We start from the raw sequence: 56,422 nt of genomic DNA, 5'->3' as shown, positions 1-56,422 counted from the left end.
GTTGGGTGCTGCGTTCGATGACCGCGGGGCCCGAGCGCGAGGGCGAGGTGCCCGCCTCGATGCCGAAGTCGGCCGCCATGATCTTGGAGCGCAGGCTGTGCCAGGGGTCGGAGACCAGGGTGGCGTCCTGCCAGCCGTTGGTGTCGAAGACCTCGGAGACGGCCTGGATGCTCTGGAGGGTGTCGCTGCCCTCCTCCACCGCGATGATCTGCTCGGCGGGAACGCCGACCTCGACCAGCCAGTTGCGGCCCGAGGCGGCCTCGGTGAAGTTGTCCCCGGGCAGTTTGCCGCCCACGGTGACGATGACGGGGGCGACGCCGTTCTGGTACAGGCTCTGGGCGTGCCGCAGGCGGGCCTCGAAGACCGGCGAGGGGACGCCGTTGTACTGGCTGGCGCCCAGGACCACGATGGCGTCCGTGGTGGCGCGGTCGTCCTGGCGGGCGGTGTACCACACCCACGCCCAGGTCCCGGAGGGCAGTACGAGCGCGGTGATCAGTAGCAGGACGAGGACCCAGCGCACCCGGAACCGGCTCCTGCGGGGGCGGCGTGTGCGGGCCGTGGGCCTCTTGGGGGCCCGGCCTCCGCGCCGGGGGCGCTCGTCGGCCGGCAGCCGGGGCTCCTCCCATTCGACGGGGACGTAGACGCCGCTGTCGGCGGTGTCCTCGCGGCTGAACACCCGGGTGGCCGCGTCGGCGGACCGTGCGGTGTCCCTGGAGAACTCCGGGCTGGCTTCGGCCCCGGGCTCGGTGTGCGCGGCGGGGCCGCCGCGCACGAAGACCCGTGTGCTCTCGTCGTCCGCCGGAGACGCGGAGGCCGGAGCCTCCTGTGGTTCGTCGCCGCGCTCGTCGCCTGCCGCTCGCACCGGCCCACCTCCGCACGAATCGCTGCCTGGAGAATGCGTACCCCACTGGGACGGCCACCGATCCCCGATGGTTCGCCACCACCACCGAACAGTGCCACGGACGACGACCGCAACGGAAGGGTCGATGCGCCCGGTGACCGGACGGGTACTGGGGGACGAGAGGGAGCAACGGACGGACCAATGGTCAAGATTATATCACGAAAGAGTCACATCTCACCTTTGCGGTAAACGATTCTCTAGGGAGAAGTCTAGAGCGTGTCGACCCCGTCGCGCATAGGGAAAGGGGGCCGCAGGTGCCCCCGCGGCCCCCTCCCGAAGGCTCAGACCTCGGTACGCCGGGCGGCGCGCCCCGCCTCCAGGCGGGCCACGGGGACCCGGAACGGGGAGCAGGACACGTAGTCAAGCCCCACCTCGTGGAAGAAGTGGACCGAGGCCGGGTCACCGCCGTGCTCACCGCACACGCCGAGCTTAATCCCCGGGCGGGCGGCGCGCCCCTCCTCCACCGCGATGCGGACGAGGCGGCCGACGCCGTCGACGTCCAGGGACTCGAACGGCGACACCCCGAACACGCCCTTCTCCAAGTAGGCGGAGAAGAAGGAGGCCTCCACGTCGTCGCGGGAGAAGCCCCAGACCGTCTGGGTGAGGTCGTTGGTGCCGAAGGAGAAGAACTCGGCGTTCTCCGCGATCTGGCCCGCCGTCAGGGCGGCCCGGGGCAGCTCGATCATCGTGCCGACAGGGAAGTCGAGCTCGATCCCGTGTTCCCGGCCCACCTCGCGCAGCACCCGCAGCGCGTCGTCGCGGATGATCTCCAGCTCCTGCACCGTCCCCACGAGAGGAATCATGATCTCCGGGCGGGGGCGGCCGCCCTGCTTGATCCGGTCCACGGCCGCCAGGGCGATGGCGCGCACCTGCATGGTGAACAGGCCCGGTACGACCAGTCCCAGCCGCACGCCGCGCAGGCCCAGCATCGGGTTCTGCTCGTGCAGCTTGTGCACCGCCTGGAGGACCCGGAGGTCGTTCTCGTGGCTCTCACCGCGGGCCTCGGCCACGGCCACCCGCACCGACAGTTCGGTGATGTCGGGCAGGAACTCGTGCAGCGGCGGGTCGAGCAGGCGCACCGTGACGGGCAGGCCGTCCATGGCGCCGAGGATGCCGCCGAAGTCCTCGCGCTGGAGCGGGAGCAGGGTGTCGAGGGACTCCTGCTGCTCCTTCTCCGTGTCGGCGAGGATGAGGCGCTCCACCAACTGGCGCCGGTCGCCCAAAAACATGTGCTCGGTCCGGCACAGGCCGATGCCCTGCGCTCCCATGCGGCGGGCGCGCGCGGCGTCCTCGGGGGTGTCGGCGTTGGCGCGCACGTACATCCGGCGGGCGGCGTCGACGTAGTGCATGAGCCGGTCCACGGCGCGCACGAGGTCATCTGCCTCGTCGGAGGCGGGGTCGATCTCGCCCTCGAAGTAGCGTACGACGGGCGAGTCCACGACGGGCACCTCGCCGAGGAAGACCGCGCCGCTGGTGCCGTCGATGGAGATGATGTCGCCCTCCTCGACCACCTCGCCACCGGGCGCGGTCAGGCACCGGTTCTTGGTGTCGATGTCGAGTTCCTCGGCACCGCACACGCACGTCTTGCCCATGCCCCGGGCGACGACGGCGGCGTGGGAGGTCTTGCCGCCGCGGCTGGTGAGGATGCCCTCGGCGGCGATCATCCCCTCCAGGTCGTCGGGGTTGGTCTCGCGGCGGCACAGGATGACCTTCTCACCGCTGCGGGACCACTTGACGGCGGTGTAGGAGTCGAAGACCGCCTTGCCGACCGCGGCACCGGGCGAGGCGTTCATACCACCGCCGATGCGGTGGGAGTCACCGGCGGCGGTCTCGTCGAAGCGCGGGAACATGAGCTGGGCGAGCTGGTCTCCGGTGACGCGCTGGACTGCCTCGTCGAGGCCGATCATGCCCTGGTCGACGAGCTGGTCGGCGATGCGGAAGGCGGCGGCGGCCGTGCGCTTGCCGACGCGGGTCTGGAGCATCCACAGCTTGCCGCGCTCGATGGTGAACTCGATGTCGCACAGGTCCCTGTAGTGGTTCTCCAGGGTCTCCATGATGCCCGTCAGCTCGCGGTAGCTGGAGGCGTCGATGTTCTCCAGGTCGGCGAGCGGCACGGTGTTGCGGGTACCGGCGACGACGTCCTCGCCCTGGGCGTTCTGGAGGTAGTCGCCGTAGACGCCCTGCTGGCCGCTGGCGGGGTCGCGCGTGAAGGCCACGCCGGTGCCGGAGTCCATACCGAGGTTGCCGAAGACCATGGAGCAGATGTTGACGGCGGTGCCCAGGTCGGCGGGGATGCGCTCCTGTCGGCGGTAGAGCACGGCGCGCGGCGCGTTCCAGGACTCGAAGACCGCCCGGACCGCCTGGTTCATCTGCTCGCACGGGTCGGTGGGGAAGGGGTGGCCGGTCTGCTCGGCGACGATGGCCTTGAACCGGTCGACCAGCGCGCGGAAGTCGTCGGTGTCGAGGTCGAGGTCGTCGGTGATGCCCTTGGCTGCCTTGGCCTGGTCGATGGCGTCCTCGAAGAGCTCGCCGTCGATGCCCTGGACGGTCTTGCCGAACATCTGGATGAGGCGCCGGTAGGAGTCCCAGGCGAAGCGCGCGTCACCGCCCTGAGCGGCCAGGCCCTCGACGGACTCGTCGTTGAGGCCGATGTTGAGGACGGTCTCCATCATGCCGGGCATGGAGAAGCGGGCACCCGAGCGTACGCTCACCAGGAGCGGGTCGTCGGGTTGGCCGAGCCGACGGCCCATGGCCTTCTCCAGCTCCTCCAGGGCGGCCTCGACCTGGGCGTCGAGCCCGGCGGGCACCTCCCCGTTGTCGAGGTAGTGGCGGCACGCCTGGGTGGTGATCGTGAATCCCGGGGGCACCGGCAGGCCCAGGTTGGTCATCTCGGCGAGGTTGGCACCCTTGCCTCCGAGGAGGTCCTTCAGGTCCTTGTTGCCCTCGGTGAACTTGTAGACGTACTTGGTCACGGGGGTGCTCCCTCGGTCGTGTCGGCGGCTCCGCGTCGAGCCGACCCTGACTGGACGGGCGCGACTCTATCCAGACCGCGCGGAACTCCTTGTCCATGAGCTGCAGTTTTCCGAGTTTTTGCAGTTCACCCTCCTCATAGAGGTCTATACCAATGGTTCAGCACCGGTACGGGTGGCCCACTCCCCCAGGATACGGGGGCAGTGGCTCACGCATCGGCTGCACCGCTGGTCACAGCAGGTGTGTTCGGACGGCGGGAATCCCGAAACCGCACATCAGCCCCGACGAAGGCCCTGCGACCACTCATCCGCACTGCCTTGTGCCGGCGGGGGCCTGTGTCTGGCGCCACCCCTGTACCAATGAGTAACCTACGGATCCGTAGGTTAGGCTTCGCACAGAACTCCCGCCTCGGGGCGGGTACACGTGAGGGAGGGTGTACGGCGGTGTCGAACGAGCAGGCACGGAAGAACGGGAACACGGGACCGGACGGAAACGACCCCGGCACCGGTGAGGCCTCCGTGCCCGAACGGGCGGCCACGGCCGCCGGCGAACTACTGGAGGCGGTCAAGCCCCGCCTGCGCGGGTGGCTGCACCTGGGCACGGCGCCCCTGGCCCTGGCCGCCGGGATCGTGCTCGTCTGCCTCTCCCCCACCTGGCCCGCCGGAGTGGCCAGCGCCGTGTACGCGCTCAGCTCGGTGATGCTGTTCAGCACCTCGGCCGTCTACCACGTGGGCCGCTGGTCGCCGCGCGCGCAGAAGGTCCTGCGGCGCATGGACCACTCCAACATCTACCTCATCATCGCGGGCACCTACACGCCGTTCGTGGTGCTGGTGCTCGACGGCGGCCTGCGCGCGGCGATGCTGGCCCTCATCTGGACCGGCGCCGTCGCCGGGGTCGGTTTCAAGCTGCTCTGGCTGGGCGCGCCGCGCTGGCTGTCCACGGCGCTGTACCTGGCGATCGGCTGGGTGGCGGTGCTGTTCATCCCGCAGCTGATCAGCGGCACGCACCCGGCGACGTGGATCCTCGTCCTCGTGGGCGGGGTGCTCTACAGCGTCGGGGCGGTGGTCTACGCCCTCAAGTGGCCCGACCCGGCGCCGCGCTGGTTCGGCTTCCACGAGATCTTCCACTCGCTGACCATCGCCGCGTTCGTGTGCCAGTACATCGCGGTGTCCTTCGTCGTCTACACCTCCGGCTGAGCCCGATCCCGCTAGGGTCGTCCCCCGTGAAGCGACGATTCACCTGGGCACACCTGCCCAAGCCGCCTTCGAGGCGGAGTTCGGGCGGGTGCGCCGCACCACGACCACCCCGCCCGGCCTCACGGTCGGCATCGCCTCGCGTGTGGAGACCGAGCGCCGCACCGTGTTCGTCAAGGCGGTTCCGGTGAGGTCACCGGCTCTGCCCGGCTACCGGCGGGAGCGGGCGGTGGCGGAGGCGCTTCCGTCCGGTGTTCCTGCGCCCCGGCTGCTCTGGGGCTGCGAGGGCGGGTGGCTGACACTGGTCTTCGAGCATGTCGGGGGCCGACACGTGGACCTGTTCTCGGAAGCCCCGGCGGTCATGCGGACCCTGCTGGACATGCGCGACCGGCTGGTCCCCTCCCCCGTTCCCGGCATGCGCCCCATCAGGGAGAAACTGGACGCATTCCTGGCGTCGGCCCGATCCGCGCTCAACGGCGGGGCGGAGGAGATCGATCGCCCGGCGGCGGCGCACGAATCCGCGCCACTGGTCGATCTGGTCCTCCAGGGCGTCCGCGCGCACGGTCGCGCTCATCAGGAGATCCCCCCTGCCGGTGCGTCACCGAGGATCGGCGGGCGCGCGGCGGCCTGCCACACCTGCTTGAGCGCGTCGGCGACCACGCTCCACTGCTCCTGCCGTTCGGTCAGCGTCTGGAGCCCGGCCTCGGTGATCGCATAGTGCTTGCGGCGGCGACCCTGGGCGGAGGTACCCCAGGACGCCCGCACGAAGCCGTTGCGCTCCAGGCGGTGCAGCAGCGGGTAGAGCATCCCGTCCGTCCACTGCATCCGGCCGCCGGAGAGCTCGTTGACCCGTTTGACGATGGCGTATCCATAGGACTCGCCCTCGGCCAGGATGCCCAGAACGAGCGGTGTGGCCGACGCCGCGACCAGGTCCTTGTCTATGTGCACTGCCCCTCCCCCTACCTAGTTCTGCTAGGGGCCGTTACCCCAGCAGAACTAGGCATGGAAGTACGAGGCATCATGCCGGACCCCACGAAGGGCGTCGGATCGACCGCGGACCCTGCGCCGCAGGTCACAATCGGCTCACGCGATGCGACAAGGGGCACCAAACGACCGCTTACCGCACACGCCCTACCGCTACGTTGAGTGCAGGAGCCCGCGGCCGTGTGCGGCCCGGGACCAGAGGCGGTCGGCCCTCCCCCCGGAGCCGGCCGCCTCACCGCCGCCCAGCACGCGGCCGTCCGCCCTCAGGCTCCGGTCACGCCCTCCTCACCAGCCCCCTCCCCCTCCGGGTCGAGGGGGCGCAGCGGCTCGTAGCAGTCGTAGTTGCGCTGGGCGATGATCCTTCCGTCGCGGAACTCCAGGAAGGTGGCGACGTGTGCGCGCAGGACGTGTCCGGCGGGCAGCCCGCCCAGCGGCACCGCCAGCGTTCCCGACCAGGCGACCTCCGCGGCGACCCGATCCCCGGAGGCCATCGCCTCGACCACCTCGAAGGACTGCTCGGAGAGCATGCCCCTGCCCTGTTCCGAGGCGGCGGTGACCTCCTTCAGGGTGCGGACGGTGCCCTCGGGGAACAGGACGTTGGGCAACTGGGTGTGGACGGCGTCCGGGTGGAAGAAGGAGGTGAGCTCCTCGGTGTCGGCAAAGCGGGACACCGCCTCGTGGTAGCGGATGGTCGTCGTGACATTGGGGTGTTCATCGATTCTCGACATATCTTCAACCATAGTTGTGCAACCTAGGTTGTCAATACACAATGGGGGTATGTCACAACCACTGGAACCCGACGACCTGGACACCAGCACGCTCGCCCTCTTCGTGGGATCGGCGGCCGCCTCATCCGTCCAGGACGCACTCGCCGCCCACGGCTTCGCCGACCTGCGCACGTCCCACGGCTACGTCTTCCAACAACTCGTCGAGAACGAGCCCACCATCGGCGACCTGGCCGAGAGGCTGGACATGACCCCGCAGGGCGCCTCGAAAACGGTCGTGGAGCTCGAACGGCTCGGCTACACCGAGCGGTTCCCCTCCCCCGAGGACGCCCGGGTCCGCCGGGTCAGGCTGACCGCACGCGGCCGCGCGGCCGTCGAGACCGCCCGTGCCGCACGGACGGAGACGGAGGAACGGCTCCGCCGACGCCTGGGCGACGACGCGCTGCGCACCCTCCGCTCACTGCTCACCGAACTCCTCGACGAGTTCGGGGCCGCTGCCGCCGTCCGGCAGCGCGAGGTCCGGCCGCCCCGCTGACCACCCCGGGGACAGCGCGCGGCCGCCCGCCCCACACGGGGACGGGCGGCCGCCGTTCGTCCAACCCACCGGCACTAGCAGCCGGGCAGGCGCTCCACCAGGTAGGTCTCCACCCGGTCCAGGGACACGCGCTCCTGGGACATGGTGTCGCGCTCGCGCACGGTCACCGCGCTGTCCTCCAGGGTGTCGAAGTCCACCGTCACGCAGAACGGCGTGCCGATCTCGTCCTGGCGGCGGTAGCGGCGGCCGATCGCGCCGGCGTCGTCGAACTCCACGTTCCAGCGCTTGCGCAGGGCGGCGGCCAGGTCGCGGGCCTTGGGCGAGAGGTCGGCGTTGCGCGAGAGCGGCAGCACCGCGGCCTTGACCGGCGACAGGCGCGGATCCAGGCGCATCACGGCACGCTTCTCCATCTTGCCCTTGGCGTTGGGTGCCTCGTCGACGTTGTAGGCGTCGAGCATGAACGTCAGCACCGTGCGGTCCACACCGGCCGCGGGCTCGATGACGTAGGGGATGTAGCGCTCGTTGTTCTCCTGGTCGAAGTAGGACAGGTCCTGGCCGGAGGCCTCGCTGTGCGTACGGAGGTCGTAGTCCGTCCGGTTGGCGATGCCCTCCAGTTCGCCCCACTCACTGCCCTGGAAGTTGAAGCGGTACTCCACGTCCACGGTGCGCTTGGAGTAGTGCGAGAGCTTCTCCTGGGGGTGCTCGTACAGCCGCAGGTTGTCCTTGGCGATACCGAGGTCGACGTACCACTGGAGGCGGGTGTCGATCCAGTACTGGTGCCACTCCTCGTCACTGCCGGGCTTGACGAAGAACTCCATCTCCATCTGCTCGAACTCGCGGGTGCGGAAGATGAAGTTGCCCGGGGTGATCTCGTTGCGGAACGACTTGCCGATCTGGCCGATGCCGAAGGGCACCTTGCGCCGCGCGGACTGCTCGACGTTCTTGTAGTTGACGAAGATGCCCTGCGCGGTCTCCGGACGGAGATAGGCCAGGCCCTTCTCGTCCTGGACCGGGCCCAGGTGGGTACGGAGCAGGCCGTTGAACATGCGCGGCTCGGTGAAGGAGTCCTTCGCACCACAGTTGGAACAGGCCAGCGCGTTCAGGCCGCCCTCGGGTTCGCGGCCGTGCTTCTCCTCATAGGCCTCGATGAGGTGGTCGGCGCGGAAGCGCTTGTGACAGGACTGGCACTCGGTGAGCGGGTCGACGAAGGCCTTGACGTGACCGGAGGCCTCCCAGACCTCGCGGGCCAGGATGACACTGGAGTCCAAGCCGACGATGTCCTCGCGCTCCTGCACCATCGTGCGCCACCACTGGCGCTTGACGTTGGCCTTCAGCTCCACACCCAGGGGACCGTAGTCCCAGGCGGCGCGCAGACCCCCGTAGATCTCACTGGAGGGGTAGACCAGGCCCCGCCGCTTGGCGAGGTTGACCAGTGCGTCCATTGCCTCTGACTTGGCGGCCATGGGTGACTCTCCATCCGGCTGGCGGTCGGTGGATCGCGGTGCGCGATACATCGGTGCTGATCAGGGAAGTGCGGGCCGCGGCGCGACCGGGGCGGGGTGCGCCATGTGCCCGCCCTCCCAGGCTAGAGCACATGGGCTCCGCTCGCGCACGGATCCACAGGCGTGCTCAGGCACCGCCGTCGAGGATCTCGAAGGCGGTGGGCTCGTCGATGGCGCGCGAGAGCAGCGGCACAGCGTTCACCTTCACGTCGAAGTCCGAGAGCGCGCGGCGGTAGTACCCCGCCCCGTCCCACTCGGTGACCACCGTCCACAGGAGGGGGTCGTCGGCGGCGCGGCCGAGCCGGTGGCCCCGGAACCCGGGGCGGCGCGACAGCGCCGCCACGGCAGCGTCGGCGTCGGTTCGGAAGGCCTCGGTGTCGGCCTCGGGCACGGAGTATCGGGTGATGACGATCACCGCCCCATTCAACCGCAAGCCCGCGGCGGCCGCTCAGGAGGAGCCGAAGACCCGGTCCACGACGCGCGCGGCGGCGTGTCCGTCGTCCAAAGGACAGAACTGCTCCACGAACGCCCGGTAGCCGTCGGCGTGCCGGGCGGCCGTCTCGTCGATGTCCAGGAGGGCCTCGATCACCTGGTCGGACTCGGTCAGCAGCGGCCCGGGGGCGGTCTGTTCGAAGTCGAAGTAGAACCCGCGCAGGCGGTCCCGGTAGCTCGCCAGGTCGTAGGTGAAGAAGAGCATGGGCCGCCCGGTGTTGGCGAAGTCGAACATCATCGACGAGTAGTCCGTGACGAGCACGTCGGTGATGAGGAACAGCTCCATGATCTCGGGGTAGAGCGAGACGTCGTGGACGAACCCCTCGCCGACCACGGGCACGCTGTCGACGACCCGCGGGTGGCGCCGCACCAGCAAGACGTGGTCGTCGCCGAGTTTGTCGTACATCCGCCGCAGGTCCAGGTGCAGGTCGAGCTTGTGCTTGCCGCGGGTGTAGTACTTGTCGTCGCGCCAGGTGGGCGCGTACAGCACCACCTTCTTGCCCTCGGGCAGGCCGAGGCGGCGGCGGACGCGCGCGGCGATCCGATCCCTGTCCGGCGAGAAGAAGACGTCGTTGCGCGGGTATCCGGTCTCCAGGATCTCCCCCTCGAACCGGAACGCGCTGCGCAGGATGGGCGTGGCCCAGGGGCTCGGGGAGACCAGGTAGTCCCACTGACGCGTCTCCCAGGCGAGCTTGTCGAAGTAGTCGCGCGACTTGCCGCCGACGTTCTCCACGTCGAAGCCGATGCGTTTGAGCATCGACCCGTGCCAGGTCTGTACGACCACCTGGTCGGGGCGCTTGTGGAACCACGCGGGCTGGCGCGAGTTGGTCACCAGGTAGCGGGTGCGGGCCAGGGCCTCGTAGTACTCGCGCCCCTTGAGGCGGACCGGTGCGAGGCCCTCGGGCAGGTTCACCTGGCCGTCGGCGACCAGCCAGGACATCGGGTAGTGCTCCCACCGCTCGTCGGCGCGCAGCCGCGCGCAGATGCTCTGCGGGCTGTCGGAGTACTGGCGGCCGGTGTAGGAGTCGAAGAGGACGCCCTCGGTGAGAGGCTCGCCGCGCCAGCGAGGGTAGTCGGTCTCCCGGAGGCCGCGCTGGGCGAACGTACCGCGCTCGGCGGGGCGCAGGTCGCTGCCGACGGTGAGGACGGGGATACCCCGGCCCTGGTAGGTGAGGGTGTAGTCGCGCTGGTCGGTGCTCATCGCGATGGGCGGCTCGGCGATGAGGTCCTCGCCGTACTCCACGCCCGCGTCCACCGACGGCGCGGGGCCGGCACCGGTGGTCCTGCCCCACAGCCGGTAGGAGCCCGCGGGCAGGGACAGGGGGCCGGAGAGTGTGGAGGTGTCGGCCGGGGAGAGCCGGGCCGTGAAGCGGTGGCCGTCCCGGCGGGTGTCGAACACGTGCTCCTCGTCGCGCCCGCGGGCCTTGGCCACGATCCACAGTTCGGTGTCGGCGCCGAACTCCCCCTCCAGGACCAGGTCGCGCCCCTCCCAGCGGGCGCTGTCGACGATCGGGCGGGCCCGTCCGGCGCGCAGCCGCGCGTGTCCGGTGGGGGTGCGCTGGACGGCCAGCTCGCGCCGTGCGTCCCGCAAGGCGTAGGCGGTGGCGGCCACGCCGTCGGGCAGGACGAGGGGAACCGCCTCCGTACCGCCGAGGACCATGAGGGCCTCCCACTCCTCCTGGAGGATCGCGCCGCCGCACTCGTCCACGGCGCGGTCGAAGAGGGCCCGGGTGTCGACCCGGGCGGTGAAGCGGCCGTCCGCGACGGTGGCAGGGTGGACGGTCTCGGCGGTGCCGGGCGCGCGGGTCAGACGGAGTTCCCCCTGGGTGGCACCCGGCTCGCCCAGCAGTTCGCCGCGCAGTTCCAGGACGCCGGTGTCCGCATCGTGGCCGTGGCCGGTGATCCGGGCGCGCACCGGTTCGACGGCGATGACGAGGCGGCGGGCCGCGTCCCAGCGGGGGCGGATCCACAGATCCTCGGCCGCCTCGTGGCATCCGGGCCGTTCGGGCGGTCCGGGCACGGGGTGTGAGATGGTCTTGTGACGGACCAGGCCCCGGTTGAACACCGTCATCTCCACCGTCCACTCACCCGGCTCCCACCGGCCGCCGGTGCGCAGCCGTGCCGGGTCCAGGACCACGGTGAACCCGCCCCAGTCGTGGCGGGCGGCCTCGGGGACGTCGGGGAGGCGGTACTCGGCGGCCCGGCGCACCCGTACGGGAAGGCGGACGCGGCGGACACCCCGGGTATCGACGGCGTGGGCGGTCACGTACTGCTGCCACCGCTTGCGGGCGGGCAGGTGGGGCAGGCCGATCCGGCCGCTGATGTGCAGGCGGCCGTCCCTCCAGCGCACCTCCTCGGTCTTCTGTCTGGCGTGGAGGTGGTCGTCGAGCCGGTACACGTGGCGGGGGACGGCCTTGTCCGGGTCGGTGGACTCGAAGAAGGGGTAGCGCAGGTAGTAGGCGAGGCCGCGCCGGACGGCGGGGGCCTTCTTGATCTCGACGCTGCGCGCGAAGACGGCGAGTTCGGCGAGGTCGTCCACCCGGTCCCGGCGCACGAGGTGGTACATGAGCCGGTGCAGGGCGCGCAGGCCGTCGACGGTCTCCGGGGAGACGTGTTCGAGGTAGGTGCCGACCAGTTCGACCAGGGCGCGGCGAACGTCGGGGGCGGCCTCGTCGAGGTGTTTGAGCGCTCTGGCGAGTTCGCCTTCGAGGAGGGTGCGGTCCCACAGGTCGCGGTCGGTGGCGGCCAGACCCGCGGCGAGGGTGCCCGCGGCGACGAGGCGGCGGGCGAGGAGGTCGGCGTCGGGCACGGCCGGGTCGGCGTCGCGTTCGCGGATGAGCAGGACGGGGGCTGGGAGGTAGTCCACGGTGCGGGCGGACAGGACGGCTCGGCGCAGGGCGAGGTCGACGTCATCGGGGTGCAGGCCGTGGTCGGGCCACGCGTTCCAGAACTCCCCGCGCCAGAGCCTGTTGCCCAGGGCGGGGTCGGTGAGCAGGCCGGGAACGTGGCGGGGGTCCTCGGCGGTGCGGGGGCGGGCACCGTAGGCGCGGTGGGCCCGGGAGGGCGAGGCTCCGAGTTCGTTGAACCGGTGGGCCCCGCCCACCACGAGGTCGGAGCCGCTGTCGCGAGCCCCGCGGGCCAGGTAGGCGAGCGCGTATCCGGTGAGGGCGTCTGCCCCGTCCAGGAAGAGGAGGTGGGTTCCGGCGGCGGCCTCGGCCCCCCGGGCGCGTGCGGCGGAACGGTCGGAACAGGGCGCGCCGTCCAGGAGGCGGACCGTGAGACCAGGGGGCGATGCGGCGGCGAACGCCCTGGCGACGGCCATGGCGTCGCGCGGGGCGGACTCGACCGACTCGTCGTCGCCGTCGGTGTGCGCCGTCCCGGTGCCCGGGACGCCGGTGCCGGGCGGGATCACGGGGACGAGGACGGCCTCGGCCCGGGCCTGGGGGTCCGTACCGTCCTGGCGTGCCAGGGAGTCCAGGCAGTCCTGCAGGTGCGGTTCGGTGGCGTCGAAGGTCACGATGACGGTGATCTGGGGCACGGGAAGCGGCATCCTCCGAGGGGTCCCCGTCGCGGGGCGGCACTCTGACATCGGATGACCTCGTTACTTGTTCTCGGGGACACCCGTCCCATGAATGTAGTGGATCGCTTGCAGTGGATCGGTGATTCCGTGTCCGCGAGAATCCGGGGCGCGTTTCGGGCCCCGCACACATGGATCGGGCGGATCGCGGGTACCGTGCCCGTTGGGCGCCGGTCGATCCGGCTCGCGCAGGCCGCACTGGAACGAGGAACGCACGGCGATGGTCTCCCCCGAACACGGCAGCGGGCCGGGCCACGGCCCCGAACGGCCCCTGCCCCACGACGGCCCCGGTCGGGACCCGGGGCCCTCCCGGCTGCGGCACGCGGTGGAGCGGCGCAGCGCGGTCCTCCTGGTGTGGCTGAGCCGTATGCCGCGCTGGTTCACACCGCTGGTGCTGGGCGCCCTGTTCGTCTCGGGACTGATGGCCCCCTGGTGGGTCGGCGCGCCGTGCCTGGTGCTGATCCTGGTGTTCCTGGTGTGGCTGGCCTACCTGGGCTGGCCGGCCCTGGATCGGAGCGGGCGCGCCCCGCGCGTGCTCATGATCGTGGTCGTGGCGTTCCTGACCGCCGCCAGGCTCCTGGAATTCTGAGCGCGCGCGACCAGCTCCGGGAGCACCCGGACGCGTTTTGACAATCGTTTTCATTTTCCCGATACTGGTGGTGTGTCAGACCAGTTCAGGAGGGACGCCCCGCCGCCCGCAGACCCGCCCCCGGCAGCGGAGGCCCTGCTGCCGCGCCACCCGTCGGCCCCTCCCGCCTTCCGGATCGCCGACGCCCGTGTCGCCTACGACGGGGTCCCCGTCCTGGACGGGGTGAGCCTGGACCTCCACGCGGGCCGGACCACGGCCGTCCTGGGGCCCAACGGCTCCGGCAAGTCCACACTCATGCGCGCCATGCTCGGCATCGTGCCGCTCGTCTCCGGCGAGGTCCTCCTGCACGGCACCCCCCTGCGCCGGTTCCGGCAGTGGCGGCGCATCGGGTACGTTCCGCAGCGGCTCACGGCGGGCGGCGCCGTCCCCGCCACCGTCCGCGAGATCGTCGCCTCCGGTCAGGTCGCGACACGCGGCCGCCTGTCGTTCTTTCCCAGCCGCTCCGACCGGGCCGCCGTACACGAGGCCCTGGAGACCGTGGGCCTGGCCGGCCGCGCCCGCGACTCCGTGCGCGAACTCTCCGGCGGCCAGCAGCAGCGCGTCCTCATCGCCCGCGCCCTGGCCGGGCGGCCCGACACCTTCGTCATGGACGAGCCCATGGCCGGGGTGGACGCGGAGAACCAGAAGGCGCTGGCCGAGACCATCGCCCGCCTGCGCGGGCAGGGGGCCACCGTAGTCCTGGTCCTGCACGAGCCGGGTCCTCTGGAGGAGGTCATCGAACGCTCGGTGGTGCTGGACGAGGGCCGCATCGTCCACGACGGCCCCACGCCCCCGGCCACCGGCGCGTGCGCGCGCCCGGGCCACGAGCACCAGCACCCCCACCCCGACCCGAACGACCCCGACCCCTGGTCCGCCTCGGCGACGGCCCTGATCCGATTCGAGGTTCCCGGTCGTGACTGAACTGCTCCAGTACGAGTTCATGCGGCGCGCCCTCCTCGCCGCCGTTCTCGTGGGCCTGGTCACCCCGGTCATCGGCACGTTCCTCGTCCAGCGCCGCCTGGCTCTGCTGGGCGACGGCATCGGGCACGTGGCGCTCACCGGTGTGGCCCTGGGCCTGCTCACCAGTACCTCCCCCGTGCTCACGGCGGCGGTGGTGGCGACGGCGGGCGCCGTGCTCATGGAGCTGGTGCGGGTGCGGACCCGCGCCAGCGGCGAGGTGGCGCTGGCCCTGCTGTTCTACGGCGGCATCGCGGGGGGCGTGCTGCTGATCAACCTCACCCCCGGGGCGAGCAACGCGACCCTGACGTCCTATCTCTTCGGTTCGGTGAGCACCGTCGCCGAGGAGGACCTGTGGTTCGTGGCCGGGCTGACGCTCGGCGTGTTCGCCGTCGTGGCGCTGTTCGGCCGCGAACTGTTCGTGCTGTGCCAGGACGAGGAGGTGGCACGCGCCCACGGGCTTCCGGTGCGCTTCCTGAGCATCCTGCTGTCGGTGACGGCGGCGTTGACGGTGGTCATCGCCATGCGGATCGTGGGTGTGCTCATGGTCAGCGCACTGCTCATCGTCCCGGTGGCCGCGGCGCAGCAGTTGACCCGCAGCTTCCGGGTGACCATGGGCCTGGCCGTGGTGATCGGCCTGGCCTCCTCGGTGGGCGGTCTGACCACCGCCTTCTACGGAGACCTGGCACCGGGGGCCACGATCGTCATCCTGGCGCTGGCGGTATTCTGTGCGGCGGTCGCCGCGAGCGGTGTGCTGAACCGCCTCTCCAAGCGGCGGTCGGCGGCCAGCCGCGGTCCGGGGGACGGCCCTCTGGCGGATACGATGCCTGCGACCACGACCGGGGGAAGGGTGGAACAGTCATGAGTACGCGCCGTGAGACGGTCCGCCAGGCACTGACCGGGTCCACCGGGTTCCGCAGCGCCCAGGACCTGTACGCTGACCTGCGCGCCGAGGGCTCCAAGATCGGCCTGACCACCGTCTACCGGGCGCTCCAGGCGCTGAGCGAGACGGGCGAAGTGGACGTGCTGCGCACCAACGAGGGTGAGGCGGTCTACCGGGCGTGCGACACCGAGCAGCACCATCACCACCTGGTGTGCCGGGTGTGCTCCACGGCCGTGGAGATCGAGGGGCCCGCCGTGGAGGCCTGGGCCACCGAGGTGGGCACCCGGTACGGCTTCACCGGGGTGACACACACCGTCGAGGTGTTCGGCACCTGCGCCTCCTGCGCCTCCCGCTGAGCGGTGCCTCTCTGAGATCACCCGGGCTCCGGAACCGCGTGGGCGCGGTCCCCCTTCCGGGCGGGGGCACCGTGGCCGAGAGGCGCCTGCGGCCCGGGGCGGTCAGGGCTCGTCGTGGTGGTCGGTGCGCCGGCACGGCCGCAGCACGGGTCGTTTGGGGCCCAGGCCGTCGCCGGAGGAGCGGCCGCTGAGCCTGCGCCCGATCCACGGCACCAGGAACTCGCGCGCCCAGTGCAGGTCCTCCTGGCGCGCGGTGCGCCAGGCGCGGGGCTCGGGCGGCGGCCAAGGGGCGTCCCACCGGCCCGCCACCGGGACGCCCAGGACCTCGCAGGTGCGCAGGGCCACCCTGCGGTGCCCCTCCGGTGACAGGTGGAGGCGGTCCCAGCTCCACGCCCGCGGGTCGGACAGGCAGCCCATGCTCCACAGGTCCACGACGTCGCAGCCGTACCGGTCGGCGACGGCGCGCATGTGCATGTTGTAGGTGGCGATCCGGCCGCGCAGGTGGCGCATGACCGGCTGCCAGTTGGTGTCGAACCCGGTGAAGACGACCACGCGCGCACCGGTGGCGGACAGGCGCGCCACCATATCCTCGAACAGCTCCACCGTCCGGTCGGGGTCGGCTCCGGGGCGGATGATGTCGTTGCCGCCCGCGCACAGGGTGACCAGGTCCGGCGCCATCTCAGCCGCCGGCTCCACCTGTTCGTCCCTGATCTGGGCGATGAGCTTGCCGCGCACGGCCAGGTTGGCGTAGCGCACCTCGCCCACGTGGCCGGCCAGGTGCCCGGCCACCCGGTCCGCCCAGCCGCGGTAGCGTCCTTCGGGGACGGTGTCGCTGTCCGGGTAGGGGTCGCTCATGCCCTCGGTGAAGCTGTCACCAAGGGCCACGTAGGACAGGATGTCCTTCTGGGTGAGTTCACTGGTCCGAAAGCCGCTCATGGTACGCAATGATGCGACTCAGGGCCATAGTTACGCGACAGTAGGTTGGTCTTTTCGCTGCTTTTGCGCCTTATGTCACATTTTCGTCTGAGGCGGGGGCCGTCGGCTCAGCCGTGCCCTTGACCGTGATCGGCTCGGGGAACTTGGCGGTCACCGCGTCACCGGAGGACCTGCCCGTGAGTCGGCGCCCGATCCAGGGCCCCAGCGACTCCCTCACCCACACCAGGTCCTCCCTGCGCGCCTGGCGCCACCCGACCGGCTCCGCCTCCGGCCACGGCTCGTCCCAGCGCCGCTCCGTGGGCACGCCGAGCACCTCCGCCACCCGCAGCGCCAGCCTGCGGTGGCCCTCCGGGGACATGTGCAGCCGGTCCCCGTCCCAGGCGCGGGGGTCGGTCAGGACGCGCATCGACCACTGGTCGACCAGCAGGCAGTCGTGCCGGTCGGCGATGGCGCGCACGTTCATGTAGTAGCGCGCGAACAGGCCGATCGTGGTGCGCATGTAGCCGGTGGAGACGTTCACCCCGGTGAAGAGCAGCACACGGCTCCCGACGGCACGCAGCCGGGCCACCGTGTGGTCCAGCACCCGGGCCATGCGCTCGGGGTCTCCGCCGGGACGCAGCAGGTCGTTGCCGCCCGCGCACAGCGAGACCAGGTCGGGTGCCATCTCCACGGCCGCCGGAACCTGGTCGGTGACGATCTGGCGCATGAGCTTGCCGCGCACGGCCAGGTTGGCGTAGCGCACCTCGCCCACGTGGTCGGCCACGTGGGCGGCCACCCGGTCCGCCCAGCCGCGGAACTCCGTCTCCCCGCCCGGGGAGGGATCCCCCACGCCCTCGGTGAAGCTGTCCCCCAGCGCCAGGAACGACATCCCCGGCCTGACCAGGGGTGTCTCCTTCTCCCCCGTACGATCCGTCACTGGTCCTCCTCGGGTACCGGGTTGGGCACCGCCCCACCGTAGCGGCGGTCCCGGCTCGCGTAGATCTCACAGGCCCGCCACAGGTCGCGGCGGTCGAAGTCGGGCCAGAGCGTGTCCAGGAACACGAACTCGGCGTAGGCGGACTGCCAGAGCAGGAAGTTGGACAGGCGCTGCTCACCGGAGGAGCGCACGAACAGGTCCACGTCGGGCACCTCGGGCGCGTACAGGAGGCCGGAGATGTCGTCCTCGTCGATCCGGTCCGGTTTCAGCCGCCCGCCGGCGGCCTGGCGGGCCAGCTCGCGCACGGCGTCGGTGATCTCGGCCCGGCCGCCGTAGTTGACGCAGAACTGGAGGGTCAGCGCCGTGTTGTCCTTCGTCATCTCCTCGGCGTCGGCGAGCTCCTTGAGCACGCTCTTCCACAGCCGCCCCGTGCGTCCGGCCCAGACCACGCGCACCCCCCGGGCGTGCAGCTCGTCACGGCGGCGGCGGATGACGTCGCGGTTGAACCCCATGAGGAAGCGCACCTCGTCTGGGGAGCGCTTCCAGTTCTCCGTGGAGAAGGCATAGGCGGACAGGTGCTCCACACCGAGCTCCAGCGCACCCTCGATCACGTCGAAGAGGGAGGACTCGCCCGCCTTGTGCCCCTCGGTCCGGGGCAGGCCGCGCTCCTTGGCCCAGCGCCCGTTGCCGTCCATGACCACGGCCACGTGTCGGGGCACCAGCGCCGTCGGCAGCCGCGGAGGGCGGGCGCCGCTGGGGTGCGCGGCGGGCGGCGTGTAGTCCCGCCGGTGTCCGGGGTCGAAGCTGAACAGACTCAAGAACGCTCCACGTGGCGCAGTGATCGGATACCGTTCTCCAGGTGCCATTGCAGGTAGGCCGCGACCAGCCCGCTGCACTCGGAGCGGTGCCCTCCCTCACTGGCGTCCGCGGCCGGCCAGTCGCCTTCGAGCAGGGCCGACATCAGTCGGAGCGTCTCGGCGTGCGGGTGCACGGCGCCGTGGGGACGGCATACCGAGCAGACCATACCGCCGGCGTGGACCGCGAACGCCCTCTGCTCGCCGCGACTGCCGCATCGGGCGCACCCGCTCAGCGCCGGCGCGTATCCGGCCACGGCCAGTGAACGGAGCAGGTAGGCGTCCAGGACCAGCCGCGCGTCGTGCGTCCCCTCCCCCAGGACACGCAGGGCGCCGATGAGCAGAAGGAACTGGCGCAGTGCCGGGTCCTTCTCCACCGCGACGATCTTCTCGGCCGTCTCCAGCATGGCGGTGGCCGCGGTGTAGCCGGCGTAGTCGGACACGACCGCCTCGCCGTAGGCGCGGACCGTCTCGGCCTGGGTGATCACGTCCAGAGTGCGGCCCGTGTAGAACTGCGCGTCCACGTGGGTGCACGGTTCGAGGCGGGCGCCGAACCGCGACTTGGTGCGGCGCACCCCCTTGCCGACGGCGCGCACCAGGCCGGTGCGCCGGGTCAGGAGGGTGATGATGCGGTCCGCCTCGCCCAGTTTCTGGGTGCGCAGGACGACCCCCTCATCGCGGTAGAGACTCACAGCCCCCATTGTCGCGGATCGCTCGGACCTGCCACACGCGCGCCCATCACAAACCACAACGCAGTATTCTTTGTTACGATTTGGTCTTCCTTTCTCGGACATTTGCTCCGGCCCCATCAGCCAGGGCGGTCCCGGGAGAACGCTCCCGACACACGCGGTACCCGCACGGCCGCGATGTGCCCGAACCCGCACGGAGGGACAGCGACATGGCCCGAGGCCGCCGACGCAAGGGCAGAGCGTATGCCCGCAGGCAGCGCGGCAGACGCACGCGCCTGCCGCTCCTGACGGCGCTGACCGCCGTTCCGGTCGGGCTGGCCCTGGCAGCCACCCTGCTCTTCACCGGGGCCGGGGAGAGACTCGACCTGATCCAGACGGCCGCCACCGGGCTCCTGCCCTCCGGGGGCTCCGGGGAAGCCCCTCCCGAACAGGCCGCGGTACCCGACGCGGAGTTCGACGACGACTTCTTCGCCGCGCCCTCAGAGGCCGATCCGGCACCGACCGCCCGGCCCGAGCCCGCACGGCAGAGCGCCCAGGCCACCGTCTCCCCCTCTCCTCCGGAGGAGGACGGGGAACCGTCGGCGGACTCGGCGCGCGCGGAGGGCACCGGCGGCTCGGGAGGGGGCTCCGGTGGCGGTTCGTCGTCCGGCGGGAGCGGCGGCGGGGGGACCGGAACGAGCGCCCTGACCGACCGGGTCGTGGAGCTCACCAACGCCGAACGGGCTGCCGTCGGCTGCGACCCGCTGCGCGTGGACACGCGCCTGACGGCCGCCGCTCAGGAGCACAGTGAGGACATGGACGCGCGCGGCTACATGTCGCACTACAGCCCGGAGGGCGAGGGACCCGGCGATCGGGCCTCCCGCCACGGCTACGACTCCTGGGGCGCGGAGAACGTCGCCAAGGGTCAGACCAGCGCCGCGCAGGTGGTGGAGGCCTGGATGAACAGCGAGGGGCACCGCAGGAACATCCTCAACTGCGGCCTGGTCGCCCTCGGCGTCGGGGAGTCCGGCTACGCCTGGACCCAGCTCTTCGGCTGGGTGTGAACGCGCCGCGGCGCCTGTCCCCGCTGCGGGGACAGGCGCCGCGGCGTCGGGCCGGTTCCGGTCAGGCGCGGCCGATGACACTGCACACGGCCTTCAGCGAGGCCGTGGTGATGTTGTTGTGCACGCCCACGCCCCACAGGACGCGGCCGTCGACCTCGGCCTCGACGTAGGCCGCGGCCCGGGCGTCGCCGCTCTCGCCCAGGGAGTGCTCCACGTAGTCGATGACGCGGACCTTGAGGTCGACGTCGGTCAGGGCGTCGCAGAAGGCGGAGATGGGTCCGTTGCCCGTGCCGGACAGCTCGCGGATCTCGCCGTGGACCCGGACGTCGGCCTCGATGCGGTGGACTCCGTCCTCACCGGTGGCCGAGCGGTGCGCCAGGACCGCGACGGGACCGCTGTCCTTCAGGTAGGTGCCGGAGAAGATCTCCCAGATGCGCTCGGCGGCGCACTCGCCGCCCTCGGCGTCGGTGTGCTCCTGGACGACCCTGGAGAACTCGATCTGGAGGCGGCGCGGCAGGTCCATCGCGTGGTCGCGGTGCATGATGTAGGAGACGCCGCCCTTGCCGGACTGGCTGTTGACGCGGATGACCGCCTCGTAGTTGCGGCCCACGTCCTTGGGGTCGATGGGCAGGTAGGGCACGTCCCACGGGTGCTCGTCCACGGGCGTCCCGGCCGCCTCGGCCTCGGCCTCCAGAGCGGTGAAGCCCTTCTTGATGGCGTCCTGGTGGGAGCCGGAGAAGGCCGTGTAGACCAGGTCGCCGCCGTAGGGGTGGCGGGGCGCGACCGGGAGCTGCGTGCAGTGCTCGACGGTGCGGCGGATCTCGTCGATCTGGGAGAAGTCGATCCGCGGGTCGACGCCCTGGCTGAACAGGTTCAGGCCCAGGGTGACCAGGCAGACGTTGCCGGTGCGCTCACCGTGGCCGAACAGGCAGCCCTCGACGCGGTCGGCCCCGGCCATGACCGCGAGTTCGGCGGAGGCCACGCCGGTGCCCCGGTCGTTGTGGGGGTGCACCGACAGCGCCACGTGCTCGCGGCGGCTCAGGTTGCGGCTCATCCACTCGATCTGGTCGGCGTAGACGTTGGGGGTGGCACGCTCGACCGTGGCGGGCAGGTTCAGGATGATCTCGCGGCCCGGTCCCGGCTGCCAGACGTCCATGACGGCCTCGCAGACCTCCAGGGCGAAGTCCAGCTCGGTGTCGACGAAGATCTCGGGCGAGTACTCGTAGCCGACGTAGGCGCTCTCGCCCAGGTACTGGTCGATGAAGCGCATGACGTGGCGGGTGCCCTGGACGGCGATGTCCTTGCACCGCTCGCGGTCGACCTTGAACACCACGCGGCGGAAGGTGGGGGCGGTGGCGTTGTACAGGTGCACGGTGGCGCGCTCGGCACCGACCAGGCTCTGCACGGTGCGTTCGATCAGGTCCTCGCGGGCCTGGGTGAGGACGGAGATCTGTACGTCGTCGGGGATCAGGCCGTCCTCGATCAGCGACCGCACGAAGTCGAAGTCGGTCTGGCTGGCCGCGGGGAAGCCGACCTCGATCTCCTTGTAGCCCATCCGTACCAGCAGCTCGAACATCTCGCGCTTGCGTGCGGGGTCCATCGGCTCGATCAGGGCCTGGTTCCCGTCGCGCAGGTCCGTGGACAGCCAGCGGGGCGCCTCGGTGATGGTCTTGGACGGCCAGGTGCGGTCGGGCAGGTCCACCGGCGCGAACGGCGCGTAGCGGTGGAAGGGCATGGGTCCGGGCTGCTGCTGGGGCACCATAGGTGTTGTCTCCTCAGTGGGATGCTGGCATCTGGTCCGTGGTCGACCGGGGCAAGCCGAAGTCCCGCGGCGAGGGAGCCGACCTTCTAACGACCCCCGCCGCGGCCACTAAGGAGAAGCAGCTCACGCAGCATAACGGGGTTCACGCTAGCAGAACGGCCTCGGATCTCCTAAGCCGACGTCCACATGCTGGGACAACGCCCGAGGGGCCGCCTTGCTTCCGCCCCCCTCGGTGGCGGTGCTCACCGGAAGGGTCTGTACCATTTAGGACGAACCCTTCAGTGCTAGGGGGGTTGTAGAGGATTCCGCCGGCGGGACCCTGGGTGCGGCCAACACCCGAGCCCGCCGTCAGCCACGCGGATCACACGTAAGCCGTGGATGCGGCAGGGCCGGTACCGCCGGCGGGAACTCGTCTGCCGGGCGCTCCGTGCGCCCGTGTCGGCTCCTCACTCCCGGGAGTCCAGCCACCCGAAGCTCTCCCGGGTGGGAACGGTCTGCAGGTATTCCAGCGAGACCAGGCCCCGATACCCGCGGGCCCGCCCGTCGGCGACGGGTCGCTCCAGTGGCAGCGCCCCGGTCCCGGGCTCCCCTCGGCCCGGAGGGTCGGCGATCTGGACGTGCCCGAACTCAGCGGCGTGGCCGCGCACGACGGCGGCGACGCCGTCGCCGTTGACGGCCAGGTGGTAGAGGTCGGCGAGGAGGGCGAGGGCGTCGGCTGCGGTCCGCAGCGGACAGCCCTCGACGCCGCTCAGCGGTTCCCCCAGGACGGTCCCGCCGACGGCGGCCAGGACACGGGCGGCCACGGTGTTCTCTAGGGCGAGACGGTCCTGTTCGGCCGGGGGCAGCTCGGCGAACAGCGGGTGGCAGTTCACCGTGTGGTCCAGCGTGCGGCCCGTCCGCCCTCCCCACCAGGTCTTCGGTTCAGCGGAAATCCCATTCCACACGAACGGCGCGCCTTCGGTGCGACCCCGCCGGCCACGCCCTTTTCCGGCGGAACACTCTGTGGGATCATCCAACCCATCCGGAGGATGGAGACCAGTCATGCCCGAGCCCGCCGCGAGACCGCGGACCGACCCCGGCCTCGCCCGCCTCAACGCCCTGCCCCCGGAGAGTCTGCGCGCGGAGCTCGCGCGGTGCCTGGACGTGGAGCGCTGGGTGGCGGCGGTCGCCGCCGCGGCGCCCTACCGCGACCGGCACTCCCTGCGGGAGCTGGCCGACCGGCAGGCCGCAACGCTCACCGGCGGGGAGGTCTCGGCCGCCCTCGCACGGCACCCCAGGATCGGGGAGCGGCCGCGCGGTGAGGGCATCGAGGCCGCGTGGTCGAAGGGCGAGCAGTCGGCCTTCACCGCGGATCCCGGTGACGCCGCGCGGCGGGTCCAGCGGATCTTCGCCTTCGCCCAGGGCGAGTACGAGGAGCGGTTCGGGCGGATCTACCTGGTCTGCGCGAGCGGCCGTTCGCCCCGCGAACTCCTCTCCGACCTCGTCACACGGCTGGAGAACGACGAGGGCACCGAGCTCTCCGTGATCGGCGGCGAGCTGCGCAAGATCGCCGGCCTGCGCATCGAGAGACTCCTGGACGGTACATGAGCCACGTGACCACGCACATCCTCGACACCGCTTTGGGACGGCCCGCGCGCGGCGTACCCGTCCGCCTGGAGTCGACGGCCGGGGACGCCCCCTGGGAAGGCGTCGCCGAGGGGCGCACCGACGGCGACGGCCGCGTCGCCGACCTGGGCCCCGACCGTCTGCCCACGGGCCGCTACCGGATCGTGTTCGACACCGCGGCCTACTTCGCCGCCACCGGTCAGCGGGGCCTCTACCCCGAGGTGGCGGTGGTGTTCGAACTGGCCGAGGCGGAGGAGCACTACCACGTGCCGCTCCTGCTGAGCCCCTTCTCCTACTCCACCTACCGGGGTTCCTAGAACCGCGCACCACCAGCCGCGTACGCACCGGAACGGAGCACGCCCCGATGGGGATCAGACTCGGAGACAACCAGTACGGCAAGGCGGAGGTCCGCCTCGTCCACGTGGACCGCTCGACCGCCGTCCACCGGATCAAGGACGTCAGTGTCACCTCGCAGCTGCGCGGCGACCTGGAGGCGGTCCACACGGTCGGCGACAACAGCACCTGCCTGCCCACCGACACACAGAAGAACACGGTCTACGCCAAGGCCCGCGAGTGGGGCGGCGTGGGGGCGGTCGAGGACTTCGCACTGCGCCTGGCCCGGCACTTCGTCGACGAGCACCCCTACGTGCACGGCGCGCGCCAGGAGGTGCACGAGTACTCGTGGGACCGCATCGCCACCCCCGGGGGGCCGCACGATCACGCTTTCACGCGCCGGGGCGGCGAGACGCGGACCACCGTCGTCACCAAGGACGGCGACCGGGAGTGGGTGGTCTCCGGTTTCGAGGGGCTGACGGTGCTCAAGACCACCGGTTCGGAGTTCCGCGGCTATCCGAAGACGAGGTACACGACGCTCCCGGAGACGGGCGACCGCGTCCTGGCCACGGACGTCACGGCGCGGTGGCGCTACACCCGCACCGGCCTGCCCTTCGACGAGCTCTACGCGTCCGTGCGCGCGGCCTGTCTGGAGGCGTTCGCCGACACCCACAGCCTCGCCCTCCAGCAGACGCTGTACGCCATGGGCGAGGCGGTCTTGGAGCGCCGTCCCGAGATCGCGGAGATCCGCTTCTCCATGCCCAACAACCACCACATCCTGGTGGACCTGGAGCCGTTCGGCCTGGACAACCCGAACGAGGTGTTCTTCGCCGCCGACCGGCCCTACGGCAGGATCGAGGCCGCCGTCGAACGCGACGACGCCCCGGATCCCGGCCAGGCGTGGCGGGCCGTCCCCGGCTTCGTCTGATCCGGGGCGGTGCGGTTCCCGATCCGGACACCGCACCGCCCCACGTGCGTATATACTAGATATCATTCTGTATATACAGGAGTCCGTGATGACCAAGGTCCTGATCGACATCGACGACGAGTTCCTGAGCAGAGCTTCCGAAGTCCTGGGAACGACGACGAAGAAGGACACGGTGAACACCGCACTCCGGGAGACGGCGGAACGCCTTGAGAGGGCACGTGCCCTCGCACGCATCCAGGAACTCGCAGCCGAGGGCGCGATCGAGCTCGACGTACTCATGGACAAGAGGAACTACCGCCGGTGACCCCGGCGTCCTATCTCGCCGATACCAGCGCCCTCGCACGCATCCTCGCCAAACCCGCGGAGTACGAGCATTGGAACCAGGCCATGGTTCACGGGGTCGTCGCGGTGTGCCCCCTCACTGAACTCGAACTCCTGTTCAGTGCGCGATCACAACCGCACCGCGCCGAACTCGCCACGCTGTTCAACAGACTCCTTCTCCCCATCGACCTGGACGACAGGGACTACAGGCGCGCATGGCAGATCCAGGAACTTCTCACCTCTCAAGGCGAGCACCGCAGCGCGGGACCCGTTGACCTGGTCGTGGCGGCGTGCGCGGAACTGCGCGGTCTCACCCTGGTCCACTGCGACGGGGACTTCGAAACGATCGCGCGGCTGACAGGACAGGGCACCCATAGGGTCTCCGGCTGAGGCGGCGGTCCCGGGTGGTCCCGGGACCGCCGGCGGCTCAGGCTCCGGCCAGGGTCGGGTAGTCCGTGTACCCGCGGTGGTCGCCGCCGTAGAAGGTGGCGCGGTGCGGCTCGTTGAACGGCCCGCCCGCCCTGATCCGCGCGTCCAGGTCGGGGTTGGCCAGCCACGCCGTGCCCAGCGCGACCGCGTCGGCCAGCCCCTCCTCCAAGACCTTCGCGGCGGGGGCCGTGTCCATCTTGGAGCCGGTGTTGAGGACCAGGGTGCCCTTCCACTCCTTGCGCAGCCGCTCGGTGAGTTCGCGCGCGCCCGTCTCCATGATGTGCAGGTAGGCCAGGTCGGAGCGGTGCGCCAGCGCCGAGAGCAGGGTGAGGTACTGTCCGTCGGTGTCGCTCTCGGTGATGCCGTTGAAGGTGTTGCCCGGGGAGATGCGCAGGCCCGTACGGTCGGCCCCGATCGCGTCGGCCACGGCGTCGACGGCCTCCACCGCGAAGCGGGACCGGGCGGAGGCGCTGCCGCCGTAGGCGTCGGTGCGGTGGTTGGCGCCGTCGGCCAGGAACTGGTGGACGAGGTAGCCGTTGGCGCCGTGCACCTCGACACCGTCGAACCCGGCGGCGACCGCGTTGCGCGCCGCGGCGGCGAAGCCGTCGACCGCCTCGCGGATGTCGTCGGCGGTCATCGCTCGCGGGACCGGGTGGGGCACCATCCCCGAGCCGTCGAAGAGGGACTGGCCGGAGGCGATGGCTGAGGGGCCCACGGGAAGCCCGCCGTCTTCGTACAGGCAGGGGTGGCCGACCCGGCCCGAGTGCATGAGCTGGGCGAAGACGCGGCCGCCCCGGTCGTGCACGGCGCCTGTGACGCCCCTCCACGCCTCCACCTGCTCCTCGGAGTGCAGTCCGGGCGTGAGGATGTAGCCCTGGCCGCGCACGGTGGGCTGGATGCCCTCGGTGATGATCAGGCCGGCCGAGGCCCGCTGCGCGTAGTACTCGGCGACCACACCGTCGACGCGCCCGCGCTCGTCGGCGCGCGAACGGGTCATCGGCGCCATGAACAGGCGGTTCGGCAGTTCGTACCGGCCGACCGTGACGGGGCGGAACAAGTCACTCAAAGCTTCTCCAGACAGTAATGAAAGGGACTATTCTCCCACTGGTTCCACGGTAGAAAGCGCGGCCCCCGGACCGCGCACCGCCCCCGCACGCTCAGCCGCGCTCCAGCAACCGCCCGGCCGCGGCCCCGGCGACGACCTCCTCGCCCCGCAGGAAGGTACGGCGCACCCGCCCGTACAGTTCCAGGCCGTCGTAGGCGCTGACCGGGTTCCGGTGCGCCAGTTCACGCGCGTCCACCCGTACCCGGGCCTCCGGGGCCACCACCGCGAAGTCGGCGTCATACCCCCGGGCGAGGGCGCCCTTGCCCACCACCCCGGCGACCCGGGCCGGCCCCGAGGACATCCACCGGACCACGTCCTCCAGCGGCACCCCCCGGCGCCGGGCCTCGGTCCACACCGCGGGAAAGCCCACCTGGAGCCCGGAGACCCCGCCCCACGCGGTCCCGAAGTCGCCCGTGTCCAGGTCCTTCAGGTCCGGTGTGCTGGGCGAGTGGTCACTGACCACGCAGTCGATCAGCCCGTCCGCCAGCGCCCGCCACAGCAGATCCCGGTTGGCGCTGCCCCGGATGGGCGGGCAGCACTTGAACCGGGTGTCCCCGGCGGGGACCGCCTCGGCCTCCAGCACCAGGTAGTGCGGGCACGTCTCCACAGTGAGCGGCACCCCCTCCTCCCTGGCACGGGCGATGAGCGGGAGCGCACCGGCGCTGGACAGGTGCAGGACGTGCGCCGCCACACCCGTGCGGCGCGCGGTCTCGACGACCAGCGCGATCGCCTCGTGCTCGGCCTCCTCGGGACGCGACGCGAGGAAGGCGGCGTAGTCGCGCCCGGCGGCGGCCGGGGCCGCCTCCAGCACGGCGGGGTCCTCGGCGTGCACGATGAGCCGCCCGCCGAACCCGGCGAGGGCCTCGGCCGCGGTGCGCAACTGCTCGGGCGACAGGTGGCCGAACTCCGCCACCCCCGACGGCGACAGGAAGGCCTTGAACCCGTACACCCCGCTGGCGTGCAGGGCCTCCAGCACCCCGGTCGCCCCCGGAACGCTGTTCTCGGGGACCGCACCGCCCCAGAAGCCCACATCCACCGCCACCCTGCCCTCGGCGGCGGCGCGCTTGGCCGCCAGCCCCTCCACGGTGGTGGTCGGCGGCACACTGTTGAGCGGCATGTCCACGATCGTGGTCACACCCCCCAGCGCGGCGGCCCTGGTGGCACTGGCGAACCCCTCCCACTCGGTGCGGCCGGGCTCGTTGACGTGCACGTGGGAGTCGACCAGCCCCGGTAGGAGCACCTCGTCGTCGGCGAGGACGACCTCCCGCGCCCCGGGGAACCGGCGGCGGGCCTCCTCGGCGGCGTCGGAGCCGAGCACGTCGATGATGACCCCGTCCCCCACCAGCACGGTGGCCGGGCGCACCCCCTCAGGGGTGACGGCGCGGGGGGCGCGGACGACCAGTGTGCGGGCGGTCACGCCTCCTCCTGTCCCACGCGACGGGTGGCCAGGCCCAGCAGGAGGGCGGGGTCCACACCGGCGGCGGCGATCTCGTCCTCGTCCAGAGCCCCGCAGCGCCACCCGTTGACCAGAGTCGAGGCCAAGGCCTGGGCGGTGGCGGGCTCATCCACCACCGCCGAACCCGCGCGCGCCGGCCCCAGGTAGTCCCGGAGCCGGGCCGCCGCCGGCGCGAACGCCTCGCGGTAGAAGGCGTAGACGGCCAGGAAACGGGTGGGCAACTGGTGCGGGTGCACGTCCCAGCCCTGGTAGTAGCCGCGCTCCAGCGAGCGCCGGACCAGCCCGGCGTGCAGCCGCCACGCACGGTGGACCTCGGCACGCTCCCCCACCGGCAGGACGTTGCTGCCGCCGTCGGAGAGGAACACGCCGCGGCCCGCCGCGGCGACCTGCATGACCGCCTTGGCGTGGTCGGCCACAGGATGGGCCGGGCCCTGGTGGGCGGCGGTGACGCCGCACGCCGCACTGTAGTCGTAGGTGCCGTAGTGCAGGGCGCTCACCCGGCCGTCACCCGCGCCGATCATGCGGGCCACGGCGGCGGTCCCGTCCGGGAGCAGGACCGACTGGGGCGTCTCGACCTGCACCTCGAAGTGCAGCCGCCCCTCGGGGAGGCCGAACCCCCGTTCCAGGCGCCCGCACAGCCAGACCATCGCCTCGACCTGCTCGACCGACGTGACCTTGGGCAGGGTGAGGACGAACTGCTCCGGCAGGGCCCCGAGCCGGTCCAGGAGCGTGCGCAGGACGAGGGTGAGGCTGCGGACCCCGCGGCGGCGCCCGGCCGCCTCCATCCCCTTCGCGCGGATGCCGAAGGAGGCGGTGGCCGCCCCCGACGCGACGTCGGCGGCGAAGGCCTCGGCCGCCGCGACCGCGTCGGCGTCCTCGGCCCCGTCGTCGCGGGCACCGTACCCGTCCTCCAGGTCGGCGCGCAGGTCCTCCACCGGTTCGTCGGCAAGCTTGGCGCGGACCCGTGGCAGCGCCTCGGCGACGGCGGGACCGCTGAGCCCGATGGCCGCGGCCAGGTCGTCGGCGGTCGGCGCGTACTCGTCGAGCGCGGCCAGGGCGCGCCGCCCCCAGTCGGCGGCCAGTCCGGGGCGGACCCGGTCGGCGGGGACGTAGACGGTGTGCACCGGCTGGCGCCGCGTGGGCGCGCCGGGGTAGTCGCGGGCGAGCCGCGTATCGGCCTCGGCCAGGCGCGTGTCGAGCCCGGCTGCGAGCTCGTCCGGGGACAGGGGATCGTCCGCTGCCACGTCACTGCTCCTCTCTGCGGCGTCCGATGGGCCACGGTCCGCGGAATCCGTTACCCCGCCATGACGCTCCGTGCTATAGAAGACTCAGGTGATGGGATGTGGTTTTCGTATCGCAGAATAGCCACCATCGACCTGACGCGGCCTTCGACAGGGAGCAGGACTCGTGCCAGCCTCGCAGACCCCCCGGACGGACCCCCCGTCCCACCCCGAGGACACCGGCGGGCGCGGGCGCCCCGGCGTGCAGTCCCTCGAACGCGCCTTCACCCTGCTGGAGATCATGGCGGAGTCGGGCGGCGAGGCCTCCCTCAGCCAGCTCGCCGACTCCTCCGGGCTGCCCCTGCCGACCATCCATCGCATCATACGTACCCTCGTCGGCGACGGGTACGTACGCCAGCTGCCCTCGCGCCGCTACGCCCTGGGACCGCGGCTGATCGGCCTGGGCGACCGGGCCGCCCAGATGCTCGGCACCTGGGCGCGGCCGCACCTGTCCCGCCTGGTCGACTCCCTGGGCGAGACCGCCAACCTCGCCATGCTCGACGGCGACAAGGTCGTCTACGTGGCACAGGTGCCCTCACCGCACGCCATGCGCATGTTCACCGAGGTCGGTCGACGCGTCCTGCCCCACTCCGCCGGTGTGGGCAAGGCACTGCTGTCACAACTGGAGGAGGACGAGGCGCTGGCCACCGTCGGCCGCACCGGCATGCCCGCGGCCACCGACCGCACCATCACCGATCCCGAGGCGTTCGCCGCCGAACTTCGGCGCATCCGCGAGCGCGGCTACGCCGTCGACGACGGCGAGCAGGAGCTCGGCGTGCGCTGCGTCGCGGTCCCGGTGGAGGGCGCACCCTCCCGGGTGGCCGTGTCCGTCTCCGGACCCGACCGGCGGGTGACCTGGAATTTCGTCAAGCGCGCGGCACCGCTAGTCCAGGAGGCGGCCCGCGCGCTGGCCGCCGACCTCACCCAAAGGCGTTAGAGCGCGAGGGCGCCGCCAGTGTTCTGCGAGACGAGCCAAGCCGCAGCGAGGAACGAGCCGGGAGGGACCGCGCCGCAGGCGTCCGTTGAGGGCGGTGGCGGGCGGCGAAGAGGCCGGTTCCCCGCGCCGCGAGCACCGTCCCGAGCCTGCGAGGGACCATAAACACAGCCTAGGTCTGCTGGTCGAAGCCCAGCCTGCGCAGTTGCTTGGGGTCGCGCTGCCAGTCCTTGGCCACCCGCACACGCAGGTCGAGGAAGACCTTCCGGCCGAGCAGGGCCTCGATCTGCTTGCGCGCCCGCGAGCCGACGTCGCGCAGGCGCGACCCCTTCGACCCGATGACGATCGCCTTCTGGCTGGAGCGCTCCACGTACAGCGAGGCGTAGATGTCCACCAGGTCCTTGTCGGGCCTGGTGTCCTCGCGCTCGCTCATCTCGTCCACGACCACGGCGATGGAGTGCGGAAGCTCGTCGCGCACGCCCTCCAGCGCCGCCTCCCGCACCAGTTCGGCCACCAGCATCTCGTCGGGCTCGTCGGTGAGGTCGCCCTCCGGGTACAGCGGCGGCCCCTCCGGCAGGTGCGAGCACAAGACGTCGGCGACGGTGTCGACCTGGAAGCCGCCCCGCGCGGAGACCGGGACGATGTCGTCCCAGTCCCCCAGGCCACTGACCGCCATGAGCTGTTCCCCCACGGCCCCCTTGCCCGCCAGGTCGGTCTTGGTGACCAGAGCAACCACCGGGGTGTCGGTCTGCTCCGCCAGTTCCCTGGCGATGTAGGTGTCCCCGCGGCCGATCGGCTCGTTGGCGGGCAGGCAGAAGGCGATCACGTCGACCTCGACCAGGGTGGACCGCACCAGCGAGTCCAGCCGCTCCCCCAGCAGGGTGCGGGGCTTGTGCAGACCGGGCGTGTCCACGACGATCAACTGCGCGTCCGGCCGGTGGACGATCCCGCGCACCGTGCGCCGCGTGGTCTGCGGCCGGTTGCTGGTGATCGCCACCTTCTGGCCGACCAGGGCGTTCATCAGTGTGGACTTGCCGACGTTGGGGCGGCCCACGAAGCAGGCGAACCCGCTGCGGAAGCCCTCCGGATGGGGGGGCATCTCCAGCGGAAGCCGCAGCTTCTCCAGGTCGAGGTCGTTCATGTCGTCTTTTCTCAGCGCCGGGTGATGCTCGCGGGCACCCCGTCAGGGGCGGCGATCACCACCACCTGGGTCTTCAGGTCTTCCGCGACCGCGCGGTCGTCCTCGGTCAGTTCGCCCGCCGCGGTCACGACGACCGCCGCCTCCAGGGCCGCGGCCTCACCGGAGACCGCCGCAGCGACGGCGGCCTGGAGGGCGGAGAGGCGGAGCGAGGGCAGCTCCACGGTCGTGGCGACGTAGGTGCGCCCGGTCTCGTCGCGCACCGCCGCGCCCTCGGCCGCGGCGTTGCGGGCCCGTGAGGCCCGTGCGAGGGTGATGAGCTTACCGTCCTCGGGTCCCAGACCCGTTTTGTCCGTCACTGCTCCGTGCTCCTTACGTCCTCGTCCTGGCCGCCGGTCTCCTCCGGCAGCCGTTCGACCAGCACCGTGGTCAGCCGGTTGCGCCGTCCCCCGCGTCCCTCCACGGTGAGTCTGAGTCCAGCGTATTGCGCCCGGGCACCGCCCACCGGCACCCGGCCCAGAACGAACCCGACGAGTCCGCCGACGGTCTCCACGTCGGGGGTGTCCAGGTCGTGGTCGGGGAAGAGTTCGTCGAGCTCCCCCAACGGCAGCCGGGCGGTCACGCGCACCCGGTCGGCGTCCAGCCACTGCACGGGAGGGATCTCGTGGTCGTACTCGTCGGTGATCTCCCCGACGATCTCCTCGACGATGTCCTCCAGGGTCACCAGCCCCGCCGTGCCGCCGTACTCGTCGATGGCCACGGCGACGTGGTTGCGCTGCTGCTGCATCTCGCGCAGGAGTTCGTCGATGGGCTTGGTGTCGGGGACGTAGGTGGCGGGACGCATCACGTCCGCGGCGACCAGGCCCGCTCCGGCCCCGTCCGGCGCGGCGGTCCAGCGGTCGTGCAGCCGGTCCACCACGTCCTTGAGGTAGACGATGCCGACCACGTCGTCCTCGTCCTCGCCCGTGACGGGGATGCGCGAGTAGCCGCTGGCCAGGGCCAGCGACAGGACGGCATCGGCCTCGGCCTCGCGGCCGGTGAACACGATGTCGGGGCGCGGCACCATCACCTCCCGCACGGAGGTGTCGTCGAGTTTGAACACCGAGTGGATCATCTGCCGCTCCTCGGGGTCGATGACCTCCCCCTGCTCGGCTAGGTCCACGAGTTGGCGCAGTTCGACCTCGGTACTGAAGGGGCCCTCACGGTCGCCCTTGCCCGCCGGGGTGAGCGCCCGGCCCAGGCCCACCAGCAGTTCGGCGACCGGGCCCAGCACGACCTGGACGGGGTGGAGGACGGTGGCGCTGGCACGGGCGATCGGCGCGGCGAACTGGCGGCCCAGGATGCGCGGGGCGATCGCGACGAACACGTAGTCGCCCACCACGAGGACCACGAGCGCCAGCAGGAAGGCCGGCCAGCCGGCCCCGAACAGGAGCACGGCGGCCAGAGCCGCGGACAGGGCCGCGCCCACCTCCGCGACCACGCGCAGGAACAGCAGGACGTTGAGGTGGCGGGTCGGGTCGGCGGACACGCGCTCCCAGCGGGAGCGGGCGGCCCGCGCGGCTGGGGGACCCGCCACCCCGACGGGGGCCTCCCTGGTCACAGCGACCTCGGCCGCGGCCAGGAACCCGGCCCCGGCCGTGAGGAGGGCGGCCACCGCGCACACACCGGCCCACAGGACCGGGTCCGCGGCGGCCGACGGAAGCGCGCCTGGCGAGGAGGCGAGGTTCATCGCCCCGCTCCCCCTTCGTCGGCGGCCTCGCGCTCGCGCCAGGCGGCGAGGATCTCACCCTGGAGGCCGAACATCTCCTTGTGCTCGTCGGGTTCGGCGTGGTCGTAGCCCAGCAGGTGCAGGATGCCGTGCGTGCACAGCAGGTCGATCTCCGCCTCCGTAGAGTGCCCGGCTTTCTGGGCCTGCTGCTCAGCCACCTGGGGGCAGATGATCACGTCTCCGAGCACCCCGGGCTCGCTGGTGCGTCCGGGGCCGCCGGGGCGCAGTTCGTCCATGGGGAAGGAGAGGACGTCGGTGGGGCCGGGTTCGTCCATCCAGCGCACGTGCAGGTCCGTCATCGGCTCCTCGTCCACCAGGACGACCGACAGTTCGGCCAGCGGGTGGACGCGCATGGCGTCGAGCACGTGCCGCGCCAGGCGGGAGAGCCGCGCCTCGTCCACGGTGGTGAAGCCCGACTCGTTGGCGACGTCGATGCTCATCTTCTGGTTCTGCCTCGCTTGGGGATCGTGGTGTCCGGACGGCAGGTCCGCCCGGTGCGCGCGCGAGCCCGGGCCGGCGTCCCCGCCGACCCGGGTGTCGCTGACCCTATGGTCTCAGTCCGACGCCGGTGCCTCGCCCGGCGCGTCGGGGGTGTCCGGGCGCCCGCGCCGGTCGGAGGGGCCGCGGGAGCGGCCGGTCCGCGCGGCGTCGTAGCGGCCGTAGGCGTCGACGATCTGGCCGACGAGCCGGTGCCGGACCACGTCCTCGCTGGTCAGGCGACAGAACGCGATGTCGTCGATGTCACGCAGGATGTTCTCGATCGTGCGCAGCCCGCTGGCCTGGCCGCCGGGGAGGTCGACCTGGGTGACGTCGCCGGTGACCACGATCTTGGAGCCGAAGCCAAGGCGGGTGAGGAACATCTTCATCTGCTCGGGCGAGGTGTTCTGGGCCTCGTCGAGGATGATGAAGGAATCATTCAGGCTTCTACCCCGCATGTACGCCAGGGGGGCGACCTCGATCGTCCCGGCCGACATCAGTTTGGGGATGGAGTCGGGGTCGAGCATGTCGTGCAGCGCGTCGTAGAGCGGCCGCAGGTAGGGGTCGATCTTCTCGTAGAGGGTGCCCGGGAGGTAGCCCAGCCGCTCGCCCGCCTCCACGGCGGGGCGGGTCAGGATGATCCGGTTGACCTCTTTCCCCTGGAGCGCCTTGACCGCCTTGGCCATGGCCAGGTAGGTCTTGCCGGTGCCCGCCGGACCGATACCGAAGACCACGGTGTGCCGGTCGATGACGTCGACGTAGCGCTTCTGGTTGAGGGTCTTGGGGCGGATGGTCCTGCCCCGGTTCGAGAGGATGTTGGTGGTGAGCACGTCCGCGGGGCGCTCGGTGCCCGGCGTACGGAGCATGTGGACCATGCGCTCGACGGTGTCGGGCGTGACGTGCGTTCCGCTCTTGGCGAGTTCGATGAGCTCCTCGACGAGGCGGACCACGATCGCGGTCTCCTCGGGCTCCCCAGTGATGGTGAACTCGTTGCCGCGCACGTGGATGTCGCTGGAGAAGGCCCGCTCCAGCGCCCTGAGGAGCTGGTCCCCCGAGCCCAGCAGACTGACCATCGTGTGCTCGTCCGGAACCACGACCTTGACCTGCGTGTCCTGTCGCGGTTGCGTGTGCGTTGACTCGGCCATGGTGCGGCCTTGCGGCCAGCGTCCCACCCTTCGATCCGGCCCCGCCCGGTGGGGCGGGGATCGCCTGCGTGCGGTGCCGGGACCGGCACCGACCTGGCCCTTCACCGGTTTCCCGCTCGGCTCACCGGCCCCATCGGACCACGGCACGAGTCTACCAACGCGGCCCGGCCGACCTCGATCGCTTTTTCGAGGTCGGCCGGGCCGGAACAGCCGTCTATCCGGGAGGCCAGTTCAGCCCGCGGCCGCCGAGGAGGTGGCCGTGGAGGTGGAAGACCGTCTGTCCGGCACCGCTGCCGGTGTTGAACACCAGGCGATACCCCGTCTCGTCGATCCCCTCCGCCTTCGCCACCTCGTGGGCCTCCCGCACGACCTCGTCGAGCAGGCCCGACCCGGCCGCCGCGGCCGCGGCGGCATCGGGGTGGTGCTCCCGCGGGATCACCAGCACGTGGGTGGGGGCCTGGGGGTTGATGTCACGGAAGGCGACGACGCGCTCCCCCTCGCGGACGATCTCCGCGGGCACCTCCCCGCACACGATCTTGCAGAACAGGCAGTCGGCCTCGGCCATCTACGTACCTCCGTCAGGGCACCGTGGTTCGCTTTCCGGGACCGCGCGCCGTGTGCGAGCCCGTCCCGTTCGGAAAAGTCGCGGACCCCATGATGCCGCAGGTCCGCCCCGTGACAAGCCGGCGGAGAGGTCCCGAATCCGTTGGTACCGCGTACCCGACGGTTCGGACACGATAGGCTTTGCACCCGTGCGCGTCGGGCCCGTCGGCCTCCCGTCGACCCTGACCCCCCATCGTGTTCGGAACGGAACGCACGTCTACGTGGAAAAGAATGAGGTATGCCCTTTCGTAAACCCCGCGACAAGGGTGTGCGTCGAACCGGTGTGACGACAGAAACCATGGTGGCCGGAGCCGCCGCGGCTCCGCTCTCCATGGAGTGGGACGCCGACCACGCGGTGACCGAGCTCTACCGAGAGCACTACCGCCCACTGGTCCGCCTCGCCTCCCTGCTCGTCCGGGACCACGCGACCGCCGAGGAGGTCGTACAGGACTCCTTCGTGGCGATGCACGCCGCGTGGCGCCGTCTGCGCGACCCCAACAAAGCCCTGTCCTACCTCCGCCAGGCGGTGGTGAACAAGGCGCGGTCGGTACTGCGCCACCGGGCCGTCGTGGAGAAGCACGCACCCAAGGCACTGCCCGACGCCCCCAGCGCGGAGCACGGCGCCATGAACCTGCTGGAGCGCGAGGCCGTCATCAGGGCGCTGCGCAAGCTCCCCACACGCCAACGGGAGGCGATCGTGCTCCGGTACTACGGCGACCTGTCCGAGGCACAGATCGCCAGCGCCATGGGTATCAGCAAGGGGGCGGTGAAGAGCCACACCTCGCGTGGCATCTCCGCCCTGCGCTCTGTTCTGGAGCAGACGACATGACCAGTCAGCCCGACCCCAGCGACGAGTTCGAGAACCGTCTCCGCGCGATCCTCGCGGCGGAGGCGGACTCGTGTCGGCCCTCCGCCGAGGGACTGAACCTGATACGCGAACGCACCGAGCAGCGTCGCATCACCGCGTGGTTCGGCCTGCCCTGGCTGCGGCCCGCGGCGGCCGTGGCGGGCGCGGTAATGATCGCCACCTCCGTCGTCCTCTCCACGCCCCAGGTCCGCGAGCAGGTACTGGAAATCGTCCCTGCGGGTGCCGACCGCGAGGGCACGACCGCCCCGCCCGAGTCCTCCGAGCCCGGCGTCGACGTCTCCGTTCCCAGCCCCGCCCCAGGGGACGGGGAGCCCGAGCCCTCGGCCGATCCGGCGCTCTCCCCGTCCCCGGATCCCACGTCCGAACAGGAGAGCTCCCCGGGAGACGCCCCCGAGCCCGCTCCCGACGCCTCCCCCACGTGCCCGCCCCCCGGAACGGGCACGGCCGCGGACCAGGACGGGGAGAGCGGTTCCGGCGGCGACGGCTGCCCCGCCTCCGAGGAGCCCTCGGACAGCGCCACCGACGGCGGCGGATCGGACACTTCCACGGACGACCCCGAGGAACCCGTCGACGGCGGTTCCGAGACCGGGCCGACCACGGTCGGCACGGTCTCCGACGACGGCACGCGGTCGATCGCTCCCTGAGGCAAGGCGCCGACGTGCGGGGCGGACCGGCCGGTCCGCCCCGGCTACCAGCGGCCGGTGCGCGCCTGGAGGACCGACAGCGCCGCCACCCCGGCCGTGGAGGTCCTCAGGACGGTGGGCCCCAGGAGGGCCCGCACCGCCCCGGCCTCGGTGAAGGCGTCGAGTTCGGTGTCGGAGAAGCCGCCCTCGGGGCCGACCACCAGCACGATCTCCGCGTCCCCGCTCTCGGGCAGGGCCATTTCGGCCAGCCGCCGGGCCCCGTCCTCGTGCAGGACGACGCCCAGGTCCGCTGCGGCCAGCAGATCCGCCACCGCCCCGCTACCGACGGGGTCAGCGACCTCCGGCAGCCGCGCCCGCCGGGCCTGTTTGGCTGCCTCGCGGGCGCTGGCGCGCCACTTGTCCAGTGACTTGGCGGCCCGGGCGCCCTTCCAGCGGGTGACGCACCGCTGCGCTGCCCACGGCACGAGCGCGTCGACACCGGCCTCGGTCATCATCTCCACGGCCAGCTCGCCGCGGTCGCCCTTGGGCAGGGCCTGGACAACCGTCAGGCGCGGCCTCGGGGCGGGCTCGTCCCGGCGCTCCTCCACCCGGCAGACGATCCGCTCCCCGTCGACGCCGGTCACGGTGCACCGGGCACGGCGCCCTCGCCCGTCGGCCAGGTCGACGGTCTCGCCCTCGCGGATCCGGCGGACCACGGCGGCGTGGCGCCCCTCGGGGCCGGACACGACCACCTGGTCGGTGTCCAGCTCACCGGACCCGACCAGGAAGAGGGCCGGTGTCACTTGGCGCTGAAGGCGTCGCGGATCTTGGCGAAGAACCCGCCGTGCCCGGGGCTGAACCGGCCCGGCGACTTGTCCTCACCGCGCAGTTCGGCGAACTTGCGCAGCAGGGCCTCCTGCTCCTCGTCCAGCTTGGCGGGGGTCTCCACATCGACCCGGATACGCAGGTCGCCCCGGCCGCCGCCGTCGAGGTGGTTGACGCCCTTGTTCGCCAGGGTGATCACGTGTCCGGAGTCGGTCCCGGGACGCAGGTCGATGTTCTCGGTGCCATCGAGGGTGTCGAAGGCGAACGAGGCGCCCAGCGCAGCGGCCGTCATGGGCACGGTCACCGTGCAGTGCAGGTCGTCGCCCCGGCGCTCGAACGTGGGGTGGGGCCTCTGGACGATCTCCAGGATGATGTCGCCGCGCGGTCCGCCGTTGGGGCCGACCTCGCCCTCGCCCGCGAGCTGGATACGGGTGCCGTCGTCGACACCGGCGGGGATCTTGACGGTCCGGGTGACCTTCTCGCGCACCCGGCCCTCACCCGCGCAGTCGGCGCAGGGGTCGGTGATGACGGTGCCCTGCCCCGAGCACTGCGGGCAGGGACGCGAGGTCATCACCTGGCCGAGGAAGGAACGGGTGACCTGGGAGACCTCCCCCTGGCCGTGGCACATCTCACAAGTGGTGCGGTGCGAGCCATGCGCCGTCCCCTCGCCCTGGCACGTCTCGCACAGGATCGCGGTGGGGAAGGTGATCTCCTTGCTGACCCCGAACGCGGTCTCGGCGAGGTCCAGTTCGACGCGGATCTTGATGCTGCGCCCGCGCCGGACCCGCTCGCGCGGCCCCCGGCCGCCAGGCTGTCCGCCGCCGAAGAACGCGTTCATGATGTCGTCGAAGGCGAAGCCGCCCGCTCCGCCGAAACCGCCGGCCCCGCCTCCGCCCGGCGCGAAGGGGTCCTGGCCCATGTCGAACATCCGGCGCTTGTTCTCGTCGGAGAGGACCTCGTAGGCCTGGGTCACCTCCTTGAAGCGCTCCTGGGTGGCGGGGTCCGGGTTGATGTCCGGGTGCAGCTCGCGTGCGAGCCGCCGGTACGCCTTCTTGATCTCGTCCTTGGAGGCGTCGCGACGCACTCCGAGCACCTGGTAATAGTCTCTGGCCACTGAGTTACTGTCCTGCCAAAATCTGTCCGACATACCGAGCCACCGCGCGGACGGCTCCCATCGTCCCGGGGTAGTCCATCCGGGTGGGGCCCACCACGCCGATCTTGGCCAACGACTGGTTTCCCACGCCGTAGTCGGCCGATACGACGGAGGTGGACCGCAGTCCCTCATGGAAGTTCTCCGCGCCGATGCGGACCGTGAGCATCGACGGGTCCTTCGCCTCACCCAGCAAACGGATGAGGACCATGTTCTCTTCCAGTGCTTCCAGAATGTCCCGCAGGCTGGCCGCGAAGTCGACCGCGGCGAGGTTGGCGGTGCCTGCCAGGACGATCTTCTCCTCGTGCCGCTCCACGAGGCTCTCCAACAGGACCGAGAGGACCGCGACGGCCATGTCGCGGTGCTCCGGGTCGACCTGGGCGGGCAGGTCGCCCACCACGCGGGGGACGTCGTTGAGGAAGCGCCCGGCGGTGGCCCGGTTCAGCATGGAGCGCAGGTCGTCGACGGCGCTCTCGCTGATGTCGCCCAACCCGTCGATGACGCGTTGCTCGACGCGGCCGGTGTCGGTGATGACGACCATCATCAGCCGCGGTCCGCCGAGGGGCACCAGTTCCACGTGCTGCACCGACGAACGGGTGAGGGACGGGTACTGGACGATCGCGACCTGGTGGGTGAGCTGGGCGAGCAGCCGCACCGTGCGGGTGACGATCTCGTCGAGGTCCACGGCTCCGGTGAGGAAGGACTCGATGGCCCTGCGCTCGGCGGCCGAGAGCGGCTTGACCGAGGAGAGCCGGTCGACGAAGAGCCGGTAGCCCTTGTCCGTGGGGACCCGTCCCGCGCTGGTGTGCGGCTGGGTGATGTAGCCGTCCTCCTCCAGGGCGACCATGTCGTTGCGGATGGTCGCGGGGGAGACCCCGAGGGGGTGCCGCTCCGCGAGGGCCTTGGAGCCGACGGGCTCGTTGGTATTGACGAAGTCCTCGACGACGGCACGCAGGACCGCGAGCTTGCGCTCATCCAGCAACTCGCCACCTCCCTGGCACTCCGTGGTCCACAGTGCCAATTCTATGCCCGGCCGCAAACCCGCTCGGCGCCCCGCCGGTGGTCCGCGCCGCGGGGAATCCCCACCAGTACACTGCACGACCGTGTCCAACAAGGGAACCGACCGCTACGGCCGCGACGTACTGGCGACCGGACCGCGGCCGAAGAGGAGAGAAGTCCGCGAGGTGCCCCTGAGCCGGGACCTGGTCGTGGAGACGGCCGAGGAGACCTTCTGCGGTGCCGTCGTCGCCTGGGACAAGGCGACCGTGACCCTGGAGGACCGGGCGGCGCGCCGCCGGGTGTTCGGCCTGGCCCCGGCCGCGTTCCTCATCGACGGGCGCCCCGTCACGCTGGTGCGCCCAGACGGCGCGTCCAGGGGCCCCCTGCGCAGCGCGTCGGGTTCGATCGCGGTGCGCGGCGCCCGCGCGCGGACGGCCCGGGAGAGCCGGATCTACGTCGAGGGTGCGCACGACGCGGAACTGGTGGAGAAGGTCTGGGGCCACGACCTGCGTGTGGAGGGCGTGGCTGTTGAGTTCCTGGAGGGGGTCGACGACCTGCCCGCGATCGTGGCGGAGTTCGCTCCCGGCCCGGGCCGCCGCTTGGGGGTGCTGGTGGACCACCTCGTGCCCGGTTCCAAGGAGAGCCGGATCGCCGCGCGGGTCCGGGGCGGGGACGTGCTGGTGGCCGGACACCCCTACGTGGACGTGTGGCAGGCGGTCCGCCCCCGCGCGGTGGGGATCGCGCGCTGGCCCGAGGTCCCGCGCGGCGTCCCCTGGAAGGAGGGGGTCGTGGACGCGCTCGGGTGGCGGATGGAGACGGGTGAGGCCTGGCGGCGCATCCTCGGTTCGGTCCGCTCCTACGCGGATCTGGAGCCCTCGCTGCTGGGGCGTGTGGAGGAGCTCATCGACTTCGTCACCGGACCGCACCCGGCCTAGGATCGCAGGGGGCGCGGGTGGCCGCCCGTGCCGTCGCCGGACCACGGCCCCATGGTCGTCGGTGGATCCCCTGACATCACACGCCCCACAGCAGCGGAGCGAAGGACAACATGAGCGAGACCCCGACGAACCCCCCGTCCCCGGAGAAACCGCAGGGCGGACCGCCGCCCGAGCAGGTCCAGGGGCCGCCCGCGAACGCCCCGTCCCCCTACGAGCCCGAGGCCGCCCCCCAGCCGGGACAGCCGCGGCGGTACGGTCCGGCCGTGCCGCACTCCGACGCGGGCCCCCAGTCCGCGCCCCAGCCCTCCTACACGCCGCGGCCCGATCCCGGGCGGCGGCCGGGGCAGCCCGCGTTCGCTCCCCCGCAGGACGCCCAGGGACGGCCCGTACCGCCGCAGCCCCCCTACGGTCAGCCCGGCCAGCCGCAGTACACTCCCCAGCCGGGGCAGCCTCCGCTGGGCCCGCCGCAGCCCCAGGCGTGGGCACCCCAGCTCCAGCAGCCCGTGTTCGCTCCGCGGGGCCCCGGTCCCGGCTTCCCTCCCGGCCCTCCGGCCGACTTTCCGGGCGGCCCCCAGACCGCGCCGCCGCCCTACGGGCAGCCCGGCGGCCCCTACGGGCAGCAGCAGCCGGGTGACGACGGCACCCTGGTGTCGATGCTCGCGCACCTGTCGGGCTTCGTGATCGCCTTCCTGGGGTGGATCCCGCCGCTGGCGATCTACCTCACCAAGCGGAACCGGTCCCCGGTCGTGCGCCACCACGCGTCGGAGGCGGCGAACTTCCAGCTCACCCTGCTGATCCCCTACCTGTTCGCCTGTGTGGCCTTCATCGGTCTGGGTATCTTCTTCCCAGAGCTGTCCTGGGTGGGATCCCTGTTCATCGCCCTGATCTGGGTGGTGGCGATCGTCTTCGGGGTCCTGGGCGCCTCCGGCGCCAACAGGGGAACGTGGTACCGCTACCCGGTGAGCATCCGGCTCCTGAAGTAGCACCCCGGCCCGGGGCCGAGCGGAACCGGATACGGAGGGGCACCCCATGGCCTACCCCAACACACCGCCTCCCGAGGACCCCGACGAGCGGGGACGGCAGCGGCCCGGCAACGGGCCCGGCAACGGGCCCGCTGCCGGCGGGCCTCCGCCGGAGCCGGGTCCCGGCTCCGGGGCACCGCCCGGCGGGTACGCGCCGGGCACCCCGCCGCAGGGCGGGTACCCCCAGGGCGATTACGCGCCGGGCGGGCTCGAACCCTCGTCGGCGACGGGGCAGCCGAACGCGTCGGAGCGGCAGATGGGCATGATCGCCCACCTGGGCGGCGGGCTGGCCGGATTCTTCTTCTCCGGGTTCGGCTGGGTCGTCCCGCTGGTCGTCTACCTGGTGAAGCGGGACGAGTCCCCGTTCGTCCGCGACCAGTCCGCGCAGGCGCTCAACTTCCAGATCCTGGTCACCATCGGCATCGTGGTGTCGTGGGTGCTGACGTTCGTACTGATCGGCCTGCTGACGTGGGCGGTCGTGGCCATCGTCTGCCTGGTCCTGGGCATCCTCGGCGGGGTGGCGGCCAACCGGGGCGAGTGGTACCGGTATCCGTTCAACGTCAACTGGGTCAAGTAGGACATCCGCCCCTTTCGCCCACCTGTAGGCTTCCTTCGACAGGGACTTCCCTCGTCAACGGCGCCGTGGAACCGTCCCTGCCCCTGTTACGGTCCCGGGTGCCACGGAAGGTTCGGTGTGCGGCCGCTTGTGACGCGGACCGCATGGAACCGATTCACGGTGCGCGTGCGTCTGCTCTGGCAGGCGCCCCACCGGACGCCCCCAACCGTCCAAACGAAGGAATACGCATGGCCTACCCCAACACACCCCCGCCCGAGGACCCCTACAACCAGGGCCAGCAGCCGGGCTACCAGCAGGGAACCGGCGGATACGACGCCCAGAGCGGCGGCTACCCCCCGCCTCCCGCGGGCGGATACCCGCAGCAGGGCCAGCCCCAGCCGGGCTACGGCCCCCAGCAGGGCCAGCCCGGTTACGGACCCCAGCCCGGCTACGGACCCCAGCAGAGCGGCTCCGACGACCGGCAGATGGCCTTCTTCGCCCACTTGGGCGGCGGCATCCTCGGCTTCATCGTTCCCCTGATCGTCTACCTGGTGAAGAAGGACCAGTCCCCGTGGGTCCGCCAGGAGTCGGCGGCGGCGCTGAACTTCCAGCTCATCATGCTCATCGGGTACATGATCTCCAGTGTGCTGTCGATCGTCTTCATCGGCGTCCTGCTCTGGGCGGGGCTCTTCGTCTTCTCGCTCATCTGCGGTATCCAGCGCGGCGTGGCGGTGAACCGGGGCGAGCAGGCCAAGCCCTACCCGTTCAACGTCGACTGGGTGAAGTAGGCACGCGTACGCGCGATCGGGGGCCCGGCCGAGTGCCGGGCCTTCGTCGTGTCCGCCCTCAGGTGAGGTCGCGGACCACGGCGTCGGCGAGCAGACGGCCCCTCAGGGTGAGCACGGCGCGGCCTTCGGCGTGGGCAGCGGGGTCGAGCAGCCCTTCGGCCACCGCCCGTTCGGCCGCCGCGCGGCCGGGCTCCTCCAGCAGGTCCAGCGGGCAGCCCCCGGCCACGCGGATCTCCAGCAGGACGCGCTCGAACCGGCGCTCATCAGCGGTGAGGACCTCGCGCGCCTGTCCCGGGCTCTGGCCCCGCGCCAGCCTGGCGGCGTGGGCGGCGGGGTGCTTGACGTTCCACCAGCGGGTGCCGCCCACGTGGCTGTGGGCACCCGGCCCCACCCCCCACCAGTGGCCGCCGGTCCAGTACAGGAGGTTGTGGCGGCTGCGCGCCGCGTCGCCGCGGGCCCAGTTGGACACCTCGTAGGCGGTGAGCCCCGCCTCGGTGAGCACCCGGTCAGCCATGAGGTAGCGATCGGCCATGGTGTCGCCGTCGGGTTCGGCCACCTCTCCCCTGCGGACGCGGGCGGCCAGGCGGGTGCCCTCCTCCACGATCAGCGAGTAGGCGGAGACGTGGTCGGGGCCGGCGGCCACCGCCGTTTGGAGGGAGGCGGCCCAGTCGTCGTCGCTCTCCCCCGGGGTGCCGTAGATGAGGTCGAGGTTGACGTGCTCGAACCCGGCGGCGCGGGCCCACTCCACGCACCGCTCCGGCCGCCCCGGGGTGTGTCCGCGCTCCAGGACGCGCAGCACGTGCGGGCGGGCGCTCTGCATGCCAAAGGACACGCGGGTGAACCCGGCCTCGCGCAGACGCGCCAGGTCGTCGGGGCCGACGGTCTCGGGGTTGGCCTCGGTGGTGATCTCGGCGTCGGCGGTCAGGCCGAACCGGTCGCCGATCGCGGCGACGATCCGCCCCAGGTCCTCGGCGGGCAACAGGGTGGGCGTGCCGCCACCGACGAAGACGGTGCTCACGGGCGGGCGCTCCCCAGTCAGGACCCGGTCGGCGAGGGCGACCTCCCCGACTGCCTGGTCGGCGTAGGTCTCGCGGGAGGCGGTGGCCGTTCCGTCGCGCGAGAGGAGTTCGTCGGCCGTGTAGGTGTTGAAGTCGCAGTAGCCGCACCGCGTGGCGCAGAAGGGCACGTGGACGTAGAAGCCGAGGGGCCGGTCGCCGAGTTCGGCGAGGGAGGCGGCGGGCAGCTCCCCGGTCGTGGGGACCGGGTCGCCGCCGAGGTCGACGGAAGGCATGCACCCAGTGTCACCGACGGGTCGGCGTGCCCCGGACGGGGCCGGCCGCGCCTCACCCTCCTGCGGCGGCCTTCCCCTGGACCGCGACGGCCGTCGCTTCGGGAACCAGGCGGCCGGGAGCGACGGCGGTGGAGCCGCGCACGATGAGTTCGGGGTCGAAGACGTACTCGGTGCGGGAGACGGTGTGCCCGGAGATCTCGTCGCACAGGGCGCGGACGGCTGCCAGGGCCATGGCGTTGACCGGCTGGCGCACGGTGGTCAGCGGCGGATCGGTGAACGCGATGAGCTGGGAGTCGTCGTAGCCCACCACGGAGAAGTCCCGCGGAACCCGCAGACCGCGCTGGCGCGCGGCGCGGACGGCGCCCAGGGCCATCATGTCGGAGCCGCACACCATGGCGGTGACGCCGCGCTCGATGAGGGTGCACGCGGCGGCGTGGCCGCCCTCCACCCCGAAGAGCGACAGTTCCACGAGGTTCTCGCCGTCGAGCCCGTGGCGGGCCAGGGCCTCTCGGTACCCCTCGATCCTGCGCCGGACCGGGACGTAGCGCTCCGGTCCGCTGGTGAAGCCGATCCGGGTGTGCCCGAGGGCGACGAGGTGGTCGACGGCCAGGCGCCCGGCCTCGTGGTCGTCACAGGAGATGAAGGCGGCGTCGACGGCGTCGGCGAAGCCGTTGACGAGCACGATCGGCAGGCGCCGGGAGATGAGGGTGCGGTAGCGGTCGTGGGGGGCGGTGGTGTCGGCGTGGCGCCCGGAGACGAAGAGGATGCCGGAGACATTGCGCTCCAGCAGCAGCTCCACGTACTCGTCCTCGGTGATCCCGCCCGGGGCCTGGGTGCACAGGACCGGGGTGAAGCCGCGCTGTGCCAGTGCGCCCTCGGCGGCCTGGGCGAACATCGGGAAGACGGGGTTGCCGAGTTCGGGGATGACCATACCGACGAGCCCCGCGGAGCGCTGCCGCAGCCGTGCGGGCCGCTCGTAGCCGAGGACGTCGAGTGCCGTCAGGACGGCCTTGCGCGTGTCGCCGCCGACCCCGGCTTTGTCGTTGAGCACGCGCGAGACCGTCGCTTCGCTGACGCCTGCGTACCGCGCGATGTCGGCAAGTCGTGGACCCATGGGGCAACTCTAGCCGAAATCGCTGACATAGAGATGCAAGAAGAAGGTAATCTTGCGCAAGAGCTTTCACACGCGTGACGGAAGGAACCCCTGCATGGAGCCCCGGGAGCACTGGTGGCGCGAGGCCGCCATCTACCAGATCTACGTACGCAGCTTCGCCGACTCCAACGGCGACGGGGAGGGCGACCTCGCCGGTATCCGCGAGCGCCTCCCCCACCTCGTGGAGCTCGGTGTCGACGCGATCTGGCTGACCCCCTTCTACGTCTCCCCCCTGGCCGACGGGGGTTACGACGTGGCCGACTACCGCGACGTCGACCCGCGCTTCGGCACACTGGAGGACTTCGACGCCCTTTTGGAGTCGGCGCACGCCTCGGGCATCCGCGTGATCATCGACATCGTGCCCAACCACACCTCGTCGGCGCACCGGTGGTTCCGCGAGGCCGTCGCCGCCGAACCGGGCTCCCCCGAGCGCGCCCGCTATCTGTTCCGCGACGGCGGGGGGCCGCACGGGGAGGAGCCGCCCAACAACTGGAGCTCGATCTTCGGCGGCCCGGCGTGGACGCGCCTGAAGCGTCCCGACGGCACCCCCGAGCAGTGGTACCTGCACCTGTTCGACGCCGAGCAGCCCGACCTGGACTGGACCAACCCGGAGGTGCACGAGGAGTTCGACGACGTCCTGCGCTTCTGGCTGGAGCGCGGCGTGGACGGGTTCCGGATCGACGTGGCGCACGGGATGGTCAAGGACGGGGCCCTGCCGGACCTGCCCGAGGGCGCCCAGGCGGGCCTCCTCGACGGCGACACCTCGCTGCCCTACTTCGACCAGGACGGTGTGCACGACATCTACCGCCGGTGGCGCGCGCTCGTCGAGGAGTACCCGGGCGGCCGGGCGCTGGTCGCCGAGGCGTGGGTGGAGGACGCCGAGCGGGTCGCCCGCTACCTGCGCCCGGACGAGCTGCACCAGGCGTTCAACTTCGAGTACCTGACCTCGCCCTGGGACCCGGCCCGCCTGCGCGAGGTGATCGACCGGTCCCTGTCCGCCAACGGCGCGGTGGGCGCCGCCACCACGTGGGTGCTGTCCAACCACGACATCCACCGCCACGTCACCCGCTTCGGCGGGGGCGAGCAGGGGCTGCGCCGGGCGCGCGCCGCGACACTGCTGATGCTGGCACTGCCGGGTTCGGTCTACCTGTACCAGGGAGAGGAACTCGGGCTGCCCGAGGTCACCGACCTGCCCGAGGACGCGCTCCAGGACCCGACCTGGGAGCGCTCGGGCCGCACCGACCGCGGGCGGGACGGCTGCCGTGTCCCGCTCCCCTGGGAGCGGGGGCCGGAGCCGTGCGGTTTCGGTCCGGAGGGGTCCGAGCCGTGGCTGCCGCTCCCCGAGGGCTGGGGCGAGCTCTCGCGGGCCGCCCAGAAGGGGGTGCCGGGCTCGACTCTGGAGCTGTACACGGCCGCGCTGGGAACGCGCCGTGAGCTGGAGGCGCTCGGTGACGGGGCGATGACCTGGCTCGACGCCCCCGAGGGCGTACTGCACTTCGAGCGCGAACCCGGCTTCCGGTGCGCGGTCAACCTGCGGCGGGAGCCGGTGGAGATCGGATCCGAGGGCACGGTGCTCCTGAGCAGCGCCCCGGTGGACGCACCCGCGGAGGGCTCCCTCACGCTGCCCGCCGACACCGCGGTGTGGCTCCGCGTGTAGGAACCACGTCCAGGAGACGTGTCCGGGTCCGAGGACACCGGACCGCTTCTGGACGTTTCCGCATCTTTACCATCAAGTTTCGCAAGCCCTTTCAAAGTCTGCAATTAATTGCTAATGTCACACCACCGCGCACACTGACGACGGCCGGGGGGCGTCCCGTGTGCGCACCCCACCCCTCTGCCTCCCGGAAGGACTCCCCCTATGAGACTCCGTACAGCATCGGCGCTCGCCGGTATCACCGCGATCGCCCTGGCGGCGACCGCCTGCGGCGGCGAGGGCACCGGCGACAGCGGCGGCGAGGCGGCCGCCGGCACCCTCGTCATCTGGACCGACCCCGAGCGGGCCGACGCGGTGGAGCAGTCCGCCGCCGCGTTCGCCGAGACCAACGGCATCGATGTCAGCGTCAACGCCGTGGCCTTCGAGGACATGCAGGGCGACGTGCTCAACGCCTACCAGGCGGGCAACGCGCCGGACGTCTTCATCGGAGCACACGACTGGACCGGCAACCTGGTGCGCAACGGCGCGGTACAGCCGATCGAGCTCCCCCAGGACCGGGCCGACCTGCTCGACTCCACCTCCCTGGAGGCGATGACCTACGACGGCCAGCTCTTCGGCGTTCCGTACTCGCAGGAGAACATCTTCCTCATGCGCAACACGGAGCTGGCGCCGGAGGCACCGCGGACCTTCGAGGAGCTCGTGGAGGCCGGCAGCGCGCTCAAGGAGGACGGCGAGGTCAGCGAGGTCCTGTCCATGGCGGTCGGCCAGGAGGGCGACCCCTACCGGATGAACGCCCTGTTCACCTCCGCCGGCGGCTACCTGTTCGGGCAGGACGACACCGGGACCTGGGACCCCGCCGACCTCGGTGTGGACACCGAGGCCTCGATCGCGGCCATGGAGAGGATCGCCGAGTACGGCGAGGCCGGCGAGGGCGTACTGCGCCGCTCCATCACCACGGAGAACGACGCCGCGCTGTTCTTCGACGGGGAGGCCGCGTTCTTCGTCGCCGGGCCCTGGAACATCGCCGACGCCGACGCCTCCGGGATCGACTACGCGATCAGCCCCATCCCCGGGTTCGAGGACGGCGGCCCCGCCAGCCCCTACATCGGTTACCAGTCCTTCTTCGTCACCGAGGGCAGCACCAACACCGCGCTCGCCGAGGAGTTCGTGACCAACTACGTCACCGACACCGATTTCATCCTGGACCTGTACGCGGCCGACCCGCGCACCCCGGTCCAGGCCGAGGCGCTGGAGAGCGTCTCCGCCGACGACCCGAACATCGGCGCGATCGCCGAGGCCGGCACCGAGGGCATGCCGATGCCCTCCATCCCGGAGATGGGCGAGACCTGGCAGCCGCTGGGCGTGGCCCAGGCCGAGATCGTCGGCGGCACCGACCCCGCCAAGGCCATGGAGTCCGCGGCCGCGACGATCTCCGAGCAGATCGGCGAGTAGTAGTGGCGGCCTCCGAACACGACAGCGCGGGCGCCCCCAGCGGGGCGCCCGCCCGTCCACCCCTCCCGGGAGGGCGCTTCGCACCCGGGACCTCGCTGACCGCACACGTCGTCAAGATCGGTCTGCTGGGCCTGTTCACCGCCCTGGGTGTGTGGGCCGTGCTCCCGCTCTACCTCGCGGGCCACTGGCTCGGCCTGGCCGTAGCGGCCGGCGTGGTGGCGCTCGTCTACCACGTCTACCTCTCCAAGCGCACCGTCCCAGCGAAGTACCTGCTCCCCGGCGTGCTGTTCCTCGTCGCCTTCCAGATCCTGCCGGTGCTCTACACGATGAGCACCTCGGTCACCAACATGAGCGACGGCCACCGCGTCGACAAGCAGCAGGCGATCGCCTCCATCGAGTCCCTGTCCGTGACCCGCACCCCCGACGCGGAGGAGTACACCCTCACCGTCGCCACCGCGGGCGACCCGGAGACCGGCGCGCTGGTGTTCCTGCTCACCGACCCCGAGGGCCGGACCTACACAGGAGACGAGGAGGGGCTCGACCCGCTCCCCACGGCCACCGTGAACGCATCGGGCAGGATCACCGGGGCCTTCGGCTACACGGTCCTCACCCCGGCGCAGGTCAACGCGCGCAGCGCGGAACTGGAGGAGTTCGCCGTCCCCACGGGCGACGGCGCCGGCATCCGCTCCAGCGGGCTGTCCACGGCCTTCGAGGGGACCGCGGTCCGCTCCTACGACGCCTCGTGCGACTGCGTCACCGACTCGGAGACCGGAACCGTGTACACCGCCGACGACGAGCGCGGCGCCTTCTACGGCCCCGAGGGCGACCGGCTCCCGCAGGGCTGGAAGGTCAACGTCGGCTTCGACAACTTCGCCCGGTTCCTGTTCGACCCGACCTTCGCGTCGTCGTTCTTCGGCATCCTGGTGTGGAACATCGCCTTCGCCGTCGCCGTGACCGGCCTGGTGTTCGTGGTCGGCCTGGCCGTGGCGATGGCCCTGCACGTGCCGAGGATGCGGGGCAAGGCGCTGTACCGGATCCTGGTGGTCCTGCCCTACGCCATGAGCTCGCTGGCCATGTACCTGCTGTGGCGGGACATGTTCAACACCGACTTCGGCCTGATCAACCGGATGCTCGGGCTCCAGATCGACTGGTTCGGCGACGCCTGGAGCGCGCGGGCCGCGGTCATCCTCGCCAACGTGTGGCTGGGCTACCCCTACATGTTCCTCGTGGCCACCGGGGCCCTCCAGGCCGTCCCGCGCGAGCTCTCCCAGGCGGCGCAGATCGACGGGGCGGGCCGCTGGCAGGCCTTCCGGCACGTGACGCTGCCGCTGCTCATGGTCGCGATGAGCCCGATCCTGGTCGCCACGTTCGCGTTCAACTTCAACAACTTCAACGCGGTGTGGCTGCTGACCCGCGGCGGTCCGCTGTCGTCGGAGAACTCCACCGCCGGGGCCACCGACCTGCTCATCACCTACACCTACCGGCTGGCCTTCAACGAGGCGACCGCCCAGTACGGATACGCCGCGGCCCTGTCGGTGATGATCTTCGTCATCGTCTCGCTCATCTCCGTGGTGAGCCTGCGGAGAAGCAAGGCCCTGATGGAGGTGGACCGATGACGGCGTACACCGTCGACCCGGCGGCGACCCGCTACCGGCGCACCGCGGCGACCAGGTTCGCGCTGTGGGCCGCCCGCCTGGGCTGGCGCCACGCGTTCATGTGGGTGGTCGCGGCCTTCGCGGTCTTCCCCGTGCTGTTCGTGGTCTCGGCCGCGCTCAACCCGCTGGGCACGCTGAGCAGCGCCCGGCTGTGGCCCACGGGGGCGAGCGCCGACAACGCGCTGGACCTGTTCGGGAACACACCCTTCACCACGTGGTACGCCAACTCGCTGTTCTTCGCGCTCGCCAACGCGGCCGTGACGGTCCTGCTGTCAGCGCTGGCGGCCTACGCCTTCAGCCGGATGCGGTTCCGCGGGCGCAGGGTGGGGCTCGTCGGCCTGCTGGTCATCCAGATGTTCCCGCAGTTCCTCGCGATCGTCGCCCTGTACCTGATGTTCTCCTCCATCGGCGAGTACCGGCCGGAACTGGGTTTCGACACCCGCTGGGGGCTGCTGCTGGTGTACCTGGGAGGTGCGCTGAGCATCAACACGTGGCTGATGAAGGGCTTCTTCGACACCGTGCCCAAGGAGCTGGACGAGTCCGCGCAGATGGACGGGGCCACGCACGCGCAGGTGTTCTTCCGCATCATGCTGCCTCTGGTCACCCCGGTCCTGGCGATCGTCGGGCTTCTGGTGTTCATCAACACCGTCAACGAGTTCCTGCTGGCGAGCGTGTTCCTGCGCGACACCGACGCCAAGACGCTCGGGCTGGGCCTGTACCAACTGGTAGCCTCGCAGCGCAACGCCAACTTCGGGATGTTCTCGGTGGGGGCGATCATGCTGTCCCTGCCGACCCTGATGGTGTTCTGGTTCCTCCAGCGCTACATCACCGAGGGCCTGACCTCGGGGGCCGTGAAGGGGTAGCCGCCGCCACCGTTCCACGGCTGAGGGGCGCCTGCGCGCAGGCGCCCCTCAGCCGTGCGGCTACTTCTTCTTCTTGTCCTTGTCGTCGCCGCCACCGTCGGTGGACAGCGCCGAGATGAAGGCCTCCTGGGGGACCTCCACGCGGCCGACCATCTTCATGCGCTTCTTGCCCTCCTTCTGCTTCTCCAGCAGCTTGCGCTTACGGCTGATGTCACCGCCGTAGCACTTGGAGAGCACGTCCTTGCGGATGGCGCGGATGTTCTCGCGCGCGATCACGCGGGCGCCGATGGCGGCCTGGATCGGGACCTCGAACTGCTGGCGGGGGATGAGCTCGCGCAGCTTCTTGGTCATCTCCACGCCGTAGGCGTAGGCCTTCTCCTTGTGGACGATCGCCGAGAAGGCGTCCACGGCCTCGCCCTGGAGGAGGATGTCCACCTTGACCAGGTCGGCCTCCTGCTCGCCGGTGGGCTCGTAGTCCAGGGAGGCGTAGCCCTTGGTGCGGGACTTGAGGGCGTCGAAGAAGTCGAACACGATCTCGGCCATGGGCAGCGTGTAGCGCATCTCCACACGGTCCTCGGACAGGTAGTCCATGCCGTGGAGCTCGCCGCGGCGGTCCTGGCACAGCTCCATGATCTGCCCGATGTAGTCGGCGGGGCTGAGCAGTGTCGCCTTGACCATGGGCTCGTGGATCGCGTCGATCTTGCCCGCGGGGAACTCGCTGGGGTTGGTCACCACGTGCTCGGTGCCGTCCTCCATCCGCACCTGGTAGATGACGTTGGGCGCGGTGGAGATGAGGTCGAGGTTGAACTCGCGCTCCAGGCGGGCCCGGGTGATCTCCAGGTGGAGCAGGCCGAGGAAGCCGCAGCGGAAGCCGAAGCCCAGGGCCGCGGAGGTCTCCGGTTCGAACGCCAGGGAGGCGTCGTTGAGCTGGAGCTTCTCCAGCGCGTCGCGCAGCACGGGGTAGTCGGTGCCGTCGATCGGGTACAGGCCGGAGAAGACCATCGGCATGGGGTCGTGGTACCCGGCGAGCATGGTCTCGGCGGGCCGGTTCAGGGCGGTGATGGTGTCACCCACCTTGGACTGGCGCACGTCCTTGACCCCGGTGATGATGTAGCCGACCTCGCCCACGCCCAGGCCGTCGCACTTCTTGGGCTCGGGCGAGCTGACCCCGATCTCCAGGATCTCGTGGGAGGCCCTGGTCGACATCATCTGGATGCGCTCGCGCGGCCCGAGGCGGCCGTCCACCACGCGCACGTAGGTGACCACGCCGCGGTAGGTGTCGTAGACCGAGTCGAAGATCATGGCGCGCGCCGGGGCGTCGGCGTCGCCGACCGGGGCCGGGATGCGCACGACGATCTCGTTGAGCAGGTCCTCGACGCCCTCGCCGGTCTTGGCGCTGACCTTGAGCACGTCGGAGGGATCGCAGCCGATGATGCCGGCGAGCTCCTCGGCGTACTTCTCCGGCTGGGCCGCCGGGAGGTCGATCTTGTTGAGCACGGGGATGATGGTGAGGTCGTTCTCCAGCGCCATGTACAGGTTGGCGAGGGTCTGCGCCTCGATGCCCTGTGCGGCGTCCACCAGCAGGATCGCGCCCTCGCACGCGGCCAGGGAGCGCGACACCTCGTAGGTGAAGTCGACGTGGCCGGGGGTGTCGATGAGGTCGAGCGTGTAGGTGCTGTCGTCCAGGGCGGTGAAGGGGATGCGCACCGCCTGCGACTTGATGGTGATGCCGCGCTCGCGCTCGATGTCCATGCGGTCCAGGTACTGGGCGCGCATCTGGCGGTCCTCGACGACACCGGTGATCTGGAGCATCCGGTCGGCCAGCGTCGACTTGCCATGGTCGATGTGCGCGATGATGCAGAAGTTGCGGATCAGCGCGGGATCGGTCCAGTTCGGCTGCTTCGACTGTGCCACCGTGCTCCGTTCAGGTTTCGGGTCCGGGTTGCGGGCGGGTTCTCGGCCCCGCCCCGCCGCGGCTCGGGCCGACGGCGGCATCCATCATCCCACGGCCGGGACGGCGCCCTCTCCGCGGACGGCCGCGGCGCGTGCGACAGTATGGGGCGCGGGTCCGGGACCGGCTCCAGGCTATGCGACGCGCGGGCGGCGGCGTGCCTTGGGAGCGCGGCGGACCCCCGTGTACTCGTCCGAGAGGGGAACCGTCCGGTGCAGTGGCTGATGACCCGGGTGCTGGCCGGGGTGGCGGCGGTCGTGGCCGTGCTGGTGGGTGCGGGGGCACTCCTGGGCTTCCAGGCCGCGGGGCGGCCCGCCCAGTGGGCGGTGTCGCAGGGGTCGGACGCGGCGTGGGTGGGCTCGTGGGAGGACACCGGCCCGCTGGCGGCGGTTCTGGACACCGGCGGCGTGGACACGGTGTACGTGCACGCCGGGGACATCGCCGCCGACGGATCCGTGGAACGGGTCCCCGACACCGGAGCCCTGCTGTCGTGGCTGGCGCAGGGGTACCCGGAGGTGCGGGCGCTGGCGTGGCTGCGGCACGAGGTGACGGGTTCGTCGCTGCTGCGGGACCGGTTCGACGCCGACGCCCGTGAGGTACTGGCCTCGGAGGCGCCCGCGGTCGCCGCGGACGGGTTCGACGGGCTGCACCTGGAGATCCGGCCGGTGACGGTCAACGACCCGTCCCTTCCCGAACTGGTGGGCATGGTGGACGAGGGGCTGGGCGAGGGGGCGGTGCTGTCGGTGCAGGCCCAGCACGTCGAACTGGTGCCCGGGGCGCGCGTGCCGTCGTTCGTGCTCGGCCGCGAGGAGAAGTACTGGTCCAAGGGGTACCTGGACCGGGTGACCGGGCACGCGGACGAGGTCGTGCTTCCGGGCGTGGACTCGGGGATGCCGATGGGTCTGCTGTACGAGGGTTTCATGGTGCGCCAGGTGACCGAGGGGGTGTCGGCACTCGCCCACCGGGAGGGGGTCGCCGTACGCTTCGGCCTGCCCGCCCACACGAGCGACCGGTGGGGGCCCAGCACCTCCTCCGAGTCCCTGGAGACCGCGCTGTCCGGTGTCCGTCTGGGGCTGACGCGTGCCGAGCCCCCGGAGGGGATGGTCCTGGGGGTGGCGCTCTACCTGGCGGACGAGACCGGAGCCGACGACCTGGCGGCCTACACCTCGGAGTGGCTCTCCCCGTAGACCGCGGGTGGCGACGGGCCGGCCCCGGAGACCGGCGCGAGGGCCGGGCGGACGGGCCCTGCACTGGTACGGAGCCCGCCGCCCTGTGCCGTGACCGCAGTGGCCCGGAGCGGTTGCACGAAGTGGTCCGGCGGGTGCGGCATACTGGGAGTCCGTGTCTCGGACTGTCCACGTTCGAATCTGAGCCCTTGCTCACACACCCTGCGCCGGCGTCCATGCCGGCCGCCCGCGGAACGGCTGCCCGCGGGCGGGGCCGCCTGTCCGGCCGGCGCGATGACCAAGATCAACTGGAGCACGTTTTCGCATGGCGAACATCAAGTCGCAGAAGAAGCGCATTCGGCAGAACGAGAAGGCCCGTGTCCGGAACCAGGCGGTGCGCTCTTCGCTGAAGACCGCCATCCGCAGGTTCCGCGAGGCCGCCGAGGCCGGGAACGTGGAGCAGGCCGTCGTCGCGCAGCGCACCGCCGCTCGCGCGCTGGACAAGGCGCACAGCAAGGGCGTCATCCACAAGAACCAGGCCGCGAACCGCAAGAGCGCGATCGCCAGGCGCCTGCACCAGCTCCAGTCCGCCTCCTGACGGACGGACCGGTGCGGCCCGGTCCGGCGTGCTCCACGCCGGACCGGGCCTTTCGTGTTCCACGGGTCGGGGCCCACGCCTGACCGCGGGGTGCCCGGCTCCGGGCGCGTTCCGGACCGGTGAGCGCCCCGCCGGGGCGGGGACGCCGGGGTGCGGCCGGTTCCGGCCGCCGGGCGGATCCCGCGGACGGGTCCGCCCGGTGCCACGGGACCGGACCGGGGTTGTCCACAGATCGAAACCGGGTGCTGACACGGCGTACGCGGCTTCCTACCGTGGTGGTCATGAGCCTTCAGCGCCGCGCGCGACGCCGCCCCCCGGCACCCGACCCGTGCGAGCGGCTGCGCGCCCTCGCCCCGAGCCCCTCCCCACCGCCGTCCGGGCCCGCGCCGCCGGGGCCGGAGAACCTCCCGCCGCTGCCGGAGGCCCCGTACGCTGTGCCATCCGGCACGCCGCTCTCCGAGGACCCGGACCGGCCGGGACGGGTCACCGCCCCGACCCCGGACCGGGACGGACGCGGGGACGGCGCTCCCGGGCGCCCGCCCTCGGGGTACGAGGAGTTCACCCCGGACCCGCCGCTCCTGGAGCGGGTCTCCCGGCGCTGGTCGGCCCACGCCGCCCTGAACAGGCGGTCCGTCCTCGCTCTGGCCGTCCTGGGGCTGCTCGCCGCGGGCGCGGCACTGATGGCCCTGCGCGAGGGGCCCGAGCCGGTGACCGCACAGGTGGTGGCCCAGAGTTCGCCGGCGCCGAACCAGGCCGCCGAGTCCGGGGCGGGCGCCGACGACGGCGGGCCCGCACCGGAGGAGGACCCCGTGGTCCATGTGGGCGGGGAGGTCGCCGATCCGGGCCTGTACACCCTGGCGCCCGGCTCCCGGGTGGCCGACGCCGTGGAGGCCGCCGGCGGCGCCCTGCCCGAGGCCGACACCGACACCGTCAACCTCGCCCGGCCGGTGGCGGACGGCGAACGGATCCTGGTGGGCGTTCCGGGCGCCGCGGCCGGACCCGCCGGTGCGGGTCCGCCGGTGGACATCAACCTCGCCGACGCGGGGACCCTGCAGACGCTGCCCAGGGTCGGCGAGGTCATCGCCCGGGAGATCGTCGCCCACCGGGAGGCCCACGGCCCCTTCCCCAGTGTCGACGCGCTCACCGGGGTGAGCGGCATCGGGGAGCGGACCCTGGAGACCCTGCGCCCCCACATCACGGCGGGGTGAGCGGTGACCGCCTGGCTCGGCACGGACGCCCTCGGCCTGGACCGGCCGCACGACCTGAGACTGCTGGTTCCGGCCGTGGCGACCTGGCTCACGGCGCTGGGAGCCGTGCAGGTCCAGCCGTGGGCGGCGTGGGTGTTCGCGGCCGTCGCCGGGTGCGGCGCGGCGGCAGCGCTGCTGTGCGCGCGCGGGCACCTCGCCCTCACCGTCGCGGCGGCGCTGGTGTGCTCCGCCGCGGTGGCC

54 protein-coding genes and 1 pseudogene (2 of these 55 only partly in view) are annotated in these 56,422 nt (G+C 71.6%); 27 read left to right on the top strand and 28 right to left on the bottom strand.

Features of this window, described 5'->3' with window-relative positions; genetic code table 11:
- A protein-coding gene (locus B042_RS0104550) for a YdcF family protein (RefSeq protein ID WP_028647257.1) crosses the window boundary here: on the bottom strand, positions 1 to 862 show its 5' portion. Its footprint begins 86 nt before the window's first position; 862 of the gene's 948 nt are visible here — the first part of the coding sequence; the start codon lies at positions 860 to 862; its stop codon lies beyond the left edge, outside the window.
- A gap of 320 nt (positions 863 to 1,182) precedes the next feature.
- Entirely contained in the window at positions 1,183 to 3,873 is a 2,691-nt protein-coding gene (ppdK, locus tag B042_RS0104545; protein ID WP_028647256.1) for a pyruvate, phosphate dikinase, read from the bottom strand.
- Between the two features lie 441 nt (positions 3,874 to 4,314).
- Here ppdK and B042_RS0104535 point away from each other — a divergent pair, with 441 nt between their 5' ends.
- Positions 4,315 to 5,067 carry a hemolysin III family protein gene (locus B042_RS0104535; protein WP_028647255.1) on the top strand — a complete coding sequence of 251 codons (753 nt, stop codon included), beginning with the start codon at positions 4,315 to 4,317 and terminating at the stop codon, positions 5,065 to 5,067.
- A 570-nt stretch (positions 5,068 to 5,637) separates the two neighbouring features.
- Here B042_RS0104535 and B042_RS0104525 read toward each other — a convergent pair.
- Complete coding sequence (locus tag B042_RS0104525) at positions 5,638 to 6,012, bottom strand: PadR family transcriptional regulator (RefSeq protein ID WP_028647253.1); 375 nt, start codon at positions 6,010 to 6,012, stop codon at positions 5,638 to 5,640.
- 299 nt (positions 6,013 to 6,311) lie between these two features.
- Complete coding sequence (locus B042_RS21955; RefSeq protein WP_231493811.1) at positions 6,312 to 6,776, bottom strand: nuclear transport factor 2 family protein; 465 nt, start codon at positions 6,774 to 6,776, stop codon at positions 6,312 to 6,314.
- A 49-nt stretch (positions 6,777 to 6,825) separates the two neighbouring features.
- Between B042_RS21955 and B042_RS0104515 the strand changes: the two genes are divergently transcribed.
- Positions 6,826 to 7,308, top strand: a complete 483-nt coding sequence (locus B042_RS0104515; RefSeq protein ID WP_036553855.1) for a MarR family winged helix-turn-helix transcriptional regulator — start codon at positions 6,826 to 6,828, stop codon at positions 7,306 to 7,308.
- A gap of 74 nt (positions 7,309 to 7,382) precedes the next feature.
- On the opposite strand, the gene B042_RS0104510 is transcribed toward B042_RS0104515, so the two are convergent.
- The 3 genes from B042_RS0104510 to B042_RS0104500 form a co-directional block, all read right to left on the bottom strand.
- Positions 7,383 to 8,771, bottom strand: a complete 1,389-nt coding sequence (locus tag B042_RS0104510) for a glycine--tRNA ligase (protein ID WP_197024169.1) — start codon at positions 8,769 to 8,771, stop codon at positions 7,383 to 7,385.
- A 166-nt stretch (positions 8,772 to 8,937) separates the two neighbouring features.
- Positions 8,938 to 9,225 carry an antibiotic biosynthesis monooxygenase gene (locus B042_RS0104505; RefSeq protein ID WP_028647250.1) on the bottom strand — a complete coding sequence of 96 codons (288 nt, stop codon included), beginning with the start codon at positions 9,223 to 9,225 and terminating at the stop codon, positions 8,938 to 8,940.
- Between the two features lie 33 nt (positions 9,226 to 9,258).
- Positions 9,259 to 12,840 (bottom strand): CDP-glycerol glycerophosphotransferase family protein, encoded by a 3,582-nt coding sequence (locus tag B042_RS0104500; RefSeq protein ID WP_028647249.1) that lies wholly within the window; start codon positions 12,838 to 12,840, stop codon positions 9,259 to 9,261.
- 259 nt (positions 12,841 to 13,099) lie between these two features.
- On the opposite strand from B042_RS0104500, the gene B042_RS0104495 reads away from it, so the two are divergent.
- The 4 genes from B042_RS0104495 to B042_RS0104480 all read left to right on the top strand — a co-directional run bounded on the left by B042_RS0104495 (position 13,100) and on the right by B042_RS0104480 (position 15,703).
- Entirely contained in the window at positions 13,100 to 13,468 is a 369-nt protein-coding gene (locus B042_RS0104495) for a DUF6703 family protein (protein ID WP_028647248.1), read from the top strand.
- Positions 13,469 to 13,603: 135 nt separating this feature from the next.
- A complete protein-coding gene (locus B042_RS0104490) occupies positions 13,604 to 14,428 on the top strand; it encodes a metal ABC transporter ATP-binding protein (RefSeq protein ID WP_028647247.1) in 825 nt (274 codons plus the stop codon).
- Positions 14,421 to 15,329, top strand: coding sequence for a metal ABC transporter permease (locus tag B042_RS0104485; protein WP_028647246.1), 909 nt, complete (start codon positions 14,421 to 14,423; stop codon positions 15,327 to 15,329). Before B042_RS0104490 ends, B042_RS0104485 begins: the two co-directional genes overlap by 8 nt.
- Positions 15,326 to 15,703: a Fur family transcriptional regulator gene (locus B042_RS0104480; protein WP_028647245.1), complete on the top strand. Its 378-nt coding sequence runs from the start codon at positions 15,326 to 15,328 to the stop codon at positions 15,701 to 15,703. The genes B042_RS0104485 and B042_RS0104480 overlap by 4 nt, the downstream gene beginning before the upstream one ends.
- A gap of 102 nt (positions 15,704 to 15,805) precedes the next feature.
- On the opposite strand, the gene B042_RS0104475 is transcribed toward B042_RS0104480, so the two are convergent.
- The 4 genes from B042_RS0104475 to recO all read right to left on the bottom strand — a co-directional run bounded on the left by B042_RS0104475 (position 15,806) and on the right by recO (position 19,101).
- Positions 15,806 to 16,639, bottom strand: a complete 834-nt coding sequence (locus B042_RS0104475) for an SGNH/GDSL hydrolase family protein (RefSeq protein WP_036553853.1) — start codon at positions 16,637 to 16,639, stop codon at positions 15,806 to 15,808.
- 70 nt (positions 16,640 to 16,709) lie between these two features.
- Entirely contained in the window at positions 16,710 to 17,507 is a 798-nt protein-coding gene (locus B042_RS21950) for an SGNH/GDSL hydrolase family protein (RefSeq protein ID WP_051415467.1), read from the bottom strand.
- 44 nt (positions 17,508 to 17,551) lie between these two features.
- A complete protein-coding gene (locus tag B042_RS0104465) occupies positions 17,552 to 18,373 on the bottom strand; it encodes an isoprenyl transferase (RefSeq protein WP_028647243.1) in 822 nt (273 codons plus the stop codon).
- Positions 18,370 to 19,101, bottom strand: a complete 732-nt coding sequence (gene recO, locus B042_RS0104460) for a DNA repair protein RecO (protein ID WP_028647242.1) — start codon at positions 19,099 to 19,101, stop codon at positions 18,370 to 18,372. The genes B042_RS0104465 and recO overlap by 4 nt, the downstream gene beginning before the upstream one ends.
- Positions 19,102 to 19,307: 206 nt before the next feature.
- On the opposite strand from recO, the gene B042_RS0104455 reads away from it, so the two are divergent.
- A complete protein-coding gene (locus B042_RS0104455) occupies positions 19,308 to 20,141 on the top strand; it encodes a CAP domain-containing protein (RefSeq protein ID WP_028647241.1) in 834 nt (277 codons plus the stop codon).
- Between the two features lie 61 nt (positions 20,142 to 20,202).
- On the opposite strand, the gene leuA is transcribed toward B042_RS0104455, so the two are convergent.
- Positions 20,203 to 21,903: a 2-isopropylmalate synthase gene (gene leuA / locus B042_RS0104450; RefSeq protein ID WP_028647240.1), complete on the bottom strand. Its 1,701-nt coding sequence runs from the start codon at positions 21,901 to 21,903 to the stop codon at positions 20,203 to 20,205.
- Between the two features lie 446 nt (positions 21,904 to 22,349).
- Positions 22,350 to 22,742 (bottom strand): annotated as a pseudogene (locus B042_RS21945) (hydroxypyruvate isomerase); the annotation flags it as partial.
- A gap of 202 nt (positions 22,743 to 22,944) precedes the next feature.
- On the opposite strand from B042_RS21945, the gene B042_RS0104440 reads away from it, so the two are divergent.
- The 5 genes from B042_RS0104440 to B042_RS0104420 all read left to right on the top strand — a co-directional run bounded on the left by B042_RS0104440 (position 22,945) and on the right by B042_RS0104420 (position 25,480).
- Positions 22,945 to 23,490 carry a 2-oxo-4-hydroxy-4-carboxy-5-ureidoimidazoline decarboxylase gene (locus tag B042_RS0104440; RefSeq protein WP_028647239.1) on the top strand — a complete coding sequence of 182 codons (546 nt, stop codon included), beginning with the start codon at positions 22,945 to 22,947 and terminating at the stop codon, positions 23,488 to 23,490.
- On the top strand, positions 23,487 to 23,825 hold the full coding sequence (uraH, locus tag B042_RS0104435) for a hydroxyisourate hydrolase (protein WP_028647238.1): 339 nt from the start codon (positions 23,487 to 23,489) through the stop codon (positions 23,823 to 23,825). The genes B042_RS0104440 and uraH overlap by 4 nt, the downstream gene beginning before the upstream one ends.
- 47 nt (positions 23,826 to 23,872) lie before the next feature.
- Positions 23,873 to 24,769, top strand: coding sequence for a factor-independent urate hydroxylase (pucL, locus tag B042_RS0104430; RefSeq protein ID WP_028647237.1), 897 nt, complete (start codon positions 23,873 to 23,875; stop codon positions 24,767 to 24,769).
- Between the two features lie 88 nt (positions 24,770 to 24,857).
- Positions 24,858 to 25,073, top strand: coding sequence for a type II toxin-antitoxin system VapB family antitoxin (locus B042_RS0104425; protein ID WP_028647236.1), 216 nt, complete (start codon positions 24,858 to 24,860; stop codon positions 25,071 to 25,073).
- Positions 25,070 to 25,480: a PIN domain nuclease gene (locus B042_RS0104420; RefSeq protein ID WP_028647235.1), complete on the top strand. Its 411-nt coding sequence runs from the start codon at positions 25,070 to 25,072 to the stop codon at positions 25,478 to 25,480. Before B042_RS0104425 ends, B042_RS0104420 begins: the two co-directional genes overlap by 4 nt.
- A 37-nt stretch (positions 25,481 to 25,517) precedes the next feature.
- Here B042_RS0104420 and B042_RS0104415 read toward each other — a convergent pair whose 3' ends face one another.
- From B042_RS0104415 to B042_RS0104405, 3 genes are all read right to left on the bottom strand, one after another.
- Positions 25,518 to 26,585, bottom strand: a complete 1,068-nt coding sequence (locus tag B042_RS0104415) for an alkene reductase (RefSeq protein WP_028647234.1) — start codon at positions 26,583 to 26,585, stop codon at positions 25,518 to 25,520.
- Between the two features lie 91 nt (positions 26,586 to 26,676).
- The gene (gene allB, locus B042_RS0104410) at positions 26,677 to 28,041 is read right to left on the bottom strand and encodes an allantoinase AllB (protein WP_028647233.1); all 1,365 of its coding nucleotides are present in this window, start codon (positions 28,039 to 28,041) and stop codon (positions 26,677 to 26,679) included.
- Positions 28,038 to 29,324 carry a DUF6986 family protein gene (locus B042_RS0104405; protein ID WP_028647232.1) on the bottom strand — a complete coding sequence of 429 codons (1,287 nt, stop codon included), beginning with the start codon at positions 29,322 to 29,324 and terminating at the stop codon, positions 28,038 to 28,040. The genes allB and B042_RS0104405 overlap by 4 nt, the downstream gene beginning before the upstream one ends.
- Before the next feature lie 238 nt (positions 29,325 to 29,562).
- Here B042_RS0104405 and B042_RS0104400 point away from each other — a divergent pair, with 238 nt between their 5' ends.
- Positions 29,563 to 30,297 carry an IclR family transcriptional regulator gene (locus B042_RS0104400; RefSeq protein WP_028647231.1) on the top strand — a complete coding sequence of 245 codons (735 nt, stop codon included), beginning with the start codon at positions 29,563 to 29,565 and terminating at the stop codon, positions 30,295 to 30,297.
- A 169-nt stretch (positions 30,298 to 30,466) separates the two neighbouring features.
- Here the strand turns inward: B042_RS0104400 and era are convergent, their stop codons facing one another.
- From era to B042_RS0104370, 6 genes are all read right to left on the bottom strand, one after another.
- Positions 30,467 to 31,435, bottom strand: coding sequence for a GTPase Era (era, locus tag B042_RS0104395; RefSeq protein ID WP_028647230.1), 969 nt, complete (start codon positions 31,433 to 31,435; stop codon positions 30,467 to 30,469).
- Between the two features lie 11 nt (positions 31,436 to 31,446).
- Entirely contained in the window at positions 31,447 to 31,791 is a 345-nt protein-coding gene (locus B042_RS0104390) for a hypothetical protein (RefSeq protein WP_028647229.1), read from the bottom strand.
- Positions 31,788 to 33,161, bottom strand: a complete 1,374-nt coding sequence (locus tag B042_RS0104385; protein WP_028647228.1) for a hemolysin family protein — start codon at positions 33,159 to 33,161, stop codon at positions 31,788 to 31,790. The genes B042_RS0104390 and B042_RS0104385 overlap by 4 nt, the downstream gene beginning before the upstream one ends.
- Complete coding sequence (ybeY, locus tag B042_RS0104380; protein ID WP_028647227.1) at positions 33,158 to 33,640, bottom strand: rRNA maturation RNase YbeY; 483 nt, start codon at positions 33,638 to 33,640, stop codon at positions 33,158 to 33,160. Before ybeY ends, B042_RS0104385 begins: the two co-directional genes overlap by 4 nt.
- Positions 33,641 to 33,754: 114 nt before the next feature.
- Positions 33,755 to 34,822 carry a PhoH family protein gene (locus tag B042_RS0104375; protein WP_028647226.1) on the bottom strand — a complete coding sequence of 356 codons (1,068 nt, stop codon included), beginning with the start codon at positions 34,820 to 34,822 and terminating at the stop codon, positions 33,755 to 33,757.
- 214 nt (positions 34,823 to 35,036) lie between these two features.
- A complete protein-coding gene (locus tag B042_RS0104370) occupies positions 35,037 to 35,387 on the bottom strand; it encodes a histidine triad nucleotide-binding protein (protein ID WP_028647225.1) in 351 nt (116 codons plus the stop codon).
- 336 nt (positions 35,388 to 35,723) lie between these two features.
- Here B042_RS0104370 and B042_RS0104365 point away from each other — a divergent pair, with 336 nt between their 5' ends.
- Positions 35,724 to 36,254, top strand: coding sequence for a SigE family RNA polymerase sigma factor (locus B042_RS0104365; RefSeq protein ID WP_028647224.1), 531 nt, complete (start codon positions 35,724 to 35,726; stop codon positions 36,252 to 36,254).
- A complete protein-coding gene (locus B042_RS25550) occupies positions 36,251 to 36,937 on the top strand; it encodes a hypothetical protein (protein ID WP_051415465.1) in 687 nt (228 codons plus the stop codon). The genes B042_RS0104365 and B042_RS25550 overlap by 4 nt, the downstream gene beginning before the upstream one ends.
- Positions 36,938 to 36,981: 44 nt before the next feature.
- On the opposite strand, the gene B042_RS0104355 is transcribed toward B042_RS25550, so the two are convergent.
- Genes B042_RS0104355 through hrcA form a run of 3 tightly spaced genes read right to left on the bottom strand, consistent with a single transcriptional unit; the run spans position 36,982 to position 39,873 of the window.
- Positions 36,982 to 37,719, bottom strand: a complete 738-nt coding sequence (locus tag B042_RS0104355) for a 16S rRNA (uracil(1498)-N(3))-methyltransferase (protein ID WP_028647223.1) — start codon at positions 37,717 to 37,719, stop codon at positions 36,982 to 36,984.
- Entirely contained in the window at positions 37,716 to 38,855 is a 1,140-nt protein-coding gene (dnaJ, locus tag B042_RS0104350) for a molecular chaperone DnaJ (protein ID WP_028647222.1), read from the bottom strand. Before dnaJ ends, B042_RS0104355 begins: the two co-directional genes overlap by 4 nt.
- Positions 38,856 to 38,859: 4 nt before the next feature.
- Complete coding sequence (gene hrcA, locus B042_RS0104345) at positions 38,860 to 39,873, bottom strand: heat-inducible transcriptional repressor HrcA (RefSeq protein ID WP_028647221.1); 1,014 nt, start codon at positions 39,871 to 39,873, stop codon at positions 38,860 to 38,862.
- Between the two features lie 121 nt (positions 39,874 to 39,994).
- Between hrcA and B042_RS0104340 the strand changes: the two genes are divergently transcribed.
- From B042_RS0104340 to B042_RS0104325, 4 genes are all read left to right on the top strand, one after another.
- Positions 39,995 to 40,825: a DUF3097 domain-containing protein gene (locus tag B042_RS0104340; RefSeq protein ID WP_028647220.1), complete on the top strand. Its 831-nt coding sequence runs from the start codon at positions 39,995 to 39,997 to the stop codon at positions 40,823 to 40,825.
- Between the two features lie 653 nt (positions 40,826 to 41,478).
- Positions 41,479 to 41,808 (top strand): DUF4870 domain-containing protein, encoded by a 330-nt coding sequence (locus B042_RS0104335; RefSeq protein ID WP_036553898.1) that lies wholly within the window; start codon positions 41,479 to 41,481, stop codon positions 41,806 to 41,808.
- 46 nt (positions 41,809 to 41,854) lie between these two features.
- Entirely contained in the window at positions 41,855 to 42,424 is a 570-nt protein-coding gene (locus B042_RS0104330; protein ID WP_028647218.1) for a DUF4870 domain-containing protein, read from the top strand.
- A gap of 227 nt (positions 42,425 to 42,651) precedes the next feature.
- Positions 42,652 to 43,191 (top strand): DUF4870 domain-containing protein, encoded by a 540-nt coding sequence (locus B042_RS0104325; protein WP_028647217.1) that lies wholly within the window; start codon positions 42,652 to 42,654, stop codon positions 43,189 to 43,191.
- Positions 43,192 to 43,249: 58 nt separating this feature from the next.
- Here the strand turns inward: B042_RS0104325 and hemW are convergent, their stop codons facing one another.
- Entirely contained in the window at positions 43,250 to 44,482 is a 1,233-nt protein-coding gene (gene hemW, locus B042_RS0104320; RefSeq protein WP_028647216.1) for a radical SAM family heme chaperone HemW, read from the bottom strand.
- Between the two features lie 52 nt (positions 44,483 to 44,534).
- On the bottom strand, positions 44,535 to 45,596 hold the full coding sequence (locus tag B042_RS21935) for a LacI family DNA-binding transcriptional regulator (protein WP_051415464.1): 1,062 nt from the start codon (positions 45,594 to 45,596) through the stop codon (positions 44,535 to 44,537).
- 94 nt (positions 45,597 to 45,690) lie between these two features.
- Here B042_RS21935 and B042_RS0104310 point away from each other — a divergent pair, with 94 nt between their 5' ends.
- From B042_RS0104310 to B042_RS0104295, 4 genes are all read left to right on the top strand, one after another.
- Entirely contained in the window at positions 45,691 to 47,292 is a 1,602-nt protein-coding gene (locus B042_RS0104310) for a glycoside hydrolase family 13 protein (protein WP_028647215.1), read from the top strand.
- Positions 47,293 to 47,493: 201 nt separating this feature from the next.
- Positions 47,494 to 48,741 (top strand): extracellular solute-binding protein, encoded by a 1,248-nt coding sequence (locus B042_RS0104305; protein ID WP_028647214.1) that lies wholly within the window; start codon positions 47,494 to 47,496, stop codon positions 48,739 to 48,741.
- A 2-nt stretch (positions 48,742 to 48,743) separates the two neighbouring features.
- Positions 48,744 to 50,357, top strand: coding sequence for an ABC transporter permease subunit (locus B042_RS0104300; RefSeq protein ID WP_028647213.1), 1,614 nt, complete (start codon positions 48,744 to 48,746; stop codon positions 50,355 to 50,357).
- Positions 50,354 to 51,259, top strand: coding sequence for a sugar ABC transporter permease (locus B042_RS0104295; protein ID WP_028647212.1), 906 nt, complete (start codon positions 50,354 to 50,356; stop codon positions 51,257 to 51,259). Before B042_RS0104300 ends, B042_RS0104295 begins: the two co-directional genes overlap by 4 nt.
- A gap of 60 nt (positions 51,260 to 51,319) precedes the next feature.
- On the opposite strand, the gene lepA is transcribed toward B042_RS0104295, so the two are convergent.
- Complete coding sequence (lepA, locus tag B042_RS0104290; protein WP_028647211.1) at positions 51,320 to 53,173, bottom strand: translation elongation factor 4; 1,854 nt, start codon at positions 53,171 to 53,173, stop codon at positions 51,320 to 51,322.
- A gap of 249 nt (positions 53,174 to 53,422) precedes the next feature.
- On the opposite strand from lepA, the gene B042_RS0104285 reads away from it, so the two are divergent.
- From B042_RS0104285 to B042_RS0104270, 4 genes are all read left to right on the top strand, one after another.
- Positions 53,423 to 54,397 carry a hypothetical protein gene (locus B042_RS0104285; protein WP_231493802.1) on the top strand — a complete coding sequence of 325 codons (975 nt, stop codon included), beginning with the start codon at positions 53,423 to 53,425 and terminating at the stop codon, positions 54,395 to 54,397.
- 304 nt (positions 54,398 to 54,701) lie between these two features.
- Positions 54,702 to 54,974, top strand: a complete 273-nt coding sequence (rpsT, locus tag B042_RS0104280; protein ID WP_028647209.1) for a 30S ribosomal protein S20 — start codon at positions 54,702 to 54,704, stop codon at positions 54,972 to 54,974.
- 281 nt (positions 54,975 to 55,255) lie between these two features.
- Positions 55,256 to 56,182, top strand: coding sequence for a ComEA family DNA-binding protein (locus B042_RS21930; RefSeq protein WP_081748592.1), 927 nt, complete (start codon positions 55,256 to 55,258; stop codon positions 56,180 to 56,182).
- Positions 56,183 to 56,185: 3 nt separating this feature from the next.
- Positions 56,186 to 56,422: the start of a ComEC/Rec2 family competence protein gene (locus B042_RS0104270; protein WP_028647208.1), read on the top strand. It continues 2,091 nt past the right edge of the window; the window shows 237 of its 2,328 coding nt (coding positions 1-237); the start codon lies at positions 56,186 to 56,188; its stop codon lies off the right edge, out of view.

The sequence above is a fragment of the Nocardiopsis sp. CNT312 genome (assembly GCF_000515115.1).
Lineage (GTDB): Bacteria > Actinomycetota > Actinomycetes > Streptosporangiales > Streptosporangiaceae > Nocardiopsis.
This window is presented reverse-complemented; position numbering and strand designations above follow the sequence as displayed.

Coding starts and splice junctions, on each gene's coding strand:
- B042_RS0104370 (WP_028647225.1), bottom strand. CDS start 35,387: ATGGCCGAGGCCGACTGCCTGTTCTGCAAGATCGTGTGCGGGGAGGTG.
- B042_RS0104305 (WP_028647214.1), top strand. CDS start 47,494: ATGAGACTCCGTACAGCATCGGCGCTCGCCGGTATCACCGCGATCGCC.
- B042_RS0104480 (WP_028647245.1), top strand. CDS start 15,326: ATGAGTACGCGCCGTGAGACGGTCCGCCAGGCACTGACCGGGTCCACC.
- B042_RS0104325 (WP_028647217.1), top strand. CDS start 42,652: ATGGCCTACCCCAACACACCCCCGCCCGAGGACCCCTACAACCAGGGC.
- B042_RS21935 (WP_051415464.1), bottom strand. CDS start 45,596: ATGGGTCCACGACTTGCCGACATCGCGCGGTACGCAGGCGTCAGCGAA.
- B042_RS21955 (WP_231493811.1), bottom strand. CDS start 6,776: ATGTCGAGAATCGATGAACACCCCAATGTCACGACGACCATCCGCTAC.
- rpsT (WP_028647209.1), top strand. CDS start 54,702: ATGGCGAACATCAAGTCGCAGAAGAAGCGCATTCGGCAGAACGAGAAG.
- B042_RS0104295 (WP_028647212.1), top strand. CDS start 50,354: ATGACGGCGTACACCGTCGACCCGGCGGCGACCCGCTACCGGCGCACC.
- era (WP_028647230.1), bottom strand. CDS start 31,435: ATGAACGACCTCGACCTGGAGAAGCTGCGGCTTCCGCTGGAGATGCCC.
- B042_RS0104375 (WP_028647226.1), bottom strand. CDS start 34,822: ATGGCCGAGTCAACGCACACGCAACCGCGACAGGACACGCAGGTCAAG.
- uraH (WP_028647238.1), top strand. CDS start 23,487: ATGAGCCACGTGACCACGCACATCCTCGACACCGCTTTGGGACGGCCC.
- B042_RS0104335 (WP_036553898.1), top strand. CDS start 41,479: ATGCTCGCGCACCTGTCGGGCTTCGTGATCGCCTTCCTGGGGTGGATC.
- B042_RS0104425 (WP_028647236.1), top strand. CDS start 24,858: ATGACCAAGGTCCTGATCGACATCGACGACGAGTTCCTGAGCAGAGCT.
- B042_RS0104310 (WP_028647215.1), top strand. CDS start 45,691: ATGGAGCCCCGGGAGCACTGGTGGCGCGAGGCCGCCATCTACCAGATC.
- B042_RS0104475 (WP_036553853.1), bottom strand. CDS start 16,639: ATGAGCGGCTTTCGGACCAGTGAACTCACCCAGAAGGACATCCTGTCC.
- pucL (WP_028647237.1), top strand. CDS start 23,873: ATGGGGATCAGACTCGGAGACAACCAGTACGGCAAGGCGGAGGTCCGC.
- B042_RS21930 (WP_081748592.1), top strand. CDS start 55,256: ATGAGCCTTCAGCGCCGCGCGCGACGCCGCCCCCCGGCACCCGACCCG.
- B042_RS0104495 (WP_028647248.1), top strand. CDS start 13,100: ATGGTCTCCCCCGAACACGGCAGCGGGCCGGGCCACGGCCCCGAACGG.
- B042_RS25550 (WP_051415465.1), top strand. CDS start 36,251: ATGACCAGTCAGCCCGACCCCAGCGACGAGTTCGAGAACCGTCTCCGC.
- B042_RS0104510 (WP_197024169.1), bottom strand. CDS start 8,771: ATGGCCGCCAAGTCAGAGGCAATGGACGCACTGGTCAACCTCGCCAAG.
- B042_RS21950 (WP_051415467.1), bottom strand. CDS start 17,507: ATGTCGTTCCTGGCGCTGGGGGACAGCTTCACCGAGGGCGTGGGGGAT.
- B042_RS0104455 (WP_028647241.1), top strand. CDS start 19,308: ATGGCCCGAGGCCGCCGACGCAAGGGCAGAGCGTATGCCCGCAGGCAG.
- B042_RS0104440 (WP_028647239.1), top strand. CDS start 22,945: ATGCCCGAGCCCGCCGCGAGACCGCGGACCGACCCCGGCCTCGCCCGC.
- hemW (WP_028647216.1), bottom strand. CDS start 44,482: ATGCCTTCCGTCGACCTCGGCGGCGACCCGGTCCCCACGACCGGGGAG.
- B042_RS0104365 (WP_028647224.1), top strand. CDS start 35,724: ATGGTGGCCGGAGCCGCCGCGGCTCCGCTCTCCATGGAGTGGGACGCC.
- ybeY (WP_028647227.1), bottom strand. CDS start 33,640: ATGAGCATCGACGTCGCCAACGAGTCGGGCTTCACCACCGTGGACGAG.
- B042_RS0104385 (WP_028647228.1), bottom strand. CDS start 33,161: ATGAACCTCGCCTCCTCGCCAGGCGCGCTTCCGTCGGCCGCCGCGGAC.
- B042_RS0104515 (WP_036553855.1), top strand. CDS start 6,826: ATGTCACAACCACTGGAACCCGACGACCTGGACACCAGCACGCTCGCC.
- B042_RS0104330 (WP_028647218.1), top strand. CDS start 41,855: ATGGCCTACCCCAACACACCGCCTCCCGAGGACCCCGACGAGCGGGGA.
- leuA (WP_028647240.1), bottom strand. CDS start 21,903: ATGGTGCCCCAGCAGCAGCCCGGACCCATGCCCTTCCACCGCTACGCG.